General features: G+C 40.3%; 57 protein-coding genes and 1 pseudogene (1 of these 58 only partly in view). 48 read left to right on the forward strand and 10 right to left on the reverse strand.

The genetic code is table 11. The features are described 5' to 3' along the window. Window positions 1-241 precede the first annotated feature (241 nt). Complete coding sequence (locus AC58UX_RS29555; protein WP_497259489.1) at window positions 242-3214, reverse strand: S-layer homology domain-containing protein; 2973 nt, start codon at window positions 3212-3214, stop codon at window positions 242-244. A gap of 607 nt (window positions 3215-3821) precedes the next feature. Between AC58UX_RS29555 and AC58UX_RS29560 the strand changes: the two genes are divergently transcribed. The 3 genes from AC58UX_RS29560 to AC58UX_RS29570 all read left to right on the forward strand — a co-directional run bounded on the left by AC58UX_RS29560 (window position 3822) and on the right by AC58UX_RS29570 (window position 6056). Continuing rightward, entirely contained in the window at window positions 3822-4502 is a 681-nt protein-coding gene (locus AC58UX_RS29560) for a DUF1963 domain-containing protein (RefSeq protein WP_497259491.1), read from the forward strand. A 171-nt stretch (window positions 4503-4673) separates the two neighbouring features. Beyond that, window positions 4674-5168, forward strand: a complete 495-nt coding sequence (locus tag AC58UX_RS29565; RefSeq protein ID WP_497259493.1) for a phosphoglycerate mutase family protein — start codon at window positions 4674-4676, stop codon at window positions 5166-5168. 252 nt (window positions 5169-5420) lie between these two features. Next, complete coding sequence (locus tag AC58UX_RS29570; RefSeq protein ID WP_497259495.1) at window positions 5421-6056, forward strand: hypothetical protein; 636 nt, start codon at window positions 5421-5423, stop codon at window positions 6054-6056. 317 nt (window positions 6057-6373) lie between these two features. Here AC58UX_RS29570 and AC58UX_RS29575 read toward each other — a convergent pair whose 3' ends face one another. The 3 genes from AC58UX_RS29575 to AC58UX_RS29585 all read right to left on the reverse strand — a co-directional run bounded on the left by AC58UX_RS29575 (window position 6374) and on the right by AC58UX_RS29585 (window position 9350). Continuing rightward, window positions 6374-7606 carry a M16 family metallopeptidase gene (locus AC58UX_RS29575; protein ID WP_497259497.1) on the reverse strand — a complete coding sequence of 411 codons (1233 nt, stop codon included), beginning with the start codon at window positions 7604-7606 and terminating at the stop codon, window positions 6374-6376. A 672-nt stretch (window positions 7607-8278) separates the two neighbouring features. Next, window positions 8279-8599, reverse strand: a complete 321-nt coding sequence (locus AC58UX_RS29580; protein WP_497259499.1) for a hypothetical protein — start codon at window positions 8597-8599, stop codon at window positions 8279-8281. 292 nt (window positions 8600-8891) lie between these two features. Continuing rightward, entirely contained in the window at window positions 8892-9350 is a 459-nt protein-coding gene (locus tag AC58UX_RS29585; protein WP_497259501.1) for a hypothetical protein, read from the reverse strand. Window positions 9351-9521: 171 nt separating this feature from the next. On the opposite strand from AC58UX_RS29585, the pseudogene AC58UX_RS29590 reads away from it, so the two are divergent. Then, window positions 9522-9614, forward strand: a pseudogene (locus AC58UX_RS29590) (IS3 family transposase); the annotation flags it as partial. Here the strand turns inward: AC58UX_RS29590 and AC58UX_RS29595 are convergent. Continuing rightward, window positions 9601-10056: a hypothetical protein gene (locus tag AC58UX_RS29595; protein WP_497259503.1), complete on the reverse strand. Its 456-nt coding sequence runs from the start codon at window positions 10054-10056 to the stop codon at window positions 9601-9603. The pseudogene AC58UX_RS29590 and the gene AC58UX_RS29595 sit on opposite strands and share 14 nt — an antisense overlap. A 530-nt stretch (window positions 10057-10586) precedes the next feature. Further along, a complete protein-coding gene (locus tag AC58UX_RS29600; RefSeq protein ID WP_497259505.1) occupies window positions 10587-10994 on the reverse strand; it encodes a MerR family transcriptional regulator in 408 nt (135 codons plus the stop codon). Between the two features lie 97 nt (window positions 10995-11091). On the opposite strand from AC58UX_RS29600, the gene AC58UX_RS29605 reads away from it, so the two are divergent. The 4 genes from AC58UX_RS29605 to AC58UX_RS29620 all read left to right on the forward strand — a co-directional run bounded on the left by AC58UX_RS29605 (window position 11092) and on the right by AC58UX_RS29620 (window position 13758). Further along, window positions 11092-11925, forward strand: a complete 834-nt coding sequence (locus AC58UX_RS29605; RefSeq protein ID WP_497259507.1) for an SDR family oxidoreductase — start codon at window positions 11092-11094, stop codon at window positions 11923-11925. 262 nt (window positions 11926-12187) lie between these two features. Further along, complete coding sequence (locus AC58UX_RS29610; protein WP_497259509.1) at window positions 12188-12637, forward strand: hypothetical protein; 450 nt, start codon at window positions 12188-12190, stop codon at window positions 12635-12637. A gap of 226 nt (window positions 12638-12863) precedes the next feature. Then, a complete protein-coding gene (locus AC58UX_RS29615; protein ID WP_497259511.1) occupies window positions 12864-13178 on the forward strand; it encodes a hypothetical protein in 315 nt (104 codons plus the stop codon). A 301-nt stretch (window positions 13179-13479) separates the two neighbouring features. Continuing rightward, window positions 13480-13758, forward strand: coding sequence for a hypothetical protein (locus AC58UX_RS29620; RefSeq protein WP_497259513.1), 279 nt, complete (start codon window positions 13480-13482; stop codon window positions 13756-13758). Window positions 13759-14306: 548 nt separating this feature from the next. Here the strand turns inward: AC58UX_RS29620 and AC58UX_RS29625 are convergent. Continuing rightward, window positions 14307-14600 (reverse strand): hypothetical protein, encoded by a 294-nt coding sequence (locus tag AC58UX_RS29625; RefSeq protein WP_497259515.1) that lies wholly within the window; start codon window positions 14598-14600, stop codon window positions 14307-14309. A 135-nt stretch (window positions 14601-14735) separates the two neighbouring features. Here AC58UX_RS29625 and AC58UX_RS29630 point away from each other — a divergent pair, with 135 nt between their 5' ends. From AC58UX_RS29630 to AC58UX_RS29650, 5 genes are all read left to right on the forward strand, one after another. Further along, a complete protein-coding gene (locus AC58UX_RS29630; RefSeq protein ID WP_497259517.1) occupies window positions 14736-14861 on the forward strand; it encodes a hypothetical protein in 126 nt (41 codons plus the stop codon). 170 nt (window positions 14862-15031) lie between these two features. Continuing rightward, the gene (locus tag AC58UX_RS29635; RefSeq protein WP_497259519.1) at window positions 15032-20011 is read left to right on the forward strand and encodes an Ig-like domain-containing protein; all 4980 of its coding nucleotides are present in this window, start codon (window positions 15032-15034) and stop codon (window positions 20009-20011) included. A gap of 667 nt (window positions 20012-20678) precedes the next feature. Next, the gene (locus AC58UX_RS29640) at window positions 20679-21143 is read left to right on the forward strand and encodes a hypothetical protein (protein ID WP_497259521.1); all 465 of its coding nucleotides are present in this window, start codon (window positions 20679-20681) and stop codon (window positions 21141-21143) included. Between the two features lie 4 nt (window positions 21144-21147). Next, a complete protein-coding gene (locus AC58UX_RS29645; RefSeq protein WP_497259629.1) occupies window positions 21148-22107 on the forward strand; it encodes a copper amine oxidase N-terminal domain-containing protein in 960 nt (319 codons plus the stop codon). A gap of 265 nt (window positions 22108-22372) precedes the next feature. Beyond that, window positions 22373-22948 carry a group-specific protein gene (locus tag AC58UX_RS29650; RefSeq protein WP_497259523.1) on the forward strand — a complete coding sequence of 192 codons (576 nt, stop codon included), beginning with the start codon at window positions 22373-22375 and terminating at the stop codon, window positions 22946-22948. Window positions 22949-23164: 216 nt separating this feature from the next. On the opposite strand, the gene AC58UX_RS29655 is transcribed toward AC58UX_RS29650, so the two are convergent. Both AC58UX_RS29655 and AC58UX_RS29660 read right to left on the reverse strand, forming a co-directional pair. Next, entirely contained in the window at window positions 23165-24085 is a 921-nt protein-coding gene (locus AC58UX_RS29655; protein ID WP_497259525.1) for an NmrA/HSCARG family protein, read from the reverse strand. 28 nt (window positions 24086-24113) lie between these two features. Then, window positions 24114-25124, reverse strand: coding sequence for an LLM class flavin-dependent oxidoreductase (locus AC58UX_RS29660; RefSeq protein WP_497259527.1), 1011 nt, complete (start codon window positions 25122-25124; stop codon window positions 24114-24116). A 240-nt stretch (window positions 25125-25364) separates the two neighbouring features. Here AC58UX_RS29660 and AC58UX_RS29665 point away from each other — a divergent pair, with 240 nt between their 5' ends. The 17 genes from AC58UX_RS29665 to AC58UX_RS29745 all read left to right on the forward strand — a co-directional run bounded on the left by AC58UX_RS29665 (window position 25365) and on the right by AC58UX_RS29745 (window position 42765). Further along, window positions 25365-25715 (forward strand): winged helix-turn-helix transcriptional regulator, encoded by a 351-nt coding sequence (locus AC58UX_RS29665; protein WP_497259529.1) that lies wholly within the window; start codon window positions 25365-25367, stop codon window positions 25713-25715. A 238-nt stretch (window positions 25716-25953) separates the two neighbouring features. Further along, on the forward strand, window positions 25954-26409 hold the full coding sequence (locus tag AC58UX_RS29670) for an SMI1/KNR4 family protein (RefSeq protein WP_497259531.1): 456 nt from the start codon (window positions 25954-25956) through the stop codon (window positions 26407-26409). 172 nt (window positions 26410-26581) lie between these two features. Next, window positions 26582-26944 (forward strand): hypothetical protein, encoded by a 363-nt coding sequence (locus AC58UX_RS29675; RefSeq protein ID WP_497259533.1) that lies wholly within the window; start codon window positions 26582-26584, stop codon window positions 26942-26944. A 230-nt stretch (window positions 26945-27174) separates the two neighbouring features. Continuing rightward, window positions 27175-28071 carry an AraC family transcriptional regulator gene (locus tag AC58UX_RS29680; RefSeq protein WP_497259631.1) on the forward strand — a complete coding sequence of 299 codons (897 nt, stop codon included), beginning with the start codon at window positions 27175-27177 and terminating at the stop codon, window positions 28069-28071. Between the two features lie 420 nt (window positions 28072-28491). Beyond that, window positions 28492-29322, forward strand: a complete 831-nt coding sequence (locus AC58UX_RS29685; protein ID WP_497259535.1) for a vWA domain-containing protein — start codon at window positions 28492-28494, stop codon at window positions 29320-29322. Between the two features lie 11 nt (window positions 29323-29333). Continuing rightward, on the forward strand, window positions 29334-30095 hold the full coding sequence (locus AC58UX_RS29690) for a hypothetical protein (protein ID WP_497259537.1): 762 nt from the start codon (window positions 29334-29336) through the stop codon (window positions 30093-30095). 14 nt (window positions 30096-30109) lie between these two features. Further along, on the forward strand, window positions 30110-32311 hold the full coding sequence (locus AC58UX_RS29695) for a protein kinase domain-containing protein (protein WP_497259539.1): 2202 nt from the start codon (window positions 30110-30112) through the stop codon (window positions 32309-32311). Window positions 32312-32785: 474 nt separating this feature from the next. Further along, window positions 32786-34834 carry a response regulator transcription factor gene (locus tag AC58UX_RS29700; RefSeq protein ID WP_497259541.1) on the forward strand — a complete coding sequence of 683 codons (2049 nt, stop codon included), beginning with the start codon at window positions 32786-32788 and terminating at the stop codon, window positions 34832-34834. A 178-nt stretch (window positions 34835-35012) separates the two neighbouring features. Then, window positions 35013-36452 (forward strand): aldehyde dehydrogenase family protein, encoded by a 1440-nt coding sequence (locus tag AC58UX_RS29705; RefSeq protein WP_497259543.1) that lies wholly within the window; start codon window positions 35013-35015, stop codon window positions 36450-36452. Between the two features lie 172 nt (window positions 36453-36624). Beyond that, window positions 36625-37335, forward strand: coding sequence for a cysteine hydrolase family protein (locus tag AC58UX_RS29710; protein WP_497259545.1), 711 nt, complete (start codon window positions 36625-36627; stop codon window positions 37333-37335). 513 nt (window positions 37336-37848) lie between these two features. Next, a complete protein-coding gene (locus tag AC58UX_RS29715; protein ID WP_497259547.1) occupies window positions 37849-38430 on the forward strand; it encodes a DinB family protein in 582 nt (193 codons plus the stop codon). Between the two features lie 46 nt (window positions 38431-38476). Continuing rightward, on the forward strand, window positions 38477-38629 hold the full coding sequence (locus AC58UX_RS29720) for a hypothetical protein (RefSeq protein WP_497259549.1): 153 nt from the start codon (window positions 38477-38479) through the stop codon (window positions 38627-38629). A 791-nt stretch (window positions 38630-39420) separates the two neighbouring features. Beyond that, a complete protein-coding gene (locus AC58UX_RS29725; RefSeq protein ID WP_497259551.1) occupies window positions 39421-39918 on the forward strand; it encodes a hypothetical protein in 498 nt (165 codons plus the stop codon). Window positions 39919-40104: 186 nt separating this feature from the next. Beyond that, a complete protein-coding gene (locus AC58UX_RS29730) occupies window positions 40105-40311 on the forward strand; it encodes a hypothetical protein (protein ID WP_497259553.1) in 207 nt (68 codons plus the stop codon). A 267-nt stretch (window positions 40312-40578) separates the two neighbouring features. Further along, the gene (locus AC58UX_RS29735) at window positions 40579-41208 is read left to right on the forward strand and encodes a hypothetical protein (RefSeq protein ID WP_497259555.1); all 630 of its coding nucleotides are present in this window, start codon (window positions 40579-40581) and stop codon (window positions 41206-41208) included. 592 nt (window positions 41209-41800) lie between these two features. Further along, complete coding sequence (locus AC58UX_RS29740; RefSeq protein WP_497259557.1) at window positions 41801-42325, forward strand: GrpB family protein; 525 nt, start codon at window positions 41801-41803, stop codon at window positions 42323-42325. 2 nt (window positions 42326-42327) lie between these two features. Beyond that, window positions 42328-42765, forward strand: coding sequence for an NUDIX domain-containing protein (locus tag AC58UX_RS29745; protein WP_497259559.1), 438 nt, complete (start codon window positions 42328-42330; stop codon window positions 42763-42765). 225 nt (window positions 42766-42990) lie between these two features. On the opposite strand, the gene AC58UX_RS29750 is transcribed toward AC58UX_RS29745, so the two are convergent. Then, window positions 42991-43701, reverse strand: a complete 711-nt coding sequence (locus AC58UX_RS29750) for a restriction endonuclease (RefSeq protein ID WP_497259561.1) — start codon at window positions 43699-43701, stop codon at window positions 42991-42993. Between the two features lie 419 nt (window positions 43702-44120). Between AC58UX_RS29750 and AC58UX_RS29755 the strand changes: the two genes are divergently transcribed. From AC58UX_RS29755 to AC58UX_RS29840, 18 genes are all read left to right on the forward strand, one after another. Further along, window positions 44121-45371: an ankyrin repeat domain-containing protein gene (locus AC58UX_RS29755; RefSeq protein WP_497259563.1), complete on the forward strand. Its 1251-nt coding sequence runs from the start codon at window positions 44121-44123 to the stop codon at window positions 45369-45371. 497 nt (window positions 45372-45868) lie between these two features. After that, window positions 45869-46066, forward strand: a complete 198-nt coding sequence (locus AC58UX_RS29760) for a hypothetical protein (RefSeq protein WP_497259565.1) — start codon at window positions 45869-45871, stop codon at window positions 46064-46066. A gap of 150 nt (window positions 46067-46216) precedes the next feature. After that, window positions 46217-46603: a DUF4304 domain-containing protein gene (locus tag AC58UX_RS29765; protein ID WP_497259567.1), complete on the forward strand. Its 387-nt coding sequence runs from the start codon at window positions 46217-46219 to the stop codon at window positions 46601-46603. 147 nt (window positions 46604-46750) lie between these two features. Further along, entirely contained in the window at window positions 46751-47245 is a 495-nt protein-coding gene (locus tag AC58UX_RS29770) for a hypothetical protein (protein WP_497259569.1), read from the forward strand. Between the two features lie 291 nt (window positions 47246-47536). Then, the gene (locus tag AC58UX_RS29775) at window positions 47537-48883 is read left to right on the forward strand and encodes a hypothetical protein (RefSeq protein WP_497259571.1); all 1347 of its coding nucleotides are present in this window, start codon (window positions 47537-47539) and stop codon (window positions 48881-48883) included. Between the two features lie 799 nt (window positions 48884-49682). Next, on the forward strand, window positions 49683-50021 hold the full coding sequence (locus AC58UX_RS29780; protein ID WP_497259573.1) for a hypothetical protein: 339 nt from the start codon (window positions 49683-49685) through the stop codon (window positions 50019-50021). A 163-nt stretch (window positions 50022-50184) separates the two neighbouring features. After that, the gene (locus tag AC58UX_RS29785; protein WP_497259575.1) at window positions 50185-50370 is read left to right on the forward strand and encodes a hypothetical protein; all 186 of its coding nucleotides are present in this window, start codon (window positions 50185-50187) and stop codon (window positions 50368-50370) included. A gap of 328 nt (window positions 50371-50698) precedes the next feature. Next, window positions 50699-51160 (forward strand): N-acetyltransferase, encoded by a 462-nt coding sequence (locus AC58UX_RS29790; RefSeq protein ID WP_497259577.1) that lies wholly within the window; start codon window positions 50699-50701, stop codon window positions 51158-51160. A 6-nt stretch (window positions 51161-51166) separates the two neighbouring features. Continuing rightward, the gene (locus tag AC58UX_RS29795) at window positions 51167-51775 is read left to right on the forward strand and encodes a transglutaminase-like domain-containing protein (RefSeq protein WP_497259579.1); all 609 of its coding nucleotides are present in this window, start codon (window positions 51167-51169) and stop codon (window positions 51773-51775) included. A 23-nt stretch (window positions 51776-51798) separates the two neighbouring features. After that, window positions 51799-52011 carry a hypothetical protein gene (locus tag AC58UX_RS29800; RefSeq protein ID WP_497259581.1) on the forward strand — a complete coding sequence of 71 codons (213 nt, stop codon included), beginning with the start codon at window positions 51799-51801 and terminating at the stop codon, window positions 52009-52011. Between the two features lie 7 nt (window positions 52012-52018). Further along, complete coding sequence (locus AC58UX_RS29805; protein ID WP_497259583.1) at window positions 52019-52843, forward strand: VanW family protein; 825 nt, start codon at window positions 52019-52021, stop codon at window positions 52841-52843. A gap of 197 nt (window positions 52844-53040) precedes the next feature. Then, complete coding sequence (locus tag AC58UX_RS29810; protein WP_497259585.1) at window positions 53041-54006, forward strand: DUF4240 domain-containing protein; 966 nt, start codon at window positions 53041-53043, stop codon at window positions 54004-54006. Between the two features lie 492 nt (window positions 54007-54498). Further along, window positions 54499-54720 carry a GNAT family N-acetyltransferase gene (locus AC58UX_RS29815; RefSeq protein WP_497259587.1) on the forward strand — a complete coding sequence of 74 codons (222 nt, stop codon included), beginning with the start codon at window positions 54499-54501 and terminating at the stop codon, window positions 54718-54720. A gap of 63 nt (window positions 54721-54783) precedes the next feature. Beyond that, entirely contained in the window at window positions 54784-54978 is a 195-nt protein-coding gene (locus AC58UX_RS29820) for a GNAT family N-acetyltransferase (protein ID WP_497259633.1), read from the forward strand. Between the two features lie 197 nt (window positions 54979-55175). Next, entirely contained in the window at window positions 55176-56021 is an 846-nt protein-coding gene (locus tag AC58UX_RS29825; protein WP_497259589.1) for a serine hydrolase domain-containing protein, read from the forward strand. 78 nt (window positions 56022-56099) lie between these two features. Continuing rightward, window positions 56100-56633 (forward strand): GNAT family N-acetyltransferase, encoded by a 534-nt coding sequence (locus tag AC58UX_RS29830; protein ID WP_497259591.1) that lies wholly within the window; start codon window positions 56100-56102, stop codon window positions 56631-56633. 140 nt (window positions 56634-56773) lie between these two features. Next, complete coding sequence (locus AC58UX_RS29835) at window positions 56774-57217, forward strand: GNAT family N-acetyltransferase (RefSeq protein WP_497259593.1); 444 nt, start codon at window positions 56774-56776, stop codon at window positions 57215-57217. Between the two features lie 57 nt (window positions 57218-57274). Next, window positions 57275-57671, forward strand: the 5' portion of a protein-coding gene (locus tag AC58UX_RS29840) for a DinB family protein (protein WP_497259595.1). Its footprint extends 317 nt past the window's final position; only the first 397 of its 714 coding nucleotides appear in the window; the start codon lies at window positions 57275-57277; its stop codon lies beyond the right edge, outside the window.

Consider the following 57671-nt stretch of genomic DNA (forward strand, 5'->3'; position numbering starts at 1 on the left):
AAGCCTAAGACTACCGGTAGGACTACCCGTTTTCCTTGATCGCATAGCGAGAACAAATTCTAAAAAAAACATGGTCTCGTCGTCCCCAACGGCAGGACATTTTAAAAAGCGTTAATAATGATCCATTACTGCGAATACCACACCGAGCAGCTAGATATAAGGCGTGAAGTTGGAAGCAATAAAATGAATAAAGCCAGCAGGGGGGGGAATTCAGCCTTGCTGGCATTTCACTTCAGAGCAGTTATCTTATACCAGAACTCGCTGTAGCCGATTTAATAGGAGTAGCGTTGCTTTCAGATGAATTATTCACTGCTGTAGCCTTGTAGTAGTATGTTGTACCTATTACTGCCGTTGTATCTGTGTACGTCGTACCACTGACTCTTGAGCCTATATTCTGGTACGTTCCGTTCACAGCATTTGAGCGCATCACATTATAGCCGGTTGCACCTCCAACAGCGTTCCAACTGAGTATAATTTTCCCGGTTCCGATATTTGTGTCTGCATTAAAATTCTCAGGAGTAGATATTCGCACAGGTAGCGGGTTAATAGGTATTACAGTTTTAATTGGTGCTACTATGCTGTCATTAATACTACCAGTCAACGCTGGATTAGCCTCTTTAATTGTAGAGTCTTTACTTTCATTATCTAAATTATTGACAGCTGTGACTTTGTAATAGTACGTTTTACCGTTTTCAACTGTTGTATCTGTGTACGTCGTACCGCTAACCTTGGAGCCTATAGTGGCATAGGTACCATCGGAAGCAATGGACCGCTTGACATTGTAACTTGTTACGTTGGCAACGGCGTTCCAGCTAAGCGTGACCTTTCCGTTTCCTGCTGTTGCCGTGAAATTGTCGGGAGTTTGCGGTAATACAAATTGGCCGACATTGGGTAGATTAACTCCTGGCGCTACTTGGATGATATCTCCTCTTCCCACGGAGGCCTCATTGCTGCGATCGCTTTCCCCGTTTCCATCCACTGCCGTAACGACGTATCTGTAAAATTTGTTAAGCTCTACGTTCTTATCCGTGTGCGATCTCGTCTCGACATTATCAGCAATGGTTTCAAAGTCATTGATGGCAGTATTAAATCGCTTCACGTTGTATTTTTTAAAGCCGCTGATTATGTTGCTTTCTGACTCCCAAGTGAGAATAACGCCTTCAGCATTCCTTGCTGCAGTTAAATTCTGTGGCGGTGCAGGCACAATCTTTACAGGTAAAATAACGGAAGGTAAGCTTTCACCATGTTCGTTCACTGCTATAATTTGATAGTTGTACGTATTCCCTTTGAGTGCAGTGGAATCTTGAAACGTAACACGGTCGAGGGAACTGGTTTTAATTTGACCACTAGATGCATCCGTATGTTTCACAATATAGCTCGTAGCTCCATCTACGTTGTTCCAACTCAATATAACATCTGTTCGAATACTGAGAATTTCGTTATTCTTACCTTTTGTCTCCCTTACGTCTATTAAAGATGCTTTCAAATTATCGGGCGGTGGGGGAGGACAATGGATATCTTCCTTGAAGAGATTGGTGTTTAAGTTAAGCAAATTCAACCTGAATTCATCTGATGCTACTAACACATCATAGCCCGCGATCACATCCAATTTAAGAAAAGCGTTGACACCTATTGAGTCGCATCGCCCCGGTTCGTCAGTCTGACTAAATTCGCCTTGTATCCCCGGATAAAGTGAAATACCAGCATATGCCATATCTAATAAAGTCAGTGTTAATTGAAATTCAGGACCAACGGCAATACTCGCATTCCCCATGGCATTTACATCTAAAGTTGCCGTATTCGTCGTTTTATCAATGGATCGGAAACCATCGCTAAATGAGAAACTCATGCCTTCTTCGAGATGAAATTTGTCCTCAAATTTAATTTCTACGGATGCACTAAAATTCGGATCGATTCTCAAAACCAGCTTCCCTTTAACGAATACCCCAGTAAAGACGGGCACGTAGAATTCCGTCAAAGGAATGATTGTTGACTCCGTTGCCGCTCCAGCAGCTCTCAATGTCACATTCGTCGTGATATCACCAAGTAGAACAAGTTTTGAGTAGAAATCTATATCCACGTCTACATCGAACCAATCAACATCAATATCAACGTCAATACCAATATCAGCATTTACACCTAAGTTACAAAAGTTCATACGCGCATCAAAAACAAGTCCCCCATAGTTTGCGTCATCCCAGGCAATATTGAAACAGGGAGCATTTAATGACGTGTCCTGTATGGCTACTTCATTTGTATGAATTTGAATGGCAGGGTCAACTGCGACGAGCATTTTTGGATTAATTGCTTCTGTAGTATGGATGTCAAGCTTTGAGAATACGTCCTTCAGCTTAGGGACAGACGTTTTCACCACGGAAGCACCGTTCTCTTGGCTTATGGACTCCACCTTTTTTGCAATACCGCCAAAATATTTATCATTTGGTGGCAAAACAAACACATCGCCAACGTTCAAGTTTAAGTTAGGATCGTGAATGACCCATGTAGCATCGTCACGTTTCGTATAGTTCGTACTTGTTCCTTGTTTTACTTCAGGTTTGTATTCGACTATTTTGCGAGTACCATCCGGTGACTGTGTCGGCAATTTCCCCGGCATATAATGAAGGGCGCGTACTAACATCACGGCAGCTTCTGCACGAGTAGAATTATTGCCGCCTTTGAACGTACCATCTGGGTAACCTTGAATAATTCCCGTTCCTAACGCGGCTTCGATTAAGTCACGATTCTGTTTGATATCCGCTTGATCCTTCACTTTTGCAAGTAATTTTTCTTCCTTTTGAGGCGGAAGCTGTAACGCTCTGATAATCCAAACAGCCATTTCATATCGCGTAATGGGCTGGTTTGGCTTAAAGCCATCTGGAAAATCGCTGAGAAGCAAAATACCGTTCTTTACGCCCGCTGCTATATAAGGCACAGACCAACGCCCTTGTTCGACATCTTTAAATGGAACATTGTTGGAGGTTTGCGGATATTTCCGCAGTTCTACTAGCATCTTCAGAAACTGCTCACGCGTTACTTGGCCAGAGGGCTGAAACGTTCCGTCTTCGAATCCGCTTACGATGTTAGCTGCGGAAAGTTCCATAATTTCGTTGTAAGCCCAATGCGACTTAATATCGCTGAATGTAACTGGTTTTCCTCCACCAGAGTTTTCGCTTTCAGCAGCTGCTAGATAAGGGGTGACAATGCTGAACAACATCAGGAAAATGGATGTTAGGAGCAATGATTTATAGCTTCTTTTAAAGATAAAAACACCTCCTATATTAATTTAAAAAAGTAACCTTACTTGCACAGATGATTAGCGTAGATTTTACTTGAATTGCATTTCTTAATTATTTCATGTTACCACAGCCCAAATTAGACCAATATTTTCCCAAAGGTGTAGAAAAGGATGATTTTATTAACGTAGTGGATAGCCGAGAAGATTTACAAATGGCGGCGAACATCTAAAGAAAAAGGGGAGAAAAATGATGATGACACAGTTGTTTGGAATAAAGAATGGATACGACCATATGAATCATCATGGTCTATTTTTGAAAAATTCAGCTACGCAAATTTAGTAAAAAAGACACGCAACCGCGAAAAAAGCCACGAATCCACCATATGTCGGATGACAAGAACATTGTCCGATTGCCGATAAGCAGTAGACTGACTGACCGGTAACTTGCTAAGCTAACGGGCAGGTTAGCGGAATTATCTATCCACCTAAAAGGTAAAATAATGTATTCAGCGAATACATTTATAAAGAAAATTTTGTAAAGTTCAAATATCTACAGTTTCATAATATCGACGAGGTGGACAACAAATTGGGCGTTTTTGATGATCTCAGTACTATAGGAAGAATTACTTATATCGCAAACATTGGTGGGTTTCGTCCTTTATCTACAGATAACAATTGGATCGGTGGTAACTTCTTAAGAAGCAAAAATGAAGATTGGCCTGAGGAGAATGGAACACTGCTAATACCGATATTACAGTTGTATGTGCCAGATATTGAAGTCGGAAAGGAAAAATTCGGTGACAACGAACTTGTTCAAATCTTCATTAATGAAAAGAGGCTATCAAGAGATATACTTAGGAATGGTGATGGCTGGAAAATTATTTTTCATAAGAGTTTGGACGAACTTTCAATAGTTGAAGCCCCAAATTCAGCAAAAGTATTAAAACCTTTCCCAATTAGATGGACGGCTAATGAACAGCCTGATTATCCAAGTTGGGAAGAATCGTGGGAATATATGGATATGACTGAAATCAATGAATCTGAAGAGCTAAGCGATAGATTCTTTGATAAGTTTTTTCCGTATAGCAAAACTAAAATCGGAGGCTTCGCATCATATATTCAATCTCCAATATCTCAGAAATATGAATATATACTTCAAATATCATCTGAAGAGAAGCCTGGATTGATGATCGGAGACAATGGGAACATATATATTTATAAATCTAAAGATAATAATGATTGGTATTTGTACTGGGATTGTTATTGATCGAATTGTTGTAGCTTTTTACCTGTACATTTACTTCAAAAGAGTCGATTGAGCTAACGGATAACGATAGTTCAACGCGCCGGCAAATCCAAAAGGTCTGATAAGATAATGATCACAATTTCATCCAGATGGTAAAATTAGTGAAAGCAATTAATTGAGGTGAAACTAATGATGGAGATATTAATAATTCGACATGGAGAATCAGAGGATGAGAAAGTAAACGTACTTGAACCGTTAACAAGCTTAGGAATTGAGCAAAGTAAAAAAATGTCTGCACGTGTTTCAAAAGAATTTCCACCAGAGTTTATTTGGTCAAGTACACTTCAACGTGCAAGACAAACGGCGGATATTTTAGCGAGTATCGTTGATTGTGAAGTGAGATATCTTGATAATCTATGCGAGCAGGAAGTTGATGAAAGCGACATAAAATTTTATGAGCGAATCAAACAAATCTTTTCTTACATAAAAGAGAATAGCAGCCAATATAAAAGAGTTGCCATTGTTTCTCACGGAGGAACTATTACGAAACTCATTGAAAATTTCCTCCAGTTACCTTCAAATAATAATGTCTGGTTCCATACCAACAACACTGGGATTCATTTCTTACAATATCATCCCAAAGCAGATATTTTAAAATTTTCAAATAGCACTTGTCATTTAAACTAACGTAGGAACGATAGTACACTAACAAACGGGGAGCAGCTTGCCACAGCAGCTCCCTGTTTTCATTAATGTAACGGGCAGAATACTTACAACAAATTCCCACACGGATAAACAAAGGATTTTCTATTTTCCAACCGAATAGTGATGAATTGCAGCTAAGAAGAGGGCATCATTGCATGAAAGTAAAATTTGGAATATTTTCTTTTGTAATTGTAATTACTCTACAATCTATTGACAGCTTAGAGGGGAAACAATTTGAAAAAACTAATAAAATGGATATTACCATTAGTTCTGATATCAATAACTACTAGTTGTGATGAGAATGCCGATATTTCAGAAAATACTACCCCACCTAGTATGTCTGGAAAAATCACTGCCATAGGAGACGAGGGAAGAGACTTTCTAGTTGTTTCACCTGACAAATTCTTAGATAAAGATAAGAAGATGCGAGATGCCGCTTGGTACAAAATGCGAGACGATGCAGATATTGTGGACTTAAAGGGAAATATGATTAAAGTGGGAGACGTGAAAATTGGATCTACGGTTAAGGTGTGGGAAGGAAGAGACAGTGGAAGTAGTGGTCTCGATCTCAGCTACCCAGATCGAAGAAGTGGTGCTCGTCTTATGGTTACCAGCATTGATCCAGGTAAAGGTGACGCTAGAGGAAGAGTTACAGGACTGGAGAAATCTGGCGAAGGTATCAACGAGGTTTGGCATGTAAACGTAGAGGGAAAAAGATATCAGTTGCTTGATATCACTCAAGTATGGAAGGATGGGGTTCTCTCAGTAGTTAATACCGTTAAAGTTGGAGACCAAATAAAGATTTGGTTCCTTGAATATGTGGAGAGTGTGGACAGGCAAAAAGTGGTGACGCAGGTCGTTATCTACTGAAATAGATAACGTAATAAGGTGATGTGCGTATATTCATCCAATATTCAACTAACGGCGAACGATAGCACAATAACAAACAGGGAGCAGCTTGATGTACAGCTTCCTGTTTTCGTTCAAAGAATAGTTCGAACAAAAAAGGTATTGTTAGAGGGAGTTTAATAGTTAAATGATAAAGAAGAAATGGAAATTCAATGATTCGGAGAACACGGCAGTATTATCAATAAGAGAAGTTGTATTTAATAAAAATCCAATATTAGTTGTTCAGTTATGATTCCATATTGAAAAACGATTAAGACGGGAGCGATTTTTACAGGGTTTTAAGAAAGTTGTTCGATGGCGCTCCATGTCTTCGGCACCACGGATGCCACATAGACGTTTCCAGCCAAGGCATATTTCTGCGCCACCCGCAGTACCTCATCTGCGGTCACCGCCTCTACTTTGGCTACGAAAGCATCAACATCAAACTCCAATCCATACAGTGTGCTATAACTCAGAGAATCATTTAGAGTGAGCACATCATCCATACCGATTACCAGCTGTCCGGTCAAACAGGCAATGGCGCGGCGGAGCTCCGCAGCACTGACGAGACTTGTCTCCAGATCCGCCAGGTGCTTAAACAGAATTTCTCTTGCCCCGTTTACGTACGTTGCCGGCAGTCCCATATATCCCAAAAGGTAGCCGCGGTCATGAAAAGACTCGTAATCCACATCGACCGCATACGCGAGTCCCTTTTCTTCACGAATCTCATCATACAAACGAGAAGACGCATTTCCATGAGCTCCTAAAATCGTGGCAATAACTTCAAGCGCCGGCTCATCGCCGCTCCCGTAACCTGCTACCGGAATTGCCCATGAAATATGCGCCTGTTTGACGCTGCGTTCGACAACCGCCTCTTTTTGCTGCAGATCATATTCACGCCTCTCCTGCTCGGCACGATCCTTCGGCTGATGAACTTTTAGGCGTTCCAAATAGGAGAGCACCGCAAATTCATCAAAATTGCCCGTCGCTACAAAGATCACAGCGCCTGTGTGATAGTGCGCATTATAAAATTGAAGGAGATGTGAGCGCTGAATCTTCCGCACGCTTTTTTTAGTACCCAGAAGCGAGCTTCGCTTCAACAGACCTTCGAGCACTTCGCCGGAAACCGAAGACGGTTGATCGGCATACATATGAATTTCTTCGATGATGACCTGTTTTTCTTTTTCGATTTCTTCTTCCGGGAGCGCCGGCTGCCAAAAAAAGTCCGATAGAAGATCAAGCGCCTCCATGCCGTACTTGCTTTGCACCTGGATGTAGTACTTGGTTTCATCCTCCGAGGTATAGGCATTGGGAAGCGTGCCGAGGTCCGCTGCGTCCTGGTTAATCTTTTTTGCCGTTTTCGTGACGCTGCCTTTAAAGAGCATATGTTCGAGAAAATGAGCAGTCCCGGCAGGGAAGCCTACTTCCATGTTGCATCCTGCTTTAATCGCGTAGGCAAAGACCGCACTGCGCGAAGACGAATCTGGCTTCAGCACGACTTGTAAATGATTTTTTAATGTCATGATCCGCATGCGCAGATCCCCCTTTACTTTTTGCATTATGAATTTTCCGGATGGAACCTTCGTATCTGGCTTCCGTGCTAATATATATCCATATTACACTATTTTGGTTCATACCTATAGGAGGGTTGGTATGTTCGAGTCGAATGAGGAAATCAGGATCATACACTCTTCAATATAGATATTACAAACGCTGAGGATAAGGAACTACTCGAAATATTAGAGTCTGTATTAATAAAATATACCTTGAAACAGGACAATTAATTGAGGATATTACTAAGTGTTATAAAGGAAGGATTCATGAATTCCAATCTGATTATGAGCGTTTTTTGGTTATTTAAAGATATGATGAAGTTATCAGGAGAGTGCTTGTCCGTTATAGGGCATTTGTAAATGATGTATTCGAGCAATCAACGGATTGCTTTATTATCCTTAAGAATACGAGAACTCCATGGAAACAGGCTGCAGCGCAGCCTATTAAGCTAAAGGGCAGTTTAGCATGGTGATTGACAAGTGTTTGAAGTGAATCCATATGGTAAAATAAAGGATATTATTAAACATTAAAGGTTTCGATTTGAAAACTCTGAATAACCACTCCCGAAAACCAAACCCCTATGATCCAAAAAGATCAAGAGAGGGATGCCCCAGGAGTCAAACCTTAACCTACAGGTTAAGTTATATTTATTACACTTGAGTTCCAATAATAAGCCTATTGGTTATTTGATTATAGGTCAAAAGATATTTTTTCCCATTCTTCAGCCCGAATTTTAACGTGTTATTAGCCGTTAACTGGAAGAATAAATCAGGTGTTTCTACATTACTCTTCAAAATTTCAAATGTTTTACATCTACCTCCGCGAATAACGGTTATCGTTGTTCTTGTACTGTAAATTCCTAGGTCATCTATGAATGGACCGCCTAAAGTGATGTTATCTCCGTGAAGTTTATTCGGGTCAAGTTTAAATAGGGCCTGCGAACGGGTAACAGGTGCTCGAAACATTCTCATAATTCTCGTTTTTTCATTAAATACAAATAAAAACGATGTTCCTTTTTCACTCTAAATAACTGAGCTATGTTGGGATTTAATGAAGCCATACTGAAATCACATTCCGAAGCATATCCCTTAACAACACGGACCTTTTTCTTAATGGCTTCTCGTTGAAGTATAACTACAGAACCATCAGGAATTTGAAACAAATTACCTTCGGGTCCTCCACCGCACTCATTTATAAAAAGAATGTTTTAGCTTGATTAGGATTAATGCCGAAATCAACAAGTCCTCGAAGAGTATTGTATATCTATCTTTTGATGTTGCGCTTATTGCGTTGACTGCTGCTTTGTGGGCCAAAGATGACCGTTACATTTGACAAAGGGATTAATTGGATTGAGTTACCATTCACTGTTATTTCCAAAAAATCTTTGCCTATCTGAACGATCCGTCTACTATTTAAGATTGTTGGGCTATTGGTTTGGCCGTCTCTCGCTATGGAATTTAGAGCTATGCTAAACCTTCTGGCTGTAGGATTTTGTGCTTTACGGTTTATCGACATAAGTTGAAGGCCGGAAGGGGAAAGAACTAATCCACCTGAGACTTCGATCGTTGATCGTAAAACTCTGAGAATTGTTTGCTCTTCAACTTGTCCAAATGGATTGATTAACGTAGTTAATTTAGCACCTATTAATTGAGATAATCTCTGTTGCAACGTTATTGGCGTTTGTCGTGTTTGACGTATTCTATAAGGGGCAGATTTGACCATCTTTGTTCCCTCCTTTATATATCAATATATGTTAGAGATTCATAGAGCGTCTGGATGTTATAATTATTAATTGCTAAATTTCCGATGCAAAGAAAACAAAGAGCCCCCCTCGCTGCGAGAAGTATTATTTGCCGTCGTAATTACCCAACCTTAGAAGAACTTCATAAGGAAATCGATTCGTATATTATTTTTTATAATAACGAGCGTTTGCAGGCAAAACTAAACGGCCTTAGTCCGATAGAATTCAGGACTAGGGCCGCTTAACTGATTTTTGCCATATGCGAAGCCGATTAATTCGACTGCGGGGATTAGGTACGCGATCGTTGGGCGGCAGTGTAACCGTAAGGAATGGGGAATTAATCGTCTGACGAATAAGAGAGCGGGCTTTTGCCACATTCTTCGAAAAGATCGCGCTCGTTAATGTTTTGGCCAATGCTCGAACATGGGAAGGGCGTAACGCAGAACGTCCCATTATGAGATCGAAGGCATTGCAGAAACTCGTCAAGAATGCAGCGCCCATGCAAGCAGAGAAATTTCCCGGTGTTCCTGCCTCTAATCGTAACAATTTATTATTGCCAAAAGAAAACGGACCTAGGGTATTTTCTAATATATCAAGCAACCGCTCTTGCTTGCCAAGCTTCAGTACACGGGTTAACGCACATGCGAAGCGTGGATTCGAAACAATGCGATTCAATAGACTTCTCATCAGCTCAACATTTGCAACCAAGTTTCTCCTATATAAATCCATGTTAATTTTTTGTGAAGGTTTTAAGCGAGCTGGGATTTTTGTTCTATGGGTGGAACTGGTATTGTTTATTCGTCTTCCGATACGGAATATGTTTTTTCTAGTATCATACTGTACGATATAGGTCGCGTTGTTTCTTAGTTTAAATAATCTCTGGTTGGATCCCGTTAATTTGAAAGCCGGTTGGATATCGTCTTCAAATGCTTCAAAAACAACGGAGAGGTTGCGTCGAATCTGGTAGCACCGATAAAAGAGGTGTTTGGAAATTCAACTCTTTTAGATTTTGATAATCCAAGTGTTGAGCTGAATGGATTAGCACAACAAGGGAAATAGGATATTCCATTTGGAATGAGTGGAGGATATTTAAATATGAAGTAATATTGTTCTTAACTCCAATAGAGCCTGTACAAGTGGATTGCATCACATTTGCGAGGCAATAATAGGATGGTTAGCGGCTGGTATGGACGTATTATGTCCAATGTCACCTGGGGCTAGATATTAAGACGTAATTCCGCCATCATAGCCTCAGCTTTCAAAGGGTCTTCATTAAGCAGCTTCCGGTACGTCAGCATCCAATTCAGCGTTATAAGCATATGATCATATTCGTCCTTCTTGCGCTCAATGTCATTGATCTTCTGAAGAATCCATTCTATTACTTCTTGGTTCGTGCGTTCATTCGTATCGTGATCCTGCAAAATTGTCTTCAGCTCAGCTAACGAGCAGCCGATGCCCTGAAATTTCTTAATCAGTTTTAAACGTTCAATTGCTTCCTCTGAGTAGTTGCGGTAATTATTCTTCTCTCGTTGAATATGCCTGCTGTCAAGCAAGCCTTCCTTCTCATAAAAACGAATGGTATGGGGTGTTAAACCCATCAAGTCTCCTAATTCTTGAATTTTCATAAGCAATTATGCCTCCAAACGCTTGCCTTAGAGTTTACTTCATAGTTTAGACTAGAGTTATATCTTCGTCAAATGATTAAGGAGGCGTAAAAATATTATGCGTATATTTGTTACAGGTGCAACTGGTTATATTGGTACCGCTGTTGTCCGCGAGCTCATCGGTGCGGGCCATCAGGTAGTTGGTCTGACCCGTTCAGATCGTGGTGCTCAAATTTTAGAAAGCTTTGGGGCTGAGGTGGCTCGCGGTGCATTAGAGGATCTGGATATACTGCGCAGCAGTGCAGCCACTTCAGACGGTGTTATTCATCTGGCATTTAACCACGATTTCTCTAATTTCGCGGCATCACTAGCAACGGATCTTAGCGCCATCGAGGCAATGGGAGAGGGGCTTCTTGGGGGCTCAAGTAAACCACTTGTTATCACAGCGCATGCTAATGGCAAAGCATCGGAAGATGCAGCACTTGCGTTTATTGAACAAGGTGTGAGAGTATCGATCGTTTCTCTTGCACCTTCCGTTCATGGAGAAGGAGATAAAGGCTTTGTGCCGCAATTAATCCGGATCGCCCAGGAAAGAGGTTCTTCAGCATTCATTGGAGACGGCACTAATCGTTGGCCAGCGATTCATCGCATGGATGCGGCAGTTTTGTTCCGCCTCACTGTAGAGTCTGCACCTGCAGGCTCAAGACTGGATGGTGTGGACGAGGAAGGCATTCCGTTCAGCGACATTGCCGGCGTTATCGGTCGTCACGTGGATGTCCCGATAGTCAGCATCTCGCGTGAAGAGGCACCATCGGTCTTCGGTTTTCTAGGCATGGTTGCGTCACTTGACTTAGCAAGATCAAGTGACGCGACCAGAGAGTTGCTCGGCTGGAAGCCTGTCCAACAAGGGCTTCTCGCAGATCTGGAGCAAGGACATTATTTCACAAAATAGCGGAAAGTCCACAGATTAGGATGAGCTGCACAATCGACGTGGCTTATTTTGATTTAAAGAGGAAGGCACTCAGAACAACGACGCCGCTAATCAGACAATGTTCTTGCTGTCGGTTGTCAAGAACATTGTCCGAATGAAATCCACTAAAAACGCGGGCTTTTTTAGTTATCGGATCAAGATCCGACAGGGAGCAGAATGCGTCGCAACTGCACCCTTTTTCATTTAAGTAACGAGCAGAATTCATAAATAGAAAGGAGTCAAAATGAGTACTATTACAGTTCAGGGTATGCTCCCTTCAGAGTTTATAAGTACCTATAAATCAGATTTAGTTTTCAAACAAATTAAAAGATATAAGGATAAAATAAATCAAGAATGGGATGAGGTTATCCATGATTTTTTAAAATTGGATTATGAAGCTGAAAACTTAATTTATGCTTTTGTCTCATTTGTGGAACAAGATATTGATATTGGCCAAGAATTTAACCATTATTGTTATAGAAATGATCCCAAAGCAATTAAAAATATTGAATGCAGAATTTGTACAATTATTAACCCTCTTATATATTTACCCATGGATAAGATTGGAAAAGGGCATAAAGCGATATGTGTATTACAATTTAACTCAACAACTAAAGAAAGATTTCAACTTCCTGTGATTGACGGGTTTCATATGAATAAAGATGGGAACGAAGTAATTCTATTCAATGAATAGCTGGGTTCGTGAAGACAACTCGTTTGTGATGGGGGATTCAACTAACGAGAAACGTTACTTGAATAGACTACAAAATTAGGCTGCAACCGCGAAAACGATTGGCAGCTTCATTAAGCTATCGGGCAGTAGAGTGGAATAACCAAGATAGAAATACTGTAAAATGATGGAACTTTCATGGATGCTGAACGTCTAAATGTTTATTAGTTATTAAGGAAAAGGGGATTTCATGAGAAAATTTGTAATCGTTGCGATTTTAAGCTTGTTTTTGCTGAGTGCATGTTCATCTCAACAAAAATATTCTGAACAAACTAAACCTACTCAATTAATATCAATTACATTAACAGAAACTTATCCTGGGAATTTAACAAATGTAAATAGAGTCGAATTGTTTGATGGTTCTTCAGGGGAAAGAAAAATAGTAGCAGATCTGACAATAATTCAAAAATGGCTTAACCGAATTAAAGATATTAAATTAATACCTGAAAAGGATCAAGGTGTAAGGGCTGGGGACGTATTTGGAATTGCTTTATATGAAGGCTAAGTTAAAAAATTTGGGTTTCAATCAGGGAATGTAAACAATGTATATTACAAGACCAATAAAGATTTCGTAGAACCAATCAGAGCCTTATTTAAGGAACAGTTTGGAAGACAATTCTAGGCAGGCTTTTCGGTAAGAAATATCATTAAGCTAACGGATAACGTTTGTTCAATGCAGTAATGGAGGCTGCCGGAACGATCGGCAGCCTTTCGCTCACCTAAAGCGCAGAATAATGCAACTTTGCTCTAAATCACACTTTTGTATATCTAACTTATAATGGGCGGAGTTATCTAATTTAGGAATTATGAGGAATAAATCTCTTTGGGTTGCATCAATTTCAATATTTATACTAGCTGCTTACATCGTAATATCCACGACTTTTATTAATGAACAAGCTTTTGTGAAACGGGAAATAGTTGAAGTGAACTATAATAAGCATATTTTGAATTTCCAGGATGGTAAGGTAACCGTTACTTCTCGTAAATGCACCGTGGTGAGTTTCGAAGTTAAAGATCAAGATGATGTAACAATGCAGTATTTGACTACATTTAACGGAACAAGTTGGGAACTTCAAGTTCAATAATGTAAGTTGGATGAACATAATACACTTATCACAAAAGCCGTCACAACATTGTGCGACGGCTTTTGGTTAGGTATCTTTCCACAAGGATCGGAAAAAGCTCTGCAATTTGGGCAATGTGCTCAGCATGTTGTCTATAGTACATATAAGGATCAATGATGAATTCCATGCCTTGGTGAGCATGATAAACGTTCCAAAAGGCAGTCGTTTGACGATGAAATGTCATTTGGACCGGTACAGTATTAAGTTGAAAATCCTTAATGAGAGTCAGTAGGACGACCTCCTTTTTAACGCATCGCAATACAACAACATTTTAACACAATGCAGGGCAAAGACAATACGAAAGTATGAGGCTACAATGGAATCATAATAACGATTTCATCAATGAACAGACTCAAATGATGACAACACGGTAATATAATCAAAGTGAATTGTAAGCGTTTCCATTTCTAGTTCCGTATTCAAGTGCATTGGAGGTGGTAAATAGTGCTCCTATGTAACGGGGGGATGAAAAAAATATTGCATAAATAAAGGTGGATTCTTTAATAAGTTTAATTAAAGCAGGTTGGAAACCACAACTTGGCATGGAACGGCGAAACCGGCGTATTCCCCGAATTTAGGGGAATCGGTATCGCCAAAGCAACGATGATGGAAGCGGAACGGATCTTATCGAGCAGAATGTAGACCTTGCTCTGCTGGAGGTCATAACGAAGAACAAGCATGCGATTGCGGCCTATTGTAATGGAGGATTCCGCATCGTCGACCGACTTGTCAGTTTCATACGTGAAGGTGCGTGGGTGAGCAATCCCTTCGCCATGACGGGGTTCCACAATTGTGACGGACACTTGGTATCCATCACATTATATCAGTGTGAGGCTGCGCCTGAAAGAAAGAATAGTGCGTCATTCTTCCTACTGGCTTTATCCGAAGTGTTCGGAAAAGCATCAACAGGAGACAAGAGCCGAATGGGAGGTAACTGAATGATTAATTGCGGAATGTGCGAATTGGATATAACGCCGCCGATCGGTTCAAGCTTGCCCGGGTATTTCGAAAACGGCAAATCGACAGGCAATCGGGATCCGTTGTCTGCCAAAGCGCTTGTGTGATGATCTGTCGGCTATTCGTTATATCATGGATCATGTGCCTAATCCTCGTTATGAGATTTCAAGCAGTTGTTTATTGATGGCCTCGTTAAGTTATGTTTTGAATGTTTTGATGCATCGAGTTTGAATGCGTCAAGGGAATATCAAAAAATTAAGAAAAAGAGGGATTAGGAATGACAAAGAGATTACTTCCAAAAGTGAGGTTCTTGGTGGTGGCGCTTATGGTGTCGCTGCTGGCCTCGTTCATATCACCAGTTGGCAGCCCTATGGCGCCTACAGCGTTCGCGAGTACCATTAGCAACGAAAAGGTTGAGGTGTATGTTAACGGCCTGTTCGTGCGCGTACTTGACAGTAATAAGTACGATGAAAATGGAATCCTTTGGGTAGCGTCGGAGGCAATGGCAAACGACTTTCGCGCAGTATCCTACAATTTGCTTGACGGCAGCGGCTTTGCTATGAAAAATAACTACTATGAAATGATAGCCAAGCATGGCGACAGCTTTGTTACCGTTAATAACGTTGCGAACGGTGGTGGCGGAAGCATAGGGGCTAAAATTAATCTTCCAACAGGCACGCAGGTTTACAGGGAAGGCGATTTAAACTATTTACCACTTGAAACCCTTGTAAAGGCTTACAAAGAGGTATTTGGCGAGGACGCTATTAGCCTGAATATAGAAGCGACATCCTCGGCGGTAAGAGCTTTTGTTACGCTTGACGCTACTCTGTACGATATAGTCAATATCCCGCAAGCCACAACAGATCAAATAAAAACCGACGGCTTATCCAGAGACGGGTGGTATGAAATCCCGCTTGACGACCCGGACGCTAAAGTAACGGTTTGGCGCAGGTCACAAAATGCTGAGCAGTTATTCAGCCCGCAGATGGATACTGTAAACACAGGGTTTGCATGGGTACTCGCGCCCGAACCGCAATTTGTTAATAAGTTGTCTATATTCTTTCCCGGACAGGCGGGTTTTGTAGGAAGCGTGGGGAATCTTAACGAGAATGAGACTCAACTGCTTAGGGTACGGATTGAGCCTACGGATGGCAGCGCCCCGTACGAATTCCAAACTACTGTTAAAACTAAGGCGGGGCGGTTTGGATTCGGCTCAGACGTATATAACGAACAATTCTTTAGAAAATTCGTTCCTTATACCAATAATGAACTGATGTTGAGAGCCACATTTGAAAATATAAGCGTGTACTTTGACTATGATTATCCGGACAACGAACGGTTTGCTTGGAAACCCACCGCAAGTTGGGTACCATCGGTAACGGCTTCTATCCCCTTTAACACAGATCATACCCTGGAGTACAGAAAACAGGGCGAAAGCAATTGGGAAAAAGCTATGAACATGATGTATGACGACCGTTACAATAACTTCAGGGGTTCTATCGTGGGGCTTGAACCGGGCACCACATATGAAGTAAGGCTAACGATTGAAAGTAAAAGCATTGTAAAAGAAGCTTCAATCATAACATTGAGTGAGAAAATCACTTACTCTTCTACTGAATATGACGTAAGCGACTTCTACACTCCCGAGATGGCGAAGGCAGGCAAACCATTATCGCTTCAGGGCTTGAAAGGTACCGCCGACGCATGGATTAGAATAACTAACAAATACGGAATCGTGATTAACGCCACCGACGAGTTCTGGGATGCGGTCGTCCTGGGCAACTCTGAGTATGTTGAGCTTAACGGACTGATTGTAAGGGGCGGCTTGCGCAACGGTATAACCGTTCACAGCTCGGCCAAACACATTCGCATTGTGAATTGCGATGTCTCAGGCTTCGGCAGGTACGGCGCGCATTATCTGGGCAATAATCTTCCTGGGGCGGACGCCGGCGGAAGGACTATAGTGGACAGGCGCACGGGCTGGTTCTATGATGCTAACGTGCGGCCTATCAACACCGATGCCGGTATCCGCATCAGCGATGTAGATTATATCCTTGTTGAGAAAAACTATATTCATGACCCGAAAGGCTCAGCCACAGGCTGGGGCAGCAACTCCGGCGTTAATGGATGGAGCGAGAGACATCCGCTTGGCGTGGACGGTTTCTATTTGAGGGGCGGCGAAGGCGTTGTTATTCGCTATAATGACATTGTAGCGGGCAACGACAAATACTGGAGCTATGGCCTTTCAACCTATAACAACTCCTCTTATGACGGAGGGATGGGCTGGGACTCCGACCTTTACGGGAACTATGTTTTAGGCGCGAACGCCGATGGGCTTGAGGTTGACGGCGGCTCCATGAACGTTAGGGTTTACGGCAATAAGATAGAAGCCGCAAGCCAGCCGATAAGCCTTGACAGCAGTGCGCTAGGACCTATATACGTGTTCAGGAATCTTATTACCAATCAGGGGGATCAGCTTGAATATACCGTTGGCGGCTTAAAGCATGGAACAGCCGATGCAAGCCCCTCGAAACCCGCGCACTGGTATCACTACCGCGGCCTGGATCATGTATTCAACAATACAATCATACTCCCCGAAGGCGCTGTTGGCGCGCGCGGTGGCATAGCGAATACTAGCGGGATATTCAACAGGTCATTTTACAGAAATAACATAATTGAACAAGCCAGCCCTCAACTGGTGGGCATGGCCCATGTGTACGCTGTACCTGGCTCCAGCTTCGACTATGATATTTCTAACGGAGCGATACAGCTTAACACATTTGTCGGCGAGCCTAGAGAAGAACACGGCTTTACAGCGCTTACTGGTTATGACGGCGAAACGGCCAAGGCAGCGTTTGTAAACCCCGAGAGGGGCGACTACCGCCTTATGGCCGATAGCATTGGTGTAGACGACGGCTGGGTGATTCCCAACTTCAACAAAGGCTATAAGGGCGAGGCGCCAGACATAGGCGCTTTAGAGTATGACGTAAACGGCCATATGGATCTGATGCCATACAGGCCCATCGATTACTTGAACGCAGATGGTTATGAGCTTAAGCTTGATGGGAACCAGACGAAAACCATTGAGATTTTCGTAGGCGACTCAGTGCCCAGTGGTATGGGTTATACCCTGCTCAAGAACAATGAAACTGAGTTCTTCACCGTTAAAAACGCGTCGGGCCATACATCCGGCACTTTAACGGCAGGCGTGCTGACCCTTACAATAACCAGCGACATGACCAAGATCAAAGAAGATTTTAGGGGCTGGCAATATCCCGTTGGTAAAGGCGCCTTCATCATTAAGCTTGACGATGGCAACTCTGTCCCGGTCTCGGTTTATGTGAAAAACACCACGGAAGTGGCCGTACAGCAAATCGTGTTGAGTGTTGACACTACTACAATTTTCGCTGGAGACACCAAGCAGCTTATCGCGGATGTATTACCCGGCAATGCCACTGATAAGAACGTTGTTTGGACATCGAGCGACTCGGATATAGCTTCAGTAGACCAAAACGGGCTTGTAACCGCATATTCAGAGGGGAAGGCGACCATTACAGCCACGATTGGCAACATTAGCGCCAGTTGTGAGGTTACTGTAAAAGCTAAAGAGGGCGAATTGATTGAAATCCGCCAGGCGGACCCGATACCGGGAACAGGCGCGGCCAGTGCCGTTTGGATATCTTGGTTTGTTCTTGGGGATCACGCTACTCCCTCTTCCGGTAAAGTCTATGATTCCAATGGCAATCTGGTTGTGCCCACTCTAGAAGATTTCAGGGCTCCGGATGCCAACAACCCAAGGGGCTTCTACCGCTGGCAATCGAAGGGCAAAATAAACGCAGGGGTATATACAGTTGTAATCACAGCGCAATACGGCAGCACGTTTGAAACCTATACCGCTACACTCACTGTGAAGAAGGAAGGAAATTCTTATATAAGTTCTGTGCTCTCCAATGAACAATGGGTAGGTCCGCTTGTCCTTACATTAGATCAACAAAGCAGCTCCATAACTCTAGCGACTTATTCGATTACGGGCACCGTGAATAGGGCGGCGACGGTAAAAGTAAACGGGACTTCAGTTTCAGTTGGTTCAGATTTGAGATTTACCGCCACCCTGCAGCTTGGGCAAGGCAATAATAAGATCACCGTTGAATCGATCGATTCGGCAGGAATTTCAGCGGAGCCGGCCTCCATCATGCTGTTTGTCGATTCCATTGCACCGGTCGATGCTGTGTTATCAGCTGACGTTACAGCACCAACCAATATGGACGTGAACGTAACGATCAGCTATCCGGACGATGCGACGGTGAAAGAGTACAAGGTAGGCGAAAACGGCGCATGGATGGCATACGACGCTCCAGTGGCAATCTCCGAGAACAACACTGTGTATGCAAGAGGAACGGATGCAGTCGGTAATGTATCGAATGTTACCAATTATCTCGTAAGCAATATTGATAAATCTGCTCTGACTGCAATCGTAACATACAGCCAAATTACTTCTACATCAGACAAAGTGGTTGCAATCATTACACCGAATAGGCCAGTAACCATCACAAATAACGGTGGCTCAAACAGCTATTCCTTCTACTTCAATGGGTGCTTTACTTTCGATTTTGTTGATATTTACGGGACAAAGGGTACAGCAACGGCGACTGTGAACAATATTGTATCCAAAAGTAAAGCTAAGCCGGGCACAGCTGTCCTTTCCGATGACAATGGGGTTGATACTGGCCTTAAGGATGGTAATTTTAATATTCTGATGAATATGTGGTACGGAGAAAACGGCAAGATTTATAAGCTTTATGAAAATGATGTGTTAATCGATACCAAGATTCTTGCAGATAACACGCCGAATGCCCAATCAACCGTTACTTCAATTACTTATAAGCCAAATGGCATGTATCGTTACTACGCTGAACTTACCAATGCGTATGGTACAACGAAGAGTAGTGTGTACACTGTAAACGTAACGCAAGCAGCGCCAGCCAAACCGGTTTTATCCAACGATAACTGGGATGGTGACGGAAACTTCAACATCAACATGAACATGTGGTGGGGAGTCAATGGGACAACATATAATTTATATGAGAATGGGACTCTCATCTATACACAAGCATTGACAAATAACAGCCCGACTGCCCAATCTGCTTTGAATGTTACAGCCAATAAGGCAAAGGGCACCTATGCGTATCGTGCTGAGCTTGTCAACTATGCGGGTGCCACGTCTAGTGATACGATGATTGTCAATGTAACCAAGTAAGTGTTTGCACTATGTTGAGGTAGAGGCATAGGTATTAGAAAATGCAATTCGATACGGAAATGGTTGGAGAAAGTTAGGGATATAAGTTCTTCTCTGTTTTGCAAATGGGGTAAGGCCCATAATTGATAAATACCTCTCTTATATATAAAGAGAGGTTGTTTTTTAAATTGGACTAGCAGAGAACGAACGCTCAATAAAGGTCATTTGGCCTTTAACAGTTCTTTTTTCTTATGCAACTTCCTGAATATCATGAGTTCGAAATACTCCCTGGATCACCTGGTCAGATGAAGTTAGGCTTCGGCAAGCAAATTAAGCCCTCAAACAAATTATTTTATAGATTATTTTTGGCCAACTACTTGTACTTCTTTGGAGTAAACTCAAATTCAGAGAGTAAGGTTTATGTTATTACTCAAATCTGATGATTTTATTTACGTAAAAGCCAGTACCTCGATAGAAAGTTCATTACGCTAACGAATAACGTTTGTTTTATACTCATATAGCGGCAGCTGGTCCCCCGATCGGCTGCCGTTGTCTATTGAAGTAACGGGCAGTAGAGTAATAAAACACTTGTATTATATTTCGTTCATATGAATGCATGGTAAAATGTCCCTATTCGAGACAAGGTATATTAGCCGTGTTTCATTATACTATTGAGGAGACTGCAATGATGAACAACAGGATTATTTGGATCAGTTCTATCAGTCATCTTGAACAATTTACGTTACATGTAAAGAACAAACTACAAGTGAAAAATGCAGCATTTCCTCATGTACGCTTACTCACCAATTACGTACCCATTATTTATTTTTCAAAAGGAAATTTAAGTATTTCTAATGGGATGGTTTCTTATATTGCTGAGCTTTCAAAGGAAGGTTGGATAAAGAAGTATTATAACTTAGATACAAAACTACAGTTCTCCTTATTACTTGATGAAATACTTGAAATTGATAGGTATGTGCATCCAGAACATATCAATAATTACTATAGAACGAATTGGATTAGGATTAAGACTTCAAAAAAAGTATTCACAGAGGATATCCTGCTTTCTCAAGGTGGAAGTGGCCCTTCAATGAATGGAATCATTCAAAGTACAAATGAAATTTATGATAAATTGAAAGAATTAAAGGGTTAAGAAACTGGAGGGTTTCCTCGTCGATACTGAGACATATCAATCAGAGAAAGTTAGTGTAAACGTTAACAAGGAACAATTAAATGAACCTAAACCGCTTTTAATTGAAAGTAAAACATACGTACCAATGTATACTTTTTTCAAAACATTAGGATTTGAAGTCGATTGGAATCCTAAGGACCAGACTGCGAGAATTATTGATCGAAATACTGGTACCTTTGGTTTATCTTTTTTAGTTGATACAAATCAGATCCCACTCTTTTACATGCCACAAAAAAATGCTGACCCATTTATTTCTATAGCGATACTAGATGATACTCCGATTTTGATAAACGATGATGTTTATATCCCACTAAGGTCTTTTTGTGAAATTTTTGCAGGAGATATTCAATGGAACGAAGATGAACGAAAAGTGATTGTCAATGTAAATACAAATGACTTTTCAAAAATATGGAAAGCACTCGAATCCCACGAGACCAAAGAGGGGAATCAATCAAAATCTACTAAAATGACACAAAAGTCTATACCAGGCATGGTTCCTTTAGACATTAAGCAGAACTTAGAAAAGACTTTCAGCCTTAATTTCAGACAGGCCAATTTTTTGAATGGGGGAGAGAGATATCCAGCGGAGTTTTTAATTAGTGGCTCGTCTTCTGCTACTGAGACAGGTATCACATTGAAATGTGATCTTTATGGAAATTTGCCTGAAAATGTGCGTCTTATTGCTCTATCAGTGACGGGAGATAGTAAAGAAGAAGTAAATAAAATAGCCCTAGAATACTTTGCCTCGGTTGCAACCACTCCATACGATGGTTCAAATATACAGGCAGCTAAAAAGTGGGTCGTAAATAACACACTTAACAAAGGCGAAATCCGTGATACCATGATAGGTAATATAAGCTTCGAAATATCAGGTGGACCCAATTTTCGATTGCTACAAATTGCAAGTCCTCCAGAGAATAAATAACCGTTTTCGTTGTGTCTTTATGCTTAAGGAGAGCAAATAGTTAAACAAAACAAGGAGCAGCAGCTGCGGCAGATCTGCTCCTTGTTTTTATTGAGCTAACGGGCAGGTTAGTTTCAATCTCTTAAGTAAGAATGGGCTATAGAAAATAAGTCTTTATATTCCAAATAAAGGGGAAGGTATTTTTGATGAAGAATATAATATTCTTCTGGCAAAATCCCTTAAAGTCTGAGCTAATCAAATGAAGTGAAATGGAGATGAAGTGAATATGAACATATATCATGCAGTCCCAAAAAATATGATTGGTACAAAGTTAAAGTCTTTGAATGTGTTAAAAGAAACAAATTCAGAACTCTACGAACAGTACATAACCAAATACAAACCTAACAGACTAATCCTCTTGGAAAGAATGGTTCCTAAATTGAACTGTTTATGGAATGATGTAATTCATTTTCTCCCAATACACTCCAATTTAGTTTACAAAGGGGTAGTTGAGTCAGGTGGAAACCCTGAATTTACATTTAATCATTTATTTTATAAGATACCTATTGCAAAAGTTGATGAGGAGGCAACCATCGCTCTTTATAGGTATAGCAAAGAAAAATTCAAAGGAATCTTTAATGAAATCGACAATTCCGAAATACAGTTGTTAGATGACATCCAAGGATATAGAGAACTAGATTGCTTACCAGAAGTAACTGTTGACTATTATAGAGAGCAACTAAGTTTAGGGAATAAATTTGGTTTATATCATTTTGTTCCTCATATTTTTATTAGAGGAGAAGTTGATATTGAAAATGTAGAGATAATTGATTGGAGTGAGAACTCTGATATAGAAATATAGAAAGGGTCTACATTGAAGTAACGGAAAACTATAGTTCAATCACCAACACAACGGCAGCCGGCACTGATCGGCTGTCGTTGTTCGTTGAAGTAAAGGGCAGTTTAGTTGAAAAGTAATAATAAAAAAGTGCTTATTAAAAAGAAAAAACCTTAACTCGTTACAAATATGAAAACAGCCGCAAATTGTGAGCGGCTGCTTTTTTCATCTAACTGGCGGTTAATTTATTTTAAACTTGTCTTTATATTTTTCTGCAAATTCTTTAAACGAAGTTAATTTAATATTGTAATTCTTTAATAAATCAATATCTACATTATAACCCGCTACGTTATTCCATTGGTCGCCTTTTACAGCTAATGGATGAATTCCTTGCTCCAATGCCTCTTCAATACTAAGTGTTGTGATTTTAAGCTCTTTTCCTGTGACCTCCGAGATGATCTCGGCAATTTTTTTATACGACAGCGATTCGGCAGCTAACTCAATATTATGTCCATTGAATTTTTCAGGATTTGCAAAGGCAGCACAAACAAAAGAAGCAATATCTTCAACTGCAATGTGATCTATAGGTGTATCCGCAAACGTAACCGTTTTTATTTCCCCTTGTTGTAAATCAGGATACATGAACCCAGATTTTTCAGCAGTGAAATTTTCCATAATAGCTGCTGGTTTCACGATCGTCCATGTAGGAAAGCCTGCTGAACGAACAGCCTCCTCTATATCCCACTTATCTGTCCAATACTTCTCAAACCAATAACCTGTTCCCCAATCAGGGAACTCAGTACATCTGCTTGTGGCTGCAACAGAAGTGTGCACAAATTGTTCTACGCCAACTTTTTTTGCACTTTGAATTAATGCAAAAGCCTGTTTCCTCTCTCTATCCGTTTCATTGGTATCCACTCCAGAAATCGGTACAGAAAAAACAGCATCGACATTTTTCATAGCATTCTCCAAAGAGGATGGGTCATCGAAGTTACCTACTACAGCTTCTGCCCCTTTTTGAATAAGCGCCTGGGCTTTAGAAGAATTAATATCTCTAACTAAAATACGAAATTTAAATCCCTGTTTTAATGCTTCATTTGCAACAGCACCGCCTTGTAATCCAGTAGCGCCCGTAACTAAAATCAATTTTTGATTATTCATTTTGATATCACCTTTCATGGGTATATTTTTAGTTTGGTTGTAGATTATAGAACTCAGCGAGTTTCTCATACAATTTTAATCGCGTATCAAAGCCTTCTTGGGCAGTTGACACGATAAGTTCTTGGACATCTAGGCTATCCGCCAAGAAGTCCAATTTCGGCTTCAATTCGCTCCACGTACCTATTACAATCGTAGATAAAAACGATTGCGCAGCTTGATGATGAGCTTCAGAATACCGTAACTCATGTGCCTTCAGTGGATCGACACCCGTGAAGTACCCTAAGTTTTGTAAATATTTTAAACTTAGAATTCTTGTTTGATATTCTACTTCTTTATCCGTATCTCCGCCGATTACTGAAACGCCTAATATAACATCTGGTGCTGACACGCCATGATTTGCTTGATAAAGATTGCGATACAAAGAGATGGCTTCTTTTGCCCCTGCGGGGTTGAAATGATATGCAAAAGAGTAGTTGGCTGCTTCAATTGCAGCAAGTTGGGCACTATATGAGCTAGACCCTAGAATCCAGATTGGCGGAAGTAGTGCGTCTTGTGGCATCGCAATGATCTGGGCAAATGAATTATCAGACAACGACGCTGAAGGTTGGTCATATCCTCTTAATTCACGAAGCAATCCCTGTAAATCATCTGAGTTTAATGAATTCATAGAGCGACGTAAGGCAAGCGCAGTTTTACTGTCAGTTCCAGGTGCACGGCCCACACCCAAGTCAATGCGATCTGGGTAGAACGTCTGCAGTAGTTTGAAGTTCTCAGCTACTTTTAACGGAGAATGATTGGGAAGCATGACGCCACCAGAACCAACCCGTATGCGCTGCGTATTCGCAGCTATTTGACCGATTAACAGTTCGGGCGAAGTGCTGGCTACGGAGGAAAGATTATGATGCTCCGTGACCCAAAAGCGTTCGTAACCTAGTTCTTCCCCTTTGCTCGCTAGTTTAACCGAATTAAATAAAGCTTGTTTGGCTGATGTTTCATGATCGACTGGAGCCATATCCAATATAGATAAACGTTGAACCATGTTCTGCCTACATCCTTTCTAGTGATTGATCTCACGCCCATATTGATAAGGTACTCCTAAATGCTCACGTAAAGTTGTTCCTTCATAATCCTTCATGAAACAATTATTTTAAAACCACAGCAAAAGTGGTACTATTACCTTATTCCTTATAAGCAATAATAACAAGTACTGTTATTTTTAATAGGTACTATGTTTTTTGGTAGTAATGAGATTTCATTTGGCTATTTTAGGAGGAGAAATGTGACTAAAAATACGAAGTACCGTACACCTGACTGTGGATTAACAAAAGTTCAACAAATGTTAGGAGGGAAATGGAAACTCTTATTACTATGGTATCTTTCAGAGGAGCCTAGACGTTTTGGAGAGATCCGTCGGTGTTTTCCGGAGATTACTGAGGCCATGTTGACAAAACAGTTGAGGGAACTGGAGCAGGATAAATTAATCTATCGTGAAGTATTCAAGGTAGTTCCGCCAAGAGTAGAGTATTCATTAACAGATTTAGGATTAAAATTTTCTCCAATTATACAGGCAATGTATGAGTGGGGGGAAGAGAATTTGAAGGATTACACCATAGTCGCTAAACACAATTAGCGTTACTATTAGGGGATTCGTTTCTCATATTTTGTTATTTATTATTTATTATTTTTTAACGGGTAACGTTTGTTCAATACACAGCAATGCGAGGCTGCCGGCACGATCGGCAGCCTTTCGCTCACCTAACGTGCAGTTTAACTCAAAGTGATGTACGTAATCGGTGTAAATTTCATGAACAATTACAGATGAAAAATGTTAATATCTTTAGTAAAGCTAAAAGAAAGGGGCTCTTACTTTGGAATTCTGGAGTCAGGAAAGTGATTACTTCAAGTTACAACCCCTTACAAAAGAAATGGTGGCAAATGGAGAAAAAGAATTAAAGGTCAAACTACCCAAATCCTTAATTGCCTTACTGGAGAAGCAAAACGGAGGATACATTAATTTTGATGCACATCCCACTTCACTTCCAACTGAATGGGCGGATGATCATATCAAGGTTGACCACATATATGGGATAGCTCCGAATGAGGGATTACTACAAAGTTCTTACTTAATCAGCGAGTGGGGACTACCAAAGAAACTTATCATCATATCAGGCGATGGTCACTGGTGGATTGCTTTAGATTACCGCAATTGTAACGAAGAACCTCCAGTAATATATATTGAGAGCGATGGAGGATTCACGATTGAGTTGGCTAATAACTTCGACTCATTTCTAACGGGTTTATGTAATTGGGAATATGAAGATTAAAAGATTTATTTTATTGCGCTAACGGCGAACGTTTGTTCAATACACAGCAATGGGAGGCTCCCAGCACGATCGGCAGCCTTACGCTCATCTAACAGGCGGGATTGTTCAACATAAGCTGTAACAAATCGAATAAATCAAATCGTTGATTTATTATGAAAGGAGAGTGTAAGAGTTGAAAATACTCATTTCCTTCTTAGCTACTATATTCATGCTTACAGGTTGTATAATCCAAACAACTCATAATCCGACAGCTAAGGAAACTCTCGCTCAAAATCAGAATGCAGATATTTTCCAACACAAAGGAATAATCTACACTAATGCAAGTAACATTGAATGGGTACGACAAACAGAACTAACTATTGGTGAGAGAGTCGGTACAATAAAAAAGCAGTATACGGATGGTGTTGCATTTGGAAACGAAATGGCGACTAAACTTCCAGTTGGAGCAGAAATTTTTGATGGTGGGGGACGATCCATACTAATTGTTAAATTAGAGGGGAAGGAAATAAGGTATCTTGGTATGCTCGAAGGGTAACTCATTGAACTAACGGAGAACTATAGCGTAATAATCAGGGAGCAAATCGCCTCACGGCAGATGCTCCCTTTTTCGTTGAACTAATGGGGGGATATCTCCAATATATGGTGCTATATTTTTGGAGAAGTAGAATTGGCACTCTGTTGATGAGAACAAACATTTTTGGGCAAAAAATGTTGCGAAGCGATTTCCAGCCCCGGCTATACTTAATTTTGAGAGGAGGGAATTCGATGGAGTGGCTGGAACGAATGAATCGTGCATTAGATTATGTTGAAAAAAACATAAATGGGGAGATTGAGTTGAATGAGATTGCCAGCAGGGCTTGCTGCTCGTCATACCAGTTCCAGCGTATGTTTTCGTTCATTACCGACGTGTCGCTTGCCGAGTACATCAGACGGAGACGATTAATGTTAGCCGCGCTGGAGCTACAGCACAGCAAGGATGCCAAGGTAATAGATGTCGCACTTAAGTTTGGCTACGAATCTCCGGTCTCGTTCGCGCGGGCTTTTCATGCTCTACATGGCATCACACCAGCTATGGCCCGTAAAGACGGAATAGCGCTTAAAGCCTACCCCCGTCTGTCCTTCCTTATCACGATTAAAGGGGCAGAGGCAATGAATTATCGAGTTGAGACGAAAGAAAGCTTTGAAGTGTTCGGCATTGAAGGCGTATTCCGAACCAACGGGAACGGAGAAGCCCCACAAACGCCTGCCAAGCTATGGGAGCAAAGTATTGCAAATGGGGATGTGAAGAAGCTTGAAGCTAATGCTGGCGATTTACCTCCCTTCGTCGGCCGGGATCTAAATGCCGTGCATGCAATATGTAGCTACAGGAAGACTGAACTGGACACGTTCCCGTACATGCTTTGTGCCTTCAGGAGTGAAACCAGTGTCATAGAAGGGTATAACGTGGTCACTATTCCATCACACACTTGGGCCATCTTCCCATCGGAGCCGCATTCGTGGGATAAGTTCGACGAGACAATAGAGACACTTTACCGCCGCTTTTATACCGAGTGGCTCCCGACATCTGGATACGAGCAGGTGGATGGGGGAGAATTCGAAATGTACGGCACCAAAGACAGTCTCAACTATATAGAGCTCTGGTTCTCGGTTCGAAAAGTGTAATTTAAGAGTCAACCATAAGGACGGCCAAAGACGAACGAAAAATAGATTGCGACCGCAGTCTGCTTGGGCGTTCAACTAAAGGGATACGATAGTTGAGGGGCTTGCTTCGCAGCAGTTCCTCTTTTGTTATTCAAGTAAACATTCCTATTAGTGCTAAGAAATGGACTTTGAGAGAAAAGAAGCACCTCGGTATGATGGGTTTATCAACGGGTTTTACCCAATGTCACCGTGCCTCCAAGTTCAGAATTTTTGCTTCAATAGCGTCGTTGTCTCCTACACACATGGTACATGCAATAGCACGTTCCTTGTCATCCACATGAATCTCTTTTCCAATCCTGCCCAAATTTTTTTCTATAAAAGCACAAATCCGCATTCCCACCGGAATATGATTAACTATGTACAGGATTAAGGAGGAAAACTATGTACTCAGCAGAAATCAGCCGCTCCAATCCGTCTTGCTTTCTGTTTATTATTGATCAGTCCGGTTCCATGTCCGACCCTTTCGGAGCTAGCACCAAAGCCGATAGTGTATCCGATGCCATCAATCGGTTATTGCAGAATCTCATTATAAAGTGTGCGAAGTCGGAGGGGATACGCGATTACTTCCACGTTGGTGTGATCGGCTATGGCGCCAGTGTTGGGCCGGCTTTCGGTGACGTACTTGCCGGAAAAGAATTGGTACCGATTAGTGAAATCGCGGATAATCCGTCAAGGCTGGAAAAGCGTCTGAAGAAAGTTCCGGACGGTGCTGGCGGTATTGTTGATCAAATTGTAAAGTTTCCAATCTGGTTTGATCCAGTCTCAAACGGCGGGACACCCATGTGTCAGGCAATGAATTCCGCCTATACCATTCTGAGTCAATGGATCAGCGAGTATACTCATTGTTTTCCGCCAGTGGTCATCCATATTACAGATGGAGAATCCACCGATGGAGACCCGACTTCTGCCATGGAACAAATAAAAGCACTGGCTACGGACGATGGGAACGTCTTTCTATTCAACTTGCATATTTCCAGTAGACCGAATGCGGTTAGTGTGAGTTTCCCGGAAACCGCGGATGGGCTGCCTGACCAATTCTCTAGGCTGCTCTACGAAGGATCCAGCAATCTAACGCCATTTATGATGTGGGTGGCCAATCAGGAGCATCAATTGAATCTTTCGGACGGAGCAAGGGGATTTGTCATGAATGCAGATCTAACCCTTGTAGTCCAAGCGCTTGATATCGGTACGCGTCCCGCCAATCTTAGATAGGGGTTGCTATGGTGCAAATTGCAAGTGAATGTTTTTCATTGCAAAAAGCGGGAAATCGCAAAGAGGAATATGAAGATGCTTTCAACACCAGTATTTTTGTGAATAAGGATACTGCGTATCATCGATTCGCCATAGCGGATGGGGCGAGTGAATCCTCATTCGCTAATATATGGGCGGGTTTACTCGCTGGCTATTATTGCAAGGGGAAAATGGATAGTCATCAGCTCCACAACTCCATCCCCAAATTGTCCAAAGTTTGGAAGAGAAAGCTAAATACCAAAGACCTTCCCTGGTACGCTCAAGAAAAGCTGAACAGCGGGGCATTTTCTACGTTAGCTGGAATTACTTTTCGTTTGACGGATACTTGGTCAGTAGAGTTTGATGCGATTGCAATTGGTGATAGCTGCATGTTTCAAATTCGGGATGAACAAATTGAACACTTTTTTCCACTCGCTTCCGTCGAGGATTTTCATAATAGACCGATTCTCATTTCGAGTAACGGAGCTTATAACCTTCATCTTCAAGCATCCGTGAAAAATTGGAGCGGTACAGCTAAAGCGGGAGATTCCTTTTGGTTAATGACCGATGCCTTGGCCTGCTGGACTTTGACTCGCTACGAGGAAGGCACCAATGTAATCAAGCAAATACACGGGTTAACCTGTGAAGATGACTTTATCCGTTTGGTGGAGGCAGAAAGAAAGCTAGTTCGCCGCGACGGCAGCTTTTATCTAAGGAATGATGATGTTACTTTCATTCGAGTAAATCTTATGTAAGGGGAGATGAGGCGATGTTTTGGCCCACTCCACAGGATTATAGGGAAGCGATTCAAAATCCGCACATTTGTTTTCAGGACCCGGAGCTTCAATACGGACTCCCTGAATTGGATAAGCTTGGACTCCCTCGCCCCATTTCTGGCAGCTTCGCCAGTGTTTACAGAATCAAGTGCGGACATTCGGAATGGGCGATCAGGTGTTTTACCAATAATGTGAAGGATCAGAAGGAACGTTACGATGCCATCAGCTCGCATTTAAGCTCAGTGAATCTACCGTATATGGTTCCTTTTGAGTACCTCTCTGAAGGCATAAAAATAAATGGCAATTGGTTCCCTATCGTAAAAATGCAATGGGTTGAGGGGGAATCGCTGCTTTATTACATCCAAAGAAATTTGCATAACGTTGAAATTTTAAAAGGACTAGCAAATCAATGGCTAAAAATTATTAATGAGCTGCACATGGCAAACATTGCGCATGGTGACCTGCAGCATGGCAACATATTGATTCACAGGGATGAAATTATTCTGATCGATTATGATGGCATGTATGTACCAGGCTTAAACGGCATGCTAAGCAACGAGCTCGGTCACAGAAATTATCAACACCCAGGAAGAGTCGTAGAGCATTTTGGGCCATACATCGATAACTTTTCGGCCTGGGTCATTTTGATTGCAATATTAGCCGTTAGTGTGGATGCTTCGTTATGGAATTCGCTTGGCGCGGGAGAAGCTAAAGAAAGTCTCCTCTTTCGACAAAAAGATTTTGTCTCCCCTGGCGAATCACGCGCTTTTGAATTACTGGAGCTTGTTAATGATGAAACGTTACGTTCTTTAGTAAACTGCTTTCGTGATGTCATGGCATTAGAGGTGCCGAATGTGCCAAAGCCTCCTGATCCCGAATCACAGGTTAATGTTGTTCATCACCCAGCCGCTTCTGTCTCTTCTGTCTCTGCCGACTTAGCAACGAAATTAAATACTTATCTAACAGCCTTCTTTGATAAATTCACTATAAAGAAGCGGTTAGCCGTTGCCCAATCCCAAACGGAAACATTGGTTCCTGTTGATTCATCGTGGGTACTTGATTATCTTACAGCAGAAGCAAGGCCATTCAGGCCTCTGCCCACATATGGGCTCGTTTTAGAAAGAACCGTTTCATTCTCGGTCATAACCCTCACGGCATTGGCTACAACTGTTATGTACGGAAAGGCTCCGATTACAAGTTTAGCATCCTGCATTGCTTTGGGTTTAGTTATTGAAATTACCTTTTTGAGCTGGCGTTATGTGAAGCTTCCCACTGTTAAGGAAAAAAGAACCACGTCTGAAAAAATAAAGGAACTTCATGGTGCAGCCTCCGATCTGACAAGCGAATTGAACAAAATTAACTATATCAAGCAAGAGCTCCAACAAATGGAGGAAAACAAGATTAATGATCTATTACAAAGGCAAAGGGAAATATCAGAACGAGTAAAGAATGAAACCGAAGAAGTAGAGAAGGAACTCTGGAGTCAGATAAGCGAAATCGCTGGTGAAAGACAAACCATAGATCAGGAGGAACATACCGAACTTGCCGGCTTATTGGCTTCATTCCGAAAAACTTGGCTGGAAGATCAATTAAAGAAGCATACGATTAGCAAAGAAAAAATACCGGATATTGATGATGAAATCAAACGGCGTTTAAGATCAAATGGAATTCGTACTCCGGCTGATTTTTTGGATATTAATATATTTCAGTCCTATGGTCGTAAAAAAATTGAAAAGGTATATATGATATTAAAAAATGGTGGCTCGGTTCATATAGAATTGAGTCCATCCCAAGCGAAATCACTAGTAGAATGGAAAAAAATGATAGAGCGCAAGTATAGACCTAATATCCCCCAATCCATGCCTCCAGGTGAAATCACTGCCTTAAAATCAAAATTTAACGACAGGAAATCAAGATTAAATAACGTAGAACAAACTTATAAAACAAGGGCACAGGACCTGATATCTGCCATTAAGCAAACATATAGTCCGGAGCATGACCTCTTAAAGAGGGAAGAAGATGCCGCCAGAATCATCCTGAATAACGAGCTCAATCAATTCGACAAGGAGATTTTTGAAATAAACAAACACCTATTAGGGGGAAAATGGGAGCTTAACCATTTGAGCAAGCAAATGGATTCTTTTAAGGACATTAATTTTTTAAAATTCTTAAGGAAAGTATTCCTTTTTATTTGATGAAAACACGGAAGCACCGTGCCCGAAGGAGATTTTTTCTTGCGTGCACTGGTGTTTTTGTGTGTTCAACACACAAATGTGCCTACATTGTAGTCATGAGACACAAATCCACCTACTTTATAGGAGTTCGATTTTCATGTTCGTTCACACAAGAAATTCTCCGATTACCAACAGATTAATCCTAACCGCTCAGCTACGGGCAGGATTGTTCAATCATTTTGCCGAATAAACATTGACAATATGGGCGAGGGTGGTGTCTGGCTATGAGGAGTAATGCAACTGAATTAAGTTTATCCGTAAGAAAATAAAATGCCGAATCTGATTTACAAATTCATATTGCTCCAGAAAGAACGATTTGAAGAGAGCTTGAAGTCGACCAATTTGGTGAACTTTTCACGAAATATGTTCCGTATTATATGAATGAGAGCAAAGGTTATATTGAGCGTGCTATTTACGAATAGGAGGAGAGTGGCAATGAAAGAATACGACTCCTCGCTTCCAATTTTCAGCGAGATCGATCGTTTGGAACAACGCTACCTGGTCGGAAGAGAACAGGAAATCCACCTCTTCCAAGACCGTTTGAATTCGGAACCGATTTCCGGAGGTATAATTAATCTGTACGGAACAGGCGGTTCGGGAAAAAGCTTTCTATTGAACGAATTCCGAAGGAAATCGCTGTCAGTCGGTGCAAAATACGTCTTGTTCGATTGTCGTGTTCTGCCGAGAAATCCGCGTGACGCTTGCTTACACTTCCTGAATGAACTTCATTACCCTGCCGAACGGATGGATCCCGCGGCTCCTCTCGAGCAGCTAACGGAGATCTGTGTCGATGCGATTCGCTTCTACGCCAGCGGCGACAAATTCGTGCTCGCCATGGATACGTTCGAAGCTGTCGGAGAAATGGAGAGCTGGCTGAGAGAAGTTCTCCTGCCCAAGTTAATTCCGGATATTCTTGTGGTCATCTCCGGCAGATTTCCCATGCGAGGCTCGTGGTTGGCCTCTCCCGGATGGAGACATCTCATAAGTAGAATACAGCTTGCAGAGCTTGATTACGAAGCGGTTCGAGCATATTTGGAACTGTCTGGAATTACGCAACAAACTCGCATCCGTCACATATGGGCGAGGTCTAAGGGGCATCCGCTGACGCTGACGCTGCTCGTATCGACGATACTTGTCGGCACTCATTCGCAAAGCTATGCTACATATGAGAGCGACGTGTTTGCTGACGTTGCCGGGACTTGGCTTCAAGAAGTCCCAGATTCGAGTATGAAAGAAATTGTAGAAGTGGCGTCGGTCATCCGTCATTTCAACCACGAACTGCTGAATGAAGTGATGGGGAAGAGCGTCTCAGCCGAGCAGTTCCGCAAATTAATCTCTTATTCTTTTGTCCAGAGGGTAGAGCACGGATGGTTATTGCATGATTTGCTTCGCGATGCTATCGGATTGGAGTTCCGCCGAAGGAGTCCTGATTCCTATAATCGAATCTGGTTGCGCACTGTATCCTATTATTCCGACAAAATAAAGCGATTTAGCAAGAACGGCATGTCCTCTTGGGAGAACTCAGAAATCTTATTTTATATCGGAAATCATTTTATTCAGTATCTACTGAATCGTCAGTCGATCTCGCATAGTATGGAGCCCCTTCATCCCACGAACTGGGAGGAAGCGGTACAGTATTTGGAGCATAAGCGGTTTACCTCACAAGACCAATCCATCGAATACATCGATTGGAAAACAAACCAACCCTCGAGTTATTTAATGACCGCTAAGGAGAGCCTCAGTTATTTAAATCAGATCCGACTGAATGATTTATTCAACCTTGATCCTGCTTCCGTCATGCTCATCCGCGATGAGCAAGGTACCGTTTACGGTCTCATGGAGAGCATTCCTATCAACGAACATACCATGGATTATTTGAGATCACGGCCCGTATCTGCTGCATACTTCAACCACTTATCAGAGGCTGAGCGAAAAAAATTAAGTGTGCCAAGAGATACCCAAGCTGGTTATTTCGTCAAGTCGGTCGTTGTATCCGGCGAAGTCGTCCCGAACGCGATGGACGCGGCGATATCTACGTTTATGACCTATATTTTATCGGCGGGTTATCTCGTAGGCGCCCCTACAGCAAATCCCATTTCGGAAACCATATTATGCAGCTTGGGGATGGAGCAGAAAGAGGGTATCGTCCATTACGACTACGACGGCGTGACGCCAACGCCATATTACGTCCTAGATGCAAGAGGTCAGAAGATTATACCTTATATGGAGAGAATGATTTCTTCCTTCGGTCTCTCTGTATCCACAGTGCGTGAGCTTCAAAGTATCGACGATCAACTTTCTCTTCGGGAGAGAGAAGTCGTGAAGGAGGTCGTGAGAGGAAGTTCGAACAAGGAGATCGCCAGAGATCTGTTCATGAGCGAAGCTACGGTCAAGAAACACCTCTCCAACATCTTCGAGAAGCTCGATATTAAAAACCGTGTACAGCTTATTAACCGCTATAACAGGGAATCGCGCAAATCATAGGGAGCGTCGTTCAATAATGGCCCTCATCGCCGAGACACTTAGCAAAAGTGTAAAGGCTTGGGGGCTTTTTTCTCCTTTTATACAACTTTCAGCTAATATCGCCTGCCTCTTCAGGAGCCATATACTGAGGGGGAGAGCGATATTGATTTTCAAATAAATGAAAAAGGAGAGTTATATGGTGCAAAATTATGTAGAGCTGAACAAGAGTTATATCAATGGGCAATGGACAGAAGGCATGAGTGAACAGACGTATGAAATTCTGAATCCATATGACAATTCAATCATTACGCAAGTTCGTTTAGCAACAAAAAGTCAGTTGCAAGATGCATTCATTCGAGCGAAGGAAGCTCAAAAAGCTTGGGCCAAAACATCGCCGGCTGAGCGGAAAGCCATCCTTCAGAAAGCTGTCGATTACTTAAATGCCAATAAAGACGAGATTGTTAGTGTCATTGTTCGAGAAACGGGAGGTACGATTCCTAAAGCTTATGGAGAACATTGGACAGCGATTGCCGAGTTGGAAGGCGCTCTTCAAATAGCGGATGAAATGGATAAAGTGAAGGATGTACCGGCAGCTGCCGATCGTAAAGTGAATCGAGTTTATCGTGTGCCGATTGGTGTTATTTCTTCGATTTCCCCCTTTAATCTCCCTCTGAGTTTATCTATAAGAACGATCGGTCCTGCCCTTGCCCTAGGAAATTCGGTTGTTCACAAACCAGATATACAAGTTGGGTTAACCGGAGGTTCAATCCTTGCGAAAGCCTTTGAGGAAGCGGGGCTTCCAGATGGTGTTTTTAATATGATTCTGACTGATATTTCTGAAATCGGGGACGAGATGATAACTAACCCCATACCGGGATTTATAAGTTTCACTGGATCTACTGAGGTTGGCAGGCATGTCGGCGAACTCGCGGGCAAGCGCCTGAAACGGGTAGCTTTGGAATTAGGAGGAAACGCTCCTCTAGTATTATTAGCCGATGCCGATGTAGACAGGGCAGTAGATGCGGCCATCTTCGGTAGGTATTTTCATCAAGGTCAGATCTGTATGGCGGCGAATAGGATGATTGTACACCAGAATCTGTATCCTGATTTTATTGCTAAATTTGTGGAGAAATCGATAAGTCTTAAGTGCGGCGACCCTAGTGATCCTCAGACGTTTATCGGACCGATGATTAATGAGGAGCAACTCGAAAGAGCGATGAAAATTGTCAATGAAGCGAAACAATCGGGAGCGAAATTTGCTCTCGAGGGCAAACGAGTTGGAAATATCATAACTCCGTATGTAATCGTCGACGTTGACAATTCAAGCCTATTGGCGCAGACAGAGTTATTTGCTCCTATCGCCATAATAATGAAAGCGAACTCGGATGAACATGCAATTGAGCTAGCGAACGAAACGGACGCCGGATTAAGCAGTTCGATATTTACAAGAGATCTACAGAAAGGAGAACGTTTGGCACTTCAAATCGAGTCAGGCATGACTCATGTCAATGATTCACCTATCAAATGGCAGGGAGATGTTCCATTTGGCGGGACTAAAGGATCTGGCATTGGCAGATTTGGTTTTCCGTGGATCATCGACGAGTTAACAGTGTTCAAGTGGGTATCCATACAAGAATGATTTCTTTATTAAATGAGCTTTGTTTTGTATTCTGAAAGGGAGGTGTCGGGTGACTAAAACATTATCTCATTAAAACCGCGAAAATCTCAACGGTTTTTGCCGCTTCCACCAGCGAACAAACGCTGATTTTGACAGGTGCGCTAGGGGCCGTTAGATATTGGGAGGAATTTAAGTGAGCGAAGAATTCGTTAAGTCCGCATCCTACGTGCAGGTCAATGCAAGACCAGGTCCATTGACTCTAGACCCGACCAATACAGCGGTTATCGTGGTGGACATGCAAAATGATTTCATTTCTGATGGAGGTATGTTTGCCCGAGCGGGTTTTCCGCTTTCATCGTCTCGTGAAGCTGTCGAACAGACTGTACGCGTCCTAGCCTCCGCTCGCTCCGCCGGGCTGAAGGTTGTCTATCTGAAACATGAGTTCGAGAGCGACCTCTCTAATCTCGGAGGACCAGAAGCCCCAAACCGTTTCAGAAACGGTGGGGTTGGCGAGTCGGTCGATTTACCCAACGGGGGAATGGGTCGCTACTTGATTAAAGGCACTTGGAACACGGACATCATAAGCGATCTCACTCCCGAGCCCTATGACATCGTTGTTTCGAAGCACCGATTCAGCGGATTTTTCGAGACGGCGCTCGATGCAATCCTGAAAGAGTTTGGGATTAAGCAACTGATATTCACTGGCGTCACATGCTGCGTATGCGTCGAATCAACTCTTCGTGATGCATTTTACAGAGACTATCAATGCCTCTTACTAGCTGACTGTACAGCGGAAGCGTTCGGTCATAACAATTATGAGGCAAGACTTCTTGCAATAGAAAGAATGTTCGGTTGGGTATCGGACTCCGCTTCGCTTCTACAAGCACTCTCGGCAGTTGAATAGCTTTCTATCTCACTCGCCGTTGTACTCGCGGGATACGATAGTTCAGAATAAACCGCCACATTGGGCGGTTTTTCTTTTGGTAAAAAATCAACAACAGTAAGAATGTCGGTTGACAAGAACATTGTCCGATTGCCAACAAGCAGCCGGTTGGCCTGTAACTTGTTGAGCTAACGGGCAGTTGGGTTCCAATATGAGGTATCATATGATACAGGAATTGAGGTAAAGTTGATGAGTAGAAAGATAGTATTTGTCCTATTACTTATTTCATTTTTATTAACTGTATCTTGTACTAAGAAACCAATTGGATCTGAACGAAACGCCGAACGACGGAGATATCGAATTTGAAAACGAGATCAAGGAGGATCATTACTGGACCGCGATGAAAGCCGTTCAGCGATTCTTCGAGGATAATGAAGTGTACACCGATGTGTTCTTCTACCTTACAAGAACCATAAACTCCGAATCATTTTTGAGCTTTTTTTCAATCACCATGCATGGTTGTACTCATCGAAAATGAGTAGCGACCGAATCAATACTTTCGAAGATGTTTTGGAAAATCTGGAGGAAAGTGCATTCAGGAAGTATCCAGTAAATGCACCAGATACAAAGAATTCAATCGTATGGCATCTCTGGCATATTGCAAGAGTCGAAGACATGACGATGAATATTTTAGTTACAGACAGTCAGCAGGTGCTTCATTCCGATAATTGGCTACAAAAAATGAACATCAGATTTGCCCATAGCGGTAATTACATGTGTGATGACGATATCGCAGAACTAAGTTCAGTCATTAATATAAATTCACTATTAGATTACAGAATAGCTGTGGGAAAACAAACCCGACAAATCATTTCGTCACTGCAACCAGGCGAGTTCAGAATTAAAGTTCAAGATTATAGAATTAATAGGTTGTTTGATGAAACTGCTATACTTCAAGAAGCAAGTGGTATTGCTGAATATTGGAGCAAGAAGACAATAGCCGGACTTGTACTACAGATGCCAGCAACAAGACATAATTTTTTGCATTTAAATAAATGTGCTCGTATAAAGGATAAGTTGCAAAAGGAAAAGGAAAAATCAAACAGAAAAGTTTAACAAACGGGGATACGGAAGCTATTTTTATCTGAGAGGAATTTTTGAAATGTCAATTCAGGCAAATACGCTAAGTATGGAAATAAAAAAGAAAGTCCAGATGGATTATTTGCTTTCTTTTCCTGAAGGATACGAAGATCAAAAACGTGAGTGGGGACTTATTATTTTTTACATGGAATGGATATGCGGGGAGAAGACGTAACCCAACTATCGAGTTATGGTTTAATTGAAATTGCAAAAGAAGGACTAGTTTCATTACCATTCATTGTTGGGGATATGGGGTTTGGGATTTAGCTATACATAATCCAAATAAAGCAACTGCGCCGGCATTTCGCCCGCCCGGCAGTTGCTTTTATTTTGTTAATTAGTTGTCCGGCGACACAAACATAGTGCTTTAAGATCCCCATAAATTGGGGATTTTTTATTTGAAAGTACCTATGTTTATGTCGCGAGTTCAAGACACAAACATAGGTGCATAATCGTTTTAGGACACAAACATTGGTGTATAATCGTGGTGATGTTAAAGGTTTGAGTTGTAGTAATTTATTCGACTGTAAAAGGGCCATTAAAGTAACGGGCAGGTTAGTTTAGTGTTTTTATGAAACATATTGTGTTCTTACAGTGTCTAACTAGTATAAAGGGGGGGGGAGATTATGACACTTTTGGGATTACCGTTTGTATTAGTTACATCATTTCTAGCAGGGCTAATTACATATTTTCTTTCCGCCCTTTTCTTTCTTAGAATAAAATCAATGAAAGTGAAACTTATAAGAGGTATATTCGCTATTATTGTATCATTTTTATTCTTCTTACTGTATTTGAACAATCTTGCTAACATTGACTAAGCGAGGGACAATAGTGAAGTAACATGCCACGGCGGTAGCGCTTTTCTGTGCATTAAAGTAACGGGCAGAATAGTGAACCATTAATTTCCATATTACGTCTATATTTTCGACTGTACAAACGTGATGTGGTGCGAGGGAGATTGAATTTATGAGAAAGCTAGTTCCGATTCTAATCGTAATAACTTTATTGTTTGCAGGCTGTACTTCAAAAGAAGAATCCCATATGCCTGACCAGATGCCAACTGACTTTGCTTTCTCAGTTAGCTATGGAGTAGGAAGTAAAAATAAAATTGATTCCTTTGATGGGATGGTGGTTAAAGATTTAATTGGTGATGGGGCAGCTAATGCCGATGTGACCTTTTCAAATGAAGAATTAATCAGTATTTATCAAGCTATGAAAGAGATTAAGGTATTAAACCCAAAAGAACTAGTTGCTGACACGAGTTGTAGCGCAGAACCACATGCAGAGGATGTGTGGAAAATTAGGATAAATGGCATTGTAAAAAATATAGAGAACACGACCCGATATTGCGAAATTACAGAGGATGCAAAACAGTTTTTTGAATTACGAAATTTTATTTTTAATATCGTAAAGAACAAAGAGGAGTATAAAAAATTACCAGAAGCAAAGGGTGCTTATCTATAAGATAGCAGTCTTCAGTTAAACGAATACCATTAGAATTTATCTAGATTAAATGAAGCAAGGACATCGTATTCTTGCTTCGGGCATTCGGCATTCGATATGATTTACAACGGATAACGATCATGACATGACGGCAGATGGTGTATTAGATCGGCTTGCCTTTTCCATTGAAGTTGCGAGGGGATCCGAATGGACATTGAATGGATTAATGAGAGTTACAAGGAAGCAAGTAAAATATTTGAATCTACTCGGGAAGCTTATGAATGGGCAGATTCACTACATTCTGACTTTGCAGGAGGTTATAGAGTTAACGTTGGGTATGCAACTCCCGATGATAAAGTTTACACATATTTAGTCGAGCACCTTCCAAAATGGGCACGCGCTATAACAATATAAAGATTAATGTTAATACTTCTTTAGATTTAGTGGATGGGAAGTTGATTCATAAGATTTGGATAACACCGTGTGACGAGTAATACGCTTAATCTAACGGGTAACGTTAGTTCAATATCAACAAAAGAAGGCAGCCGACCTAGTGGTCGGTTGCCTTTTTTCAACGAACGAGCAGAATACTTTCAATAATTACCACACGGATAAACAAAGGGTTTTCTATTTTCCAACCGAATAGTGATGAATTACAACTAAGAAGAGGGGCATCATCGCATGAAAGTAAAATTTGGTATAGCGTTTTTTGTATTTCTAATTACTCTATCCATATACATTGTATACATTACCAGTCAAAAACAACCATATCAAGCTCAAGAAAACACGAATGATACAGAAATGAACGATTTTGAGCTTAAGATTTATTCGGACAAAGCGACATATCAATCAAACGAACCAATTAAAATATGGGCAAATTTTACATGTATTGGGGACCAAGAAGAGATATGGATAGCACACTCGTTTGATTATATAGCTTTTAACATTAAACAGTTGGATGGATGGTTTGAAGCGGTTGGGGGATGGGCTGAAATAGGTGGGCCTCACATTTCTCAATTAAAGAAGGGGATTAATTATCGGAAAGAATATGTAAAATCAGGTGGTTACTCTACGGTTGATCCTAATAGTGCTTTTTATGAAAAGTTTTATAAAGAAAAAGATTTACTTCTTCCCAAAGGCACTTACAAAATAACGGCTAATGTTAACTTTAACTTAGTTGATCTAGTAAATGTGGAACTCAAGGATAGTAACGTACCAGGCGATGGTAATAGTGACGTACCAGGCTATGGTATTAAAGAAGGCAAAGATTATTTTATACAATCTGAATTAACTATTAATGTTCTGGATTAAATTTGGTAATATTAGTTCCCTGTAAATAAAATGTTCATTGAGCTAACGGGAGAACGTAACTTCAATATACTATATACTATAAAATGAGGCTGCCGCCGCGAAAACGAGTGGCAGCCTCATTACGCTATCGGGCAGTTATGCAACAAGAATCAAAATTTAGCGATTGGATGAGAAATTGTAGGAGGACAAGAACATATATGTATAAGAAGCCGCGGTTTACGCGGTTTTTTATTTTTATGGATACAACTTCTTGTCCTTTCCGAAAGACAAGAAGTTGCATAGATTTCCGAAGGAGGACATGAAAGCGATATGTTCTCCACAGTTGTAGAACAATACATATTTATGGTTCACTTTTTAGGAATCCATTCACCCTTATGTCCCGTAAATCGAGATGTGGTATAGGTTCTTGGATTGAAATAGCGCGAGCGCATTTTACTAATAACTTTTGCTCAAGCAACGGGATTAGAAAATACAATCATTATGAAGTCAATCGACCGAATGATTCGTCTGACTTCATTACACTAACGGCAGGATAGTGAAGCATGATATGGAATATTAAGGTATTAATTTATTTTAAACTAGGGGGTATTTCATGAAGGTAAGACTAACTAATTATAGTGAAAAATGGATTCAGATGTTTCAAAATGAGGCTGAATTTTTAAAGACAATATTTGGAGAAGTAATATCTCGAAGTGAACATTTTGGTAGTACATCAGTTCCAGGCTTAAGTGCCAAGCCTGTAATCGACATGATGTGTCTGGTAAGTAACATAGAATATGTTGATTCATTCAATGAAGAAATGATTTCACTCGGATACGATGTTGCTGGTGACTGGGGCATTCCAGGTAGAAGGTTATTTCGAAAAGGTGGGGAAAATAGAACTCATCATATTCATTTTTATCAATTTGATAATCCTCAGATTGCAAGGCATCTCATATTTCGAGATTATCTGCGAAGCCATCCAGAAGAGGTTTCTAGATACAGTCGTTTTAAAGAAGAAATAGCTCATCGCTTTGAAAACACAAGTGAATATAGTCCAGCAAAAAAAGCATTTGTAAGTGAGATGGAACAACTTGCACTTTCTTGGCATGCAGAAATAACCAATAGGAGGTTTTAATTTTGATAAGGAATGCCTCAAAAGCAATATTGATTAATGAAAATAAATTGCTAACAATAAAGTACCAAGATGATCAAGGTGTGTTCTATTCTTTACCAGGCGGTGGTCAAGAATATGGGGAAACCCTAACTGAGAATGTTCGACGAGAATGTATGGAAGAACTGGGGATAGACGTAAATGTAGGAAATCTAGTATTTATCAGGGAGTTAATCAATGAGGCAAAAAGAATTCATCAGGTTGAATTTATATTTTTATGCTCATCCAGCTCCATTGAAACCGCTGGTGTGGGCGATGTTCCTGACTCTGGTCAATTGGGAATAGAATGGTTGCCATTAATGCACTTATTGGATTATCGAGTTTTTCCGCTGGAGGCACGTGAATACTTGAAAGATTTATCGGTATGCACAACATCATATCCTATTTACATAGAATCTAGATAATTTAGGATAGCGTAAAAAAACAGTTTACTTTCCAGTAATTACATTTTTGTCTGTTAAGAAGTCCTTGTAAATTGACTTAGTTCCTCATAGTTAATGTTGATTGTTTGCTTATATCTCTTTCCGTTGATATCGAATGTGCTCGAATCAGCGACAAAATTTGGTGAATTACTTTTCAATACATACATGAAAAAACCGCAGCAAATACATGCCGCGGTTCTCGTGCTTTTATGCTTGTATCACGTTACGACACTTTGGAAAACTTGAACAACCATAAAATGCGCCTTTTGAGCCTTTTCGTAATACCATTTGATTACCACAACGTGTACAACTATGTTCTTGTGTAGGAATCTCTACAATAATTTGTTTTGCCGAAGGTGCGCTCCCAGGATTCATTTTAAGTATCATTTCTACAAGATCATTACGACTAAGTAGCTTAACATTGTTCGAAGCTGCTAGTTGTTTAGCTTGCTCAGTAAACTTGCTATTGGTGATTACCCATGCTTCAGACGCACGATAATGAGCAAGAGAAGGTACAACTTCTTGAACAGCTTTTAAACCAACGCTACTTGTGTACCTTTTGGCTTGTACAGCGATTCGTTTACTTTCCTTTTCGATTATCAAATCTGCACCGAAATCGCCGCTTGCTTGAGTCACTTGGACTTTGTAGCCATGGGCTTGAAACAAATGACCTAAATATTTTTCGAATTGAATACCATCCATTTTATCAATGTCTGCAATACCTGACTTTTTAAGTCGTTCTGCCTTAACTGACTTTCTGTAATACATTACTGAAATTAGAATTCCAAGGCTAATAAAAAAGACGATTGCTGAAGCAATTAAATTTCTCGTAAAATAAAATGTCCCAAAGAAAGTTACTAAAAATATTAATTGAAGTAATGAATCCATTGGATCTTGTTTCTTTTTGCGTCTTGCCAAAGTTATTCCCCCTAGGTGCCATTTTAAAATTATCCATCATAGGAAAAATGTACCATACTGTCTGGCAATAATCTACAATTTGTGACCTGACTCTTTGAAAAAGGCTCTGGTTAAATCACATTGTTGATTTTGACACTAAGCTAACGGGCAGATTAATGAAATGGAAAAGGGGGCGTTCTATATCGTAGGTTTAGGATAACAAATTAAAACACAGATAGATTTAAATAAATATTGCCGTAAAATTTCCATTATATGGTACACTTATATTTGAAGAGATACTATATGTCTTCTATATAATCGAACCAAATTGGGGCTTTTTTATTTTTTTCCAATCTTATTATTTGATGACACTGAACGCAATTGATGGAGCACTTTTGGCTCACGTGAGCTTTAGTTTATCTAGGAGGATGAAGTATACATTGAAAAAAATAGTGATTGGGATGATTTTGGGTGCGGGTATTACATTATCTACGGCTGTATATGCATCTGATGGCATTCAAGCTATTAAGTACCAGGTGAAGTTTCTTTTTAATGGGGTTGCTAAGCAGTTGGATAGTGAATACACCGTATTGAACTATAACGGACATGCCTATGTGCCTATCCGTTTCATAGCTGAAAGTATGAGAGCCCAAGTAGAGTTCAATGAGGAAGAGCAGCAAATTTCCATAAAGTTTGGCACGCCATCAGAGCAGCTCCAATCGCGAATTGAGATGACTACCCTCCAATTAACTGAAACGGCGGAGCGCGGGGATCTGACTGAAACTAAAAAACAAGTCGATGCGATAGCGCCAATCGATCTCAACCAAGTTTTTCTTCAGATTTTTAAAATGTCACATATGTTTCAAGGCAATCCGCATGTTGCCGATTTAGTCGACCTATTGATTCAAAAGCAAGTTGATCTCAATATCATCGATGAATCCAATAGCTACACGCCGCTGCATTATGCTGCTGAACGAGCGATATATTTAACGGAAAGTCTTCTGGATGCTAATGCCAAGGTGAATGTAAGTGCAAATGGAATGACCCCGCTCATGCAGGTATCGAGCAAAAAACAGTTAGGTTTGGTTAACAAAATGCTTGCGATGGGAGCCGATCCGAATTTAGGTGGGGGAGCTCTGCTTTCGGCGCTTCATCCTTTTGCCAATTCTGGCTTAACCGATGAGAGCGTCCAAATTGTAAAAAATCTCATAGCATATAAAGCCGATGTGAACGCTACCAACGCGGATGGCGAAACACCTTTGATGTCAGCTGTATTTGCGAGTATGCCACAGTCTCGGCAAATTGTTCAATTATTGCTCGAGCACGGGGCAGATCCCTTACTAATGCCGAAAAGTAATTGGTCGGGGATGACTCCACTTATGAGAGCGGTTAATCCATACGGCTATGACTCCGTTCAGGGTATTTATACGATGGTCGAAATGTTGATCAATGCCAACGCGGATGTCAATGCATTCGACGAGAAAGGCAATACAGCGCTCTCTTACGCCGTGGAGTTCAATCAGCATTCAATGGAAGGAAACGCCGAGGTAATCCGATTGTTGTTGAGTAATGGAGCGAAGACACAGACGAAAGACAAGAACGGAGTTAAACCGCTTGATAAAGCTAAAAACATTGTAGATGAGAAGCTAAGGGCTGAAATCGTTATGCTTCTAGAAGGGCAGTCGACATAGTATTGATTTGTTCACTTTGCTCGTTACAACAAGGATAAAAAGATTTAATTCTCCTCAAAGATACGTTAAGCTAACGGGTAACAGATAGTTCAAAATAAATATACTAATCTAACTTCTCTGGAGGAAAAAATGGGTTACATTTGTCCAGTTTGTGGTTATGACGAATTAGAAAAGCAACCATATGATGAAAAGGGTAATGAATCATTCGAGATATGCGTATGTTGCAGTTTTGAGTTTGGCGTTGATGACATGCTTTATACGTTTGAAACATACCGAATGGAATGGTTATCTAAAGGTGCGAAATGGTTGTTCCATACTAGACGCAGTGATAACTGGAACGCAGATGAACAACTAAAGAATATTGACAGAATCAAACCAATGTACATACCATACAATCGTCCACCAAAGCCCTAAGCTAACGGATAACGATAGCTATACGGTGGAGCAGGTTCTATTGCATAAGTCATTTCTGATCTAAAGAGAGGTTTGGTTATCTAATGATTCTGGGTGGAATTCTTATTTTAGTTTTCGGTGTTTGGAATACTTTTTTCCCTAAGTTCACGAGAGGTCAATTTAATCAAAAAATAGGATTTACAAAAAACGGGCTACTAATCTCAAGAGTTATTGGAGTATTTTGTTTGCTTTTTGGTTTCACATGGGTTTTATTTGGACTTTTTCCAGATTGGGGAAAGTAGATTAAGCTAACGGAAAACATTACTTAAATAGGGATCGCTGGCTGCAGCGCAGTCAGAGGATCCCTATTTTGCTGAAGTAAGGGCAGGATAATGCAACGAATTATGGAGCCCTGCGTCTAAATAAACAAAGAAAAAGTTGGGGGGGGTAAGTTGTCTATTGATAGAGATAAAATGATAAGTGCACTCAAAAACGTCGTTATTCCCAGCTTACGCGACCGCGGCTTTAAGGGTGCTTTTCCTCATTTTGGAAGAATAAGCGAAAAGAAAATAGACCTTTTAACATTTCAATTCGATAAATATGGTGGTGGTTTTATTATCGAGATAGCAGTTTGTTCACCAGAGGGTCATACCTATCATTGGGGTGAAAAAGTTCCTCCGAACAAAGTGACCACACATGATTTACATCCCGATAATAGGCTAAGGATTGGAGATAAGGACGAGTGGTTTAGATACTACAAACGTAGTTTCTTTGGCAATATTTACGACAAAGTAGCGAACAAGGTGTTAAAAAGTCTTAGTGACGCGGATGATTATTAGTCCGTCACTAACTTTCGCTAAGCATAGGGGCGCACATGTGGAGGAGCAGGCGACGTAGAGGCTCCTATTCGTCATTAAATGGGCAGATTAGTTAAATTGAAACAAAAAAAGAAGGTTTTCGTCTAAGTAAAAAAGGAGTGAATGCCGATGAAAAAACCTTTTAAAGGTGGAGTACTCATGCTACTGGTGGTCTTGAGTTTAATCAACTTAACCCTGAATGGTTGTAGTAATCAAAAAGTCCAGAGTAATAATAGTGGTGATGTTGTCGCCGGAGATACGTTGTATGTGCCCGAAGGATATCAAAAAAAATTAGAGTCACTAAAATTAACGGAAGTAGTTGCAATGCCGTATTTTAAAAGCCCCTTTATTTCTGTAGCTCAAGATAGCAATGGAACCCAGTTTGCTGTGATATTTCGCGAATCTGGAGAAATTCATCGTGAACAACTACCAGTAAGATACCAGGAAATTATTAATCTAATTGAAAGCAAAGTAGGTTATAAAATTTATCTTTCCGACGAAAATTTCAAAAACATCCACATATTTGAGATTAATGGAAAACTTGTTTGGAGCTATGCTGACGGAAAAAATAAACTTTATTTAGACAAAGAGGGTCGCGAAACCGAACCATTTATCAATAAATAATTGAAGAACCTTGATAAAATTATGTCGGATGACAAGAACATTGTCCGATTCCCGAAAAGATTAAAAGGGCGCGTTCAGCTACGGGCAGGATAATTAAGGAAGTATATGGGGAAGTTACCCTTGAAAAGGAAGCATTAAGTAATATAGGGATCGTCGGCTGCCGCGCAGTCAGACGGTCCCTATTTTGCTGAAGTAACAGGCAGGATAACGTGGTGGGGATGAAGAATTCACATAAAGAAATATTCCTTTATTTGTTAATAATATACGTTTATTTATTTTGGAGGAAATTTAATGAGATTCTCTTCTTTAATGTTAATTGTAATAATTGTTTTGATGTTGTCTGCATGTAATGATAATTCGGATCTCAGTACGACTATTCTGCCTACTTCAACCAATCCAAATCAGAATAATGTAGCCTCAATGTCAAAGCAACGGGAGTATGACGAAGTTCGCCCTATCACAAATACCCAACAACCCATTAATTCGCCATCATTCTTTGTAGACGAATCAGCATGGCTCGGAACTTGGAAATGGGATCGAACAACAAAAAATGATATATCTACTATAAAAATAAAGAATATAAAAGATGGGAAGTTGTTGTTCTCGCTTAATGCATACCATGTAACGAATTCTAGCTCTGGAGAGGGTCAAAACGGCGAACTAGCCGATGAAACAGCAATTTTAAGTGGTAGTGTTGCAATATATAAAGATCAAAACAGTGATTTTGAGTTACACATTTCAATGGTAGACCACCAACTTACTGTTATGACAAAAGGGAAAGAAATTCCTTTTGGCGCTTTTGTAGAAGTAGATGGACGATATTCTAAAGTAGTTGAACACACTACATCGGATTCAATAATTGGGGATACATTGAAAGATCAGTCATTCCACGTGAACTTTGAAAGTTTAGGGGATTCCGAGTTTATATCGACAATCGAAAAAAAGAACGGAAAAGACCAACCGCATTTTTACATTAAAAATGGAAACTCATTGTCGGAATTAAAATATGAACTAGAATGGTCTCCTATACTTGATTCTATTTCTGCTGTATCCTTCAGAGATGTAGACGGCGACAGTCGAAAAGATATTATTGTGATCGTTAACTTTATGACTGGTGCGGGCCAAATGGGAGCTATACCGTTTTCGAAGATATTAATTTTTAAGCAGAACGACTCAGGTTTTTTACAGGATAAAACTGTTGAAAAAAAGGCCAGGGACGGTGTTCCTTATCGTATTTTATCGGTTCAGGACGTAATGAATGGACTGAAAACTGATCCAAAGGACAGTGTAGCCAATGCATGGAAACGTATGAAGCCTGGAACTTATAAGCGCGAGGGATCAAATGAATTGGATGGCTCCCTTCTAACAATCAAAAAAATTTCAGGTGACGGGCTTATGTTCAGCCTTGATGCTTTTTATGCACCGAATAAAGAGGCAGCAAACAAAGGAGGAGTTAATATTGGTAATATTGATTCCGGTCAAGCTACCCCTTCTTATTCAGAAATGATTTTCAGTGATGGAAAATACGAATTATCAATCGACATGATAACTAGCAGCGATCTTTATGTATGGGATAATGGCGTATCGTATTTCGGACTGAATGTTAATGTAAAAGGCATATACTCCCTCGAAAAGTAGTGAAAACTCAACGATAGCACAATACTTGAACTGGCTGCTGGCACACTGCAGCATAGTTTAATGAAATGTAAGCACGGGTATAATGGTGACAAAAACAAGCAAAGAGGTGAATAAATACTGACCATCTCAAAGATCTTCGTTTTTGTTACATTTGCAGTAACTCTTGGTGTTGGTTGCATAGCAAGCAATTTAATTAAAGAATCGAAAACATCTAAACCTGCTTCATTTAATATGTCGGGATTAAGTGAGGAACAGAGTCTTATTGGAATATCAGCATCATGTGATTTTTCGCCAAAATCATTGAAATGGAATGGTCAAATATATACATTGTCAGATTCAAAAAAATATTCAGAACCTGCTGTTAAACTTGGATATTAGCAGTGTATAGATGGAAAATTTGTATCCGCGATAGATGATGGTGGGAAAGACCATTTTATAATTTATCTAAACGGTGTAAATGATTATGAACTTGAACTAATGATTTTTGGGAAATGGGGAAAAGCATTATATTCCCCAAAATCTGACGCGGCTGCCGACATGGATTGGCAGCCGCGTTGTGCTAACGGGCAGATTAGTTTAACACTATCCCCTCAGCACTCCAAGGTCATTAAGGTCCATAGGTACTAGAAAAAGATTGGACTTTTTAAATAATCCAAAGTACAGTATATTTCGGTTATAAGTTTAAGTACAGTAATTGTTACTGTATGAAATCAGAAAATATACGTTAATAAAAATCGTTGTGTGGTAAAGTTAACAGCAAATTTTTCCATTAATCTCTTTGGAGGGGTGTCTAACAAGGATGGAAGAGAATGAGATGGGAATGAAAAGAATGATATGTTTTGTTTTAATTAATTCACTTATTTCAGCTCTTTTTATTTCTGTTTTATTTATAAGTTTTGTTCTTTTTGTTGGTATGATGGATGGACCCAAACGACCAGGTTTATCAATTATTCTTATGGCTGCTTATTTATCGTTATTTGTTATAGTCAATATTTATCTGTTGAAGAAACATTTGAAGGGGAAATATATTATTATTTTAATTTCGATATTCTTCACTACAAATATTTTATCTATTGTTTTGGGCTTGAATCAACTAATCTTTGATTATTTTGAAAACAATATAGCATCGTCGATTTAACTAACTGAAAACGATAGTTGAGGGGCTTGCTTCACGGCAACTCCTCTTTTGTTTATAATAGAAATGGGCAGGTTTGTTTAATAAAGGGTCAAATGGAATTGTACAAGCTAAATAATGGAAGCAAAGAATTAAATTAGCAGACACATAGGAAAGGGTGGTACATATGAAAAAGTACAATATTATTCGTCCTATCATTCTGATTGTGGTTGCACTCCTAACGAAAAGCTTGGTTACCAATCTTTGCATGTTGCTGGGAATGGAATCCGAGTCAGCCAAAACCATGGGTTTCGGTGCGATGGTAATTGCCGCGCTCGTGGTCTTTTCCAGAAACCGAAGAAGTCCGAAATAGGATTTGCACCACGCGATCGGCATTTCGCCAAGGGTGTTCGGGATATCGTTACTAACGGTGAACGAGAGTTGAGTAAATGTCACACGATTGAAATCTTATTTTCATTTGGTATTAATCATTAAAGTATATAATAAAAACCGACCCTCTTTAAAATATAAACTTAGACCCGCAGCCCGTTGCTGTGGGTCTCTTTTGTTATTGAACTAAAGGGCAGTTATGTTGAACAATATCGAAAAAATAATTATTGAATAAATATTCACTTTAATGCATAATAATTCTATTCATGTACTAATGTTTTCCAATTTAACATAAGTAGGGATGATAAACTATGCATATTAGAAAGGCTGTTATGAGCGATTCAGAATCAATGTTCAAATTAATTGAAATGTATGCTATTCAAGGACAATTACTGCATCGTACTCGCCAATCTATTTACGAACACATTCAATGTTTTTATATTGCAGTTGAAAATAATGAAGTAGTTGGAGTAGCCAGTTTACATGTATTAGACTTTGATTTAGCTGAAATTCGGTCCTTGGTTGTAAGTCCTAGTGTATCGCTTAAAGGAATTGGACGGTTATTAGTTAATTCAATCGTTGAGGAAACGAGAAAACTTGGAATCAATAGATTAATTGCTTTAACATATCAAGATGCATTTTTTTATAAATGTGGATTTTCCAAAGTTGAAAGAGAAACATTATCACAAAAAATATGGAAAGATTGTATCCATTGCTCAAAATTCAATTCGTGTGATGAAATTGCTATGCAAATAACGGTTCGAGGGGAGTGATGTGCTATGTCAATAACATGTGAATCTGATTCTTTGGAAGATTATTTGGTGGAAACGGAAGAAATTGATTTTGATCATCTTTCTATTAAGGAAAAATCATCAAAATTATTTTCTGTATCCTTGAATGAGGATGATTTTGTAAAGAATGCTTATGAATTTGTTCGTGATAGAATATCTCACTCGTGGGATATACAAAGTTCACGAATAACCTGTAAAGCTTCGGAAGCACTTATTTATAAAGAAGGTATTTGTTACGCTAAATCTAATTTATTATGTGCCATATTAAGGAGTAAAGGGATTCCTACAGGTTTTTGTTATCAACGACTTACTTTAGGAGATACACCAGATACAGGGTACTGCATTCATGCTTTAAATGCCGTTTACATTAAAAGTATAGGGAGATGGATTCGCCTTGATGCCCGTGGAAATAAGCCTGGTATCGATGCGGAATTTTCTATAAATGAAGAGAAATTGGCTTTTACGATACGGCAAGAATTCAAGGAAATAGACTATTCAGAAATATATAAATTACCTAATTCTAAAACAATCGAAGCACTAAAACAAAATACAAATTGTATAGATTTGTATCTTACTGGATTACCATCAACTCTGTAGATATTGGTGTAATTGAACTAACGGTGAACGTTTGTTCAATTCACAGCAACGGGAGGCTGCCGGACGATCGGCAGCCTTTCGCTCACCTAACGGGCAGTATGACGCAGTACCCGTTACAGAAAAAGGAAATTCATTATTACATGATGAATATACAAACAGGAGAATTTCGAAATCATGATGTTAGTGAATTTACAGCAATATTAACAAACTGGCCGGGTTGGCCGGAGAAATGGTGAGCTCCTTTTGAGACAAAAACTCCTTGAACATTTCCCTTTTTTGTACAAAGCGCGTGTTGCCCAGCTCGTTTTAAAGCGGCATCTTCAAAATACTTTTTCTTTCACTAGGTTTGCAAAAGTAAGGATCGAAGAAACGATGCCGTATACCTGCAAAAAGCATCAATCCCTACTTCGCAGAAAATTGGGCTCTAGCGATCCTATTCTTCAGGAAAATAAAATTTCGAATTTACGGCTAAGCATTCGGCATATAGACGGAATTATCATCCAGCCGGGTGAGACCTTCTCATTTTGGAAGCTAGTCGGTAAAACAACTGTGGAAAAAGGATACATTGAAGGCCTTCTCCTGTCGCATGGCGAAGTCAAAACCGGTGTCGGAGGAGGTATTTGCCAGCTGGCCAATCTCTTGTTCTGGCTCGCTCTTCATACCCCGCTTACAATACGGGAAAGACACCACCATAGCTTCGACCCTTTTCCTGACGATCAGCGCGCATTGCCGTTTGGCAGTGGGGCGAGTGTTTTTTACAATTATATCGATCTCCGGTTTCACAACCAGACCGATCAAGCGATTCAGTTCAAGGTTTGGCTGACTGACGAGCATCTCAAAGGATCCGTACATATTGAAGAAGAATGGTCTTATTCCTATCATGTATTTGAAAAGAATCATACCTTTCTGAAAGTTGAAGGGAAAAACTATCGACAAAATGAGATTTGGAGAAGTGTCATTGACAAAAAGACCGGGAATGAAATTAAGCAAGAGCTACTGATAAATAACTATTCAGAGGTCAGGTATGAGCTCCTGGACGACATACCTAAGGAACGAGCAGCCAATTAGTCGGAGTTCGGAGTTGTGTACATTCGAGACAGGTTTCCATTTTTTTGAAGCATGTTTCTAACGGCGAACGATAATGTAACAGCGGATGCCGATGCATCCGTTTTTTGTTTGCTGAGCTAACAGGCAGTTTTGCTTAAAAATTTTGAATAATAAAATGTTATGATAAATTTGACGCGAAAAAAATTAGGAGTGGAAAGATGTTCAAGTTCTTCAGAAAGAAAACCAACCGTATTTCCTCTGAATTTCAAATTGAAAATCCCAAATCTAAAACACCAACTGTTCAACTTGGTGACTTATTTTCCGCCGTATTACCTGATGGACGTTATGGAGCGATACGAATAATAAATCATATAGAGAAATCGTTTCTTATTGCGGTAACGACTTACTTGGATTCAAACATACCGTTGATTACAGACCCACGGCTACAAGTGATTCTCTTGCAAAATCGATTTCGTTATCAGAACGAACCTGCGATAAGCTGGTATGAAGGAAAAATACCAAAAGATTTTTTGTATTTAGGGAATATCCCAGTATCTAAACATGAGAAGAAGCTTAAATGCAATAATTATAGCGGCAAATTAAGTTCTTATTGTGTATATCCAGTTTATCGAGAGTGGCGCTGGCTGTATGATCGAGAGAATTATGAGAATGAAATCCAAGCTGAAAGACTCAAACGGGAAGAAGAAAATAAACACCGAATACAAGTACCAAAACAAATGATGTCAGATGACGAATTTTGGAATTACATATCTATGCTCGATCTTCAACAACAGGGTGAAGAAGATGCCGTTGCTCCTTTAATTACGAAGCTCGCAAAAACTAGTGTTGGGAATATTAAAAAATTCGACGAAACTTTGGCTTATAAGCTTTATTTATTGGACACGAAGGAGCATGCCAAGCATATTGGGGAATTTGGGTACAATGAGGAAAAAGATTTTATCTCTGCTGACGGATTTTTGTATGCTCGTTGTGCCGCTGTCGCAAAAGGAAAAGCCTTTTATGAATCAGCCCTTTACTCTCCACCTAATATGCCTAAAGACGAGGATTTCGAGATCCTTCTTTCTGTCACTCATGATTCTTACTTCAAGAAAACTGGTAAAGAATATAATTATGAGACAGGGTGCAGCTTCGAAACATTTCAAAATAAAGAGGGTTGGCGATAACGGAAGGATTTAAAGTTAAGCTCCCATGGAAGAATGTAATTTCTTCCATAATCTGTGGTGCCGTGGGTGGCATGGATGGCTAAAGGAAACGATAATTCAACATCTGAAGAGCTGCCGCGTGGTAGCGCTTCATTCCGCTAACGGGCAGTTATGTTAAGTTACTTCATGGCAGCCCGGGACTCAAACTGCTGCCGTTTCCATATGGAGTAAAGAAGGTTAATTACAAAGTCCAACAGTAGGCAGTTCTTCGGTGTGGAGTTCACTTTTTACTGGGGTACGATATGTTTTTACAAACATGTTATCACGGCGAAAAGATGTATATTGAGAAAGTTCTAGTATGTGGATATGCTTGGAAGATTCAACAAGTAGGGGCTTCCCAGCTTAAACAGATTATTGGTATCCTTTTAGCATTAAATGAGGAGCATAGGTGAAGTTTTGGTCATTTTTAAAATTAATGTAACTAAGAGAATGCTATGATTAGAAGGTCTACATTTGAAAGTACAAGTAGGTATATTGGAAGGTGAGCGAATTAAACTTATTCCGCTAACTCGTGAGCACACAATGGATTTATACAGTGCAGTAGACAGCATTGAAATATGGACATACCTGCCGAGTCAAATGGAAAAGTTTGAAGATATGGTTGCTCATGTTGAAGAAGCTCTGGTTAATTGGAAACAGGGCATAGAAGTTCCTTTTGTTGTAATCGATAAGTAGTCCAACGAAGTTATTGGTATGACTCGATTCTAAGATGTATCTCTTCGAAATAGCACTCTTGAGATAGGGTGGACATGGTATTCAAAAAAAGTCTGGCGTACTCGTGTTAATACAGAGGCTAAATTTTTACTTTTGAGTTATTGCTTTGATGTGTTAAAACTTGTCCGAGTTCAATTTAGAGTTGATACGCACAACTTGCGCTCACGCAAATCTGTTCTTCGAATTGAGGCAAAAGAAGAAGGAATTTTACGGAAATGAGGTATTCTGTATAACGGCTATATTCGAGATATGGTTTATTACAGTATTATCAATGAAGAATGGTTAGATGTAAAAAAACGAATTGCGGATTTATTAGCTTTTCGACCTTAATTTTATTGGTTCCACTCTTTACGCTACTGAGAACATTGTGAAGGGAAGTAATACTTATTAAATTGGACGATCTATCACGAGCTATATTGAAAGATAAAATCGAAAGCTGCCATGTGTATAAAGATGATTCTGTGGTCTTTGAATACTATAGAAACCGTAAAATGAAGGACAAACAGCATAAGGTATACTCCATCACGAAGAGTATCTTATCAGCTTTGTATGGGATTGCGATTCAAAAAGGATATATTAAAAATGAAAATGTCCCAATAGCAGACTTTTTTGAAGATATCGAGGATGCGAAAAAAGAAATTACGATTAAACATCTACTAATGATGTCCTCTGGGTTGAGATGGCAAGGGAATAAAGCAATGATACCGGCGAAAAATTGGGTGAGGTTTACGCTGGATCAACCGCTTGTGTCCGAACCTGGAACGGTAATGAAATATAGCTGTGGTAGCTCTCAAGTATTAAGTGCAATATTGCAACGAGCAACCGGAATGGATACAGTTGCATTTGCGAAAAAGTATTTATTTACACCATTAGCCATTCATAATTTCAATTGGCATCATGATGCACAAGGTGTGGCAATTGGCGGATTTGGCTTAACAATAAAGAGTGAAGATATGTTGAAAATTGGATTGTTGTATTTAAACAACGGAGAATGGAATTCAAAAACTCTTATTCCCGTTGATTGGATTCGTGAATCAACAGCAATTCACATGAGAAACCTCGAGGGAACCTCGTATGGTTATCACTGGTGGATACTCAATGATGATAGCGGCGAAACAGGTAAAACATATTTCGCTAGAGGAATGGGCGGTCAGTACATCATTGTAAATAAGGATAAGCGCATTGTTACTGTTTTTACAAGCAACACAAATATTGATCGTACAAGTCCAATGGAATATTTTAGAAATTTCATATTAAATTGACTGGTACATACCGAATTGTTCTTTCTTTTAGTACGTCAAGCTATTCGCTATCGTGTTACTTCACGTAGGAGGGATAATATGGTATCCATCATTCAAATGAAACTTGAAGATTCTTATAAAATACGAGATATCGATCGTTCAGAAACAATAAATTTCATCTATAAATGTAACGATGGAATTCTTGATGAAATAAAAGCTACTCACGAATGTCCTAATTGGAAAGAAGAAGATTATAACGAGATCATCTCACGGTTCGAGTATGAGCTTGAAAAAGGTGGTACAGCTTTTGGGGCGTATGCTGGAGATACGTTGACTGGATTCGGTGTCTTAGCTCATAAGTTTAGGGGCAAGGACCACGATCAGCTTCAGATTGATCTTTTGTATGTTTCTCGAGATTATCGGAGGCAAGGAATTGGAAGTCGAATAGTCGAAGAGCTCAGCAAAGTGGCTATTGAAAAAGGTGCGAAGTATTTATATATCTCCTCTACAGAAACTGAATCAGCAGTTAATTTTTATTCAAGCTGCGGATCGACAATAACGTCAGAAGTAGATCATGAACTATTCGCAAAAGAACCCTACGATATTCATATGATTAAGAAACTTTATAAATAAGTAAGATAGTTTAACCACGTTTCGCTAATGGCGAACATGTTTAAACTTCGAAAGGCAGCCGCCTGGCAGCCCTGTACTCCAACGTTCATTCCGAGGAACTTTAAAACATAAACACTGGGTGATCTGAGGGGGAGTTAAGTATGCTGAAAATTCAAAGGACAGTGGACTCTAGAGTAATAAATGAGTCCAAATTACTATTATTCAATGAATTATTTAAACCTCTAGGAATGCCTCGTGAAGCCCAAGAGCAACTTAAAGTACCTGGCACAGAACATTATTTCGTTTGTATTTTAGATCATTCAATTATTGGTGTAATGGTTCTTGTGATCGATGATGAAATTAGGGAGCTCCACCATGCTGCAATATCCAAAGAATATCGCGGGCAAGGTATTGGTAAAAGGATCTGGCAGGAAGTCGTTGGGTTTTGCAAATCCCAGGGAATAAAAGATATTGAGTTATACTCTAGAAATACAGCGATTAACTTTTGGCAATCTCTTGGGTTTACTGAATTGGGTGAATGGCTAGAAGTCGAATCATTTGTTAAGCATGGGATTAGACATAAAAAGATGGAGATTTTAATTTAAGGCAAAGTTAAATGATATTGTTGATCCTGTTCACTTTTGATTCTGGAGTTGATTGTAATGGATTTGGAGCAAAGACGGGCTTGGAATGAAAACCATAAGAATTTATCTGAAATTATATTAAATCCCAACGAACATGTTCGAGCAGTTGAGCTTTTTTTCAATCACCATGCATGGTTGTACTCATCGAAAATGAGTAGCGACCGAATCAATACTTTCGAAGAATCCGTTTTGGAAAATCTGGAGGAAAGTGCATTCAGGAAGTATCCAGTAAATGCACCAGATACAAAGAATTCAATCGTATGGCATCTCTGGCATATTGCAAGAGTCGAAGACATGACGATGAATATTTTAGTTGCAGACAGTCAGCAGGTGCTTCATTCCGATAATTGGCTACAAAAAATGAACATCAGATTTGCCCATAGCGGTAATTACATGTGTGATGACGATATCGCAG

Source organism: Paenibacillus sp. J22P90 (genome assembly GCF_059692195.1).

Bases quoted from the DNA above. Each gene is read 5' to 3' on its own strand.
- AC58UX_RS29650 (WP_497259523.1), top strand. From the start codon at position 22,373: ATGAACATATATCATGCAGTCCCAAAAAATATGATTGGTACAAAGTTA.
- AC58UX_RS29775 (WP_497259571.1), top strand. From the start codon at position 47,537: ATGAGATTCTCTTCTTTAATGTTAATTGTAATAATTGTTTTGATGTTG.
- AC58UX_RS29700 (WP_497259541.1), top strand. From the start codon at position 32,786: ATGAAAGAATACGACTCCTCGCTTCCAATTTTCAGCGAGATCGATCGT.
- AC58UX_RS29695 (WP_497259539.1), top strand. From the start codon at position 30,110: ATGTTTTGGCCCACTCCACAGGATTATAGGGAAGCGATTCAAAATCCG.
- AC58UX_RS29610 (WP_497259509.1), top strand. From the start codon at position 12,188: ATGAGTACTATTACAGTTCAGGGTATGCTCCCTTCAGAGTTTATAAGT.
- AC58UX_RS29565 (WP_497259493.1), top strand. From the start codon at position 4,674: ATGGAGATATTAATAATTCGACATGGAGAATCAGAGGATGAGAAAGTA.
- AC58UX_RS29655 (WP_497259525.1), bottom strand. From the start codon at position 24,085: ATGAATAATCAAAAATTGATTTTAGTTACGGGCGCTACTGGATTACAA.
- AC58UX_RS29715 (WP_497259547.1), top strand. From the start codon at position 37,849: ATGAGTAGCGACCGAATCAATACTTTCGAAGATGTTTTGGAAAATCTG.
- AC58UX_RS29660 (WP_497259527.1), bottom strand. From the start codon at position 25,124: ATGGTTCAACGTTTATCTATATTGGATATGGCTCCAGTCGATCATGAA.
- AC58UX_RS29730 (WP_497259553.1), top strand. From the start codon at position 40,105: ATGGACATTGAATGGATTAATGAGAGTTACAAGGAAGCAAGTAAAATA.
- AC58UX_RS29585 (WP_497259501.1), bottom strand. From the start codon at position 9,350: ATGGTCAAATCTGCCCCTTATAGAATACGTCAAACACGACAAACGCCA.
- AC58UX_RS29830 (WP_497259591.1), top strand. From the start codon at position 56,100: ATGGTATCCATCATTCAAATGAAACTTGAAGATTCTTATAAAATACGA.
- AC58UX_RS29630 (WP_497259517.1), top strand. From the start codon at position 14,736: ATGATTAATTGCGGAATGTGCGAATTGGATATAACGCCGCCGATCGGT.
- AC58UX_RS29735 (WP_497259555.1), top strand. From the start codon at position 40,579: ATGAAAGTAAAATTTGGTATAGCGTTTTTTGTATTTCTAATTACTCTA.
- AC58UX_RS29760 (WP_497259565.1), top strand. From the start codon at position 45,869: ATGATTCTGGGTGGAATTCTTATTTTAGTTTTCGGTGTTTGGAATACT.
- AC58UX_RS29640 (WP_497259521.1), top strand. From the start codon at position 20,679: ATGAACAACAGGATTATTTGGATCAGTTCTATCAGTCATCTTGAACAA.
- AC58UX_RS29600 (WP_497259505.1), bottom strand. From the start codon at position 10,994: ATGAAAATTCAAGAATTAGGAGACTTGATGGGTTTAACACCCCATACC.
- AC58UX_RS29725 (WP_497259551.1), top strand. From the start codon at position 39,421: ATGAGAAAGCTAGTTCCGATTCTAATCGTAATAACTTTATTGTTTGCA.
- AC58UX_RS29790 (WP_497259577.1), top strand. From the start codon at position 50,699: ATGCATATTAGAAAGGCTGTTATGAGCGATTCAGAATCAATGTTCAAA.
- AC58UX_RS29605 (WP_497259507.1), top strand. From the start codon at position 11,092: ATGCGTATATTTGTTACAGGTGCAACTGGTTATATTGGTACCGCTGTT.
- AC58UX_RS29580 (WP_497259499.1), bottom strand. From the start codon at position 8,599: ATGAGAATGTTTCGAGCACCTGTTACCCGTTCGCAGGCCCTATTTAAA.
- AC58UX_RS29575 (WP_497259497.1), bottom strand. From the start codon at position 7,606: ATGCGGATCATGACATTAAAAAATCATTTACAAGTCGTGCTGAAGCCA.
- AC58UX_RS29685 (WP_497259535.1), top strand. From the start codon at position 28,492: ATGTACTCAGCAGAAATCAGCCGCTCCAATCCGTCTTGCTTTCTGTTT.
- AC58UX_RS29680 (WP_497259631.1), top strand. From the start codon at position 27,175: ATGGAGTGGCTGGAACGAATGAATCGTGCATTAGATTATGTTGAAAAA.
- AC58UX_RS29740 (WP_497259557.1), top strand. From the start codon at position 41,801: ATGAAGGTAAGACTAACTAATTATAGTGAAAAATGGATTCAGATGTTT.
- AC58UX_RS29595 (WP_497259503.1), bottom strand. From the start codon at position 10,056: ATGAGAAGTCTATTGAATCGCATTGTTTCGAATCCACGCTTCGCATGT.
- AC58UX_RS29810 (WP_497259585.1), top strand. From the start codon at position 53,041: ATGTTCAAGTTCTTCAGAAAGAAAACCAACCGTATTTCCTCTGAATTT.
- AC58UX_RS29620 (WP_497259513.1), top strand. From the start codon at position 13,480: ATGAGGAATAAATCTCTTTGGGTTGCATCAATTTCAATATTTATACTA.
- AC58UX_RS29835 (WP_497259593.1), top strand. From the start codon at position 56,774: ATGCTGAAAATTCAAAGGACAGTGGACTCTAGAGTAATAAATGAGTCC.
- AC58UX_RS29780 (WP_497259573.1), top strand. From the start codon at position 49,683: ATGGAAGAGAATGAGATGGGAATGAAAAGAATGATATGTTTTGTTTTA.
- AC58UX_RS29770 (WP_497259569.1), top strand. From the start codon at position 46,751: ATGAAAAAACCTTTTAAAGGTGGAGTACTCATGCTACTGGTGGTCTTG.
- AC58UX_RS29795 (WP_497259579.1), top strand. From the start codon at position 51,167: ATGTCAATAACATGTGAATCTGATTCTTTGGAAGATTATTTGGTGGAA.
- AC58UX_RS29615 (WP_497259511.1), top strand. From the start codon at position 12,864: ATGAGAAAATTTGTAATCGTTGCGATTTTAAGCTTGTTTTTGCTGAGT.
- AC58UX_RS29720 (WP_497259549.1), top strand. From the start codon at position 38,477: ATGTCAATTCAGGCAAATACGCTAAGTATGGAAATAAAAAAGAAAGTC.
- AC58UX_RS29785 (WP_497259575.1), top strand. From the start codon at position 50,185: ATGAAAAAGTACAATATTATTCGTCCTATCATTCTGATTGTGGTTGCA.
- AC58UX_RS29555 (WP_497259489.1), bottom strand. From the start codon at position 3,214: ATGTTGTTCAGCATTGTCACCCCTTATCTAGCAGCTGCTGAAAGCGAA.
- AC58UX_RS29635 (WP_497259519.1), top strand. From the start codon at position 15,032: ATGACAAAGAGATTACTTCCAAAAGTGAGGTTCTTGGTGGTGGCGCTT.